This is a genomic window from Psychromonas ossibalaenae ATCC BAA-1528, assembly GCF_000381745.1.
In the GTDB taxonomy this organism is placed as follows: Bacteria; Pseudomonadota; Gammaproteobacteria; order Enterobacterales; family Psychromonadaceae; genus Psychromonas; species Psychromonas ossibalaenae.
Window position 1 is genome coordinate 1 of record NZ_KB906996.1, and the last position, 57,671, is coordinate 57,671.

Sequence of the window (57,671 nt, forward strand, 5' to 3'; positions counted from 1 at the left end):
GCTTAGTTTTACCTAAACGGTTTTTATATAAAACACTCAATTCATTATTTGATAACGTCTAATAAACCAACTGAATTAGCAAATACGAACAGAATACCCAGCGGTGCTACCCAGCGCAGCAGCACCATTACCGTTGTAAACTGCCACTGTGCAAGGTTAAACTCTTCCTTGATCACTTCGGTTTTCATTACCCAGCCGGCAAACACTGAAATTAATAAACCACCGAGAGGCATTAATATATTAGCAGTCAGATAATCCAACATGTCAAAGATATTGCCGCCCATGAAACCAAAGTTAATTTGCGCCCACTCGGTACCGGCTAAAGAGAATACTGTCCCAAGACTACAAATCCAGATAGCAAGACCAGCAACAATTGCCGCTTTAACACGAGACATACCCTGGCGTTCTTCAAGATAAGCCGCTGTTGCTTCAAGTAAAGAGATTGCAGAAGTAAAAGCTGCAAACACAATCATGACAAAGAATAATGTTCCGACAAAATCACCCATCGGCATTGAACCAAAGGCAATAGGAAGCGACTGGAATAATAAGCCAGGGCCGGCACTCGGCTCTAAACCATGAGCAAATACAATCGGATAAATTGCTAAACCAGCAATTAAAGCAACCATAGTATCGGCAATAGCAATCATAATAGAAGTTTTTGCAATCGATACACCTTCAGGCAGGTAGGCACCATATACCATCATAATGCCAGACGCTAAACTAAGGGTGAAAAATGCATGGCCAAGTGCCACTAACATACCTTCAATAGTCAGTTTAGAAAAATCGATATCAAACATGAATGAAAAAGCGGCGGCAAAGTCACCAACAACGGCAGAGTAAAACATAATTGCTACAAGCAGTACTAATAACGCCGGCATTAAGTAAGTAACGGCTGTTTCCAAACCACTTTTTACACCTTTCGATATTACGTAGACAACAGCAAGCATAGTTAATGTTGTCCAGATCAGCAGCTGCGGAACACTGCTTACTAAGTTACCAAATAAAGTCCCGATTGCTTCTGCGTTTGTTGCAGGATCAGCAGCTGCAGCACTAAATTCACCGCTGCCGGCGAAAAATACATAAGCGGCAGCCCAGCCGGCAATAACAACATAGAAACTTAAAATTAAGAAACCAGCTAATACGCCCATTGTACCGATAATAGACCAGTGCGATGAATGTCCGGCTTCTGTTGCCACGTGCGCAACGGCATTAGCAGGTGTAGAACGGCCTCGTTTACCAATAACAACTTCGGCCATCATGACAGGAATACCAATGAATAAAACACATACTAAGTAGACAAATACAAATGCACCACCGCCGTATTCCCCCATAATATATGGAAATTTCCAGATATTACCTAACCCTACCGCAGCCCCCGTTGCTGCTAAAATATACGCGTATCGACTCGACCATCGGTTGGAAACATGTGTATCAGTACTCATTTAGAACCTTTAATTTTTTGGAAAGATGGCTCTTTATAGTCACTTTAAGAAATGAATTCAATAGTCAGTAAATATTAAAGACACCAAGAATTCACGAATTTAAAATCAAAGCTTGCGTAAAACAACCAAAAACCAGAATAAAAAATCAATATAGGCGGTTTTTGTGGAATATTTATTCATGTTAAATTTAAGTAAAAATTAACAAAATGAGGAGGTAAAGTGGGATCAGGCTAACATCAAAATAAAAATGTTAAAAAATCTGGTAGGAATTCCAGCTGTTTTCAGCTTCGACTTCAGGTACAGATATTTTATCCCGCGTTACTTTGACAATCTGAAACTGCTTTAAGGATTTGCTCGCGGTCAGGGCATGAGAATTACCCACTAACATACATAAAACAAAATCATCACTATTTTCTAAGACTAAATAATCACCAGTCTGAGCGGCTCCAGAGGAAGTTAAAGTTACCCGGTCACCTTTATTAACTTCCGGACTGCTGCTGTTGACCGATTTAAATAACCAGCTTTTGGGCATAAGCGGTTTATGGAACAATCCCACCGCTAATATATGAACAATAATAGTGCACGATACTTCCGGCGGGAAGTCACTTAATGAGATGCTGTCAAAAAGTTCAATATAATTGGCAACATCTTCAATGGTAAAAAAAACAGGATCAGATGAGTGAAAAGCCAGCATATTTGCTTTATAGACGATATCGATATAATAATCGCCCATGTTCAGCATCAATGTTGCTCTTTCGGTATCGAACTGCCACTGCCAGTTCGCTTTAGGGCTAAAGTCCGTCATCAAACCGGAACTGCTCATATTAAATCCCGCTCCGTTAAATCAAATATTATTCACGATCTGCTTAACTAACTGCGGACCATTGTAAATAAACCCAGAATAAATCTGAACCAGGCTTGCACCGGCATCGATTTTTTCTTTAGCCGCTATCACTCCGTCAATACCGCCGACACCAATAATTGGAATCTCACCCTGTAGATGAGATGCAAATTTAGCAATAACCACTGTACTTTTACTCTGCAGAGGACGACCGCTTAAGCCGCCTGCCTCTCCGGCATGCGACATACCTTTGATCATTTCACGATCCAGTGTGGTATTGGTTGCAATCAAACCGTCAATTTTATATTTAAGCAGTGATTTTGCGATAGACTCAATTTCATCATCGCTTAAATCTGGAGCGACTTTTAACGCCAGCGGCACATACTTGCCGTGTTTTTCGTGCAGTTCTTTCTGACGTGTTTTTAATGCATCTAATAATTCATCCAGCGCTTCTCCGTACTGTAATGAACGCAGTCCGGGAGTATTTGGTGAAGAGATATTTACCGCTATATAACCGGCGTGCAGATAAACTTTATCCATACAAAGCAGGTAGTCATTTTTACCTTCTTCAACGGGTGTCGAGAAGTTTTTACCTATATTAATACCAATAACACCTTTGAAGTTACTGTCTTTAACATTAGCGATTAAGTTATCAACACCGTGGTTATTAAAGCCCATACGGTTGATAATGCCTTCTGATTCTAAGACACGAAATATACGCGGAGATTCATTACCCGGCTGAGCAACCGGCGTCACTGTACCGATTTCAATATGTCCGAATCCCATCGCACCAAAAGCATCGATACATTCGCCGTTTTTATCAAGACCGGCGGCTAAACCGACTGAATTTGGAAAAGTCAGCCCCATTACATTAACCGGCCGCTGCTGCACTTTCTGACGGTAAAAGAGATCCAGGATAGTACCATGGGTTAATTTAAGTTGTTTTATAGAAAGATCATGTGCTTTTTCAGGATTTAGCATGAATAAAAAGCGGCGCATAATTTGATAAAGCATAACAGAGACCTTTTAAGTAAAGTAAACAATTAATTTGCCGTATTGTACCGTTTATCTGTTAAACGTGAACTATAAATAGCTAAATAAATTAATTAATCCTTATTACAAATAATGTCTTAGCCGTTACTCAGCTACTGCACAACAATTTTCTGATAACTATGAACGCGAGCCCGCCAGCCTTTTAACCAGCGGAACTCTTTTTTCGGTGCATTTTTTACCCGCCTTGTTAATACCTCATCGGCTGACAAACCAAATGCATATAAAACATTATCATATTCAACGGGCATGTTAAGCAGTACTTGTTTTAGCCCCCACCCCTGCCCTTGATAACGCTCTTTTTTAGATAAACCTTCGCCTTTAAAATTAACGTAATCAAGCAGAGAAAAAACACCTTCCGGTGTGGCTGTCATGCGTTTGATATGTTTATTAACAATTTTTTTCTGAGCTTTTGTGCTGCTGTCGATGATATGAGGAATAGCAGCTTCCAGACGTAAAATAATAAATTTAACCTGTAGTTCAATATGTTGACTTAAAAAAGTTCTTAACCCGCTCAGCTGCTCCTGATCAAATTCCTGATAAAATTGTTCACGGCTTTTCCAGGGAGCAAGTTTAGTTTCAGCCAGCCACTGCGGCAGGGTTACGCCGTTCTTTTCAAAGTAGGCTAATAATTCTGGAAACTGTTCTTTGAACGGTCCTTTCTGTTCAGTGGGATACCAGATAAAATGCCCCAACCCAAGAGAGGGGAAATCTTCATCACGGTTCCAGGAAGTAAGGTGCTGCAGTTTCTGCTGCCCTTCATTTTTCCAGATTAACTGACCTAATGCATCAGCCTGCTTTTCTGTCAAAGCAATTGAATAAGAATGACTAGCAGCCGTTAAGCTGAATAATAATAAACCAATAAAAGAAATAATACGAAACATGCACTAAGCCTATAGAATAAACAATAAAGGAAATAATTAAACGGAAAGATTAAACAACGAAATGAAAACTCATACTGCTCATTATCGCTTCACGCTGTTCTTGCACTGCAACCTGCTGGTAGGCATCTACAGCACCTCTCTGCTTAAAACCAGGCTGGTCGTATCCAAGTGTTTTATGAAGAGAGTCCTGCTGTTTTTCAGAAAGTATCATCGAAAATTCAGCAGATTTGGCTTTTTTAGTGACAGGCGCAAGCTCGCTGACACCGGCCTGCGGCGAACTTTTGACAGTCGGCGCCTTACCCGTATTAACCGGTCTTGTTACAAAAGATGTATTATTTTGTATTGCCATTAATAATCCAGCCACTAAATAAAAAGAAAATAGTTAACTACTCTCTTCCTGGTAATTTTTTCCAGGTTACTTTATCACGTAAATAAACCGGCGCGGCTAATTCAGGTAAAACAGCCAGTGATTTTTCTACGCAACTCACAACTTCATCGAGCATATATTTTGCGCTAGGAAATTCAATATCCAGTTTTAACGCATTTTTAAAATATTCCGCTAATTCAGGATAAGCCCCCCAGCCGGAGCCGACCAGAACCGAATCAGCGGCAACATCTAATTCAAGCGCCAATAAATCGACAGGTTTAACCACAACCTCTTCGTTTACCAGTACCATCAATTCATCTTTAAGCTGGTAATGTGCAAAATAAACCTCACCCATTCGTGCATCAATTGCAGCATATACATCCGCAGCCTGCTGTGTTTTAAAGGCCTGCTGCGCCATTGCCTGTAATGTTGATACACCAACCATCTTTTTTTCTATACCGAATGCTAAACCCTGTGCAATACTGATGCCAATTCTTACGCCGGTAAAACTACCCGGGCCGCGACCGTAAGCCAGAATATCAATTTCAGGCAGTGTTAACCCCGCCTGCTGCAGTACCTGCTCAACCGTTGGTAATATTTTTTTAGTATGCTCGCGAGGCGCCAGCATAAAATGGTCACTAATTACCTGTTGTTTTTCTTCACTTTGACAAAGCACTGCCACTGAACACGCTTCAGTTGAGGTATCAACACATAAAACATTTAACTTATTAGACATATTTGGCCTGTATATTTTTTTAATTAATTCTGTCGGTTTTCAAAAATCTTTTCTTTATTAGCATGCATGACACAACAATGATTACGGGTAAACTAATCGATATTTGTCAAAAACTCTATCGCATTATCTAGAGTTCGAGTACATAGCTTTTACATAAACCATGCAAGTGTAACTAATCGATATTTTCCAAAAATTCTATAGCGTTATCCAGTGATCTTGTGCATGACTTTTAAATAAATCATGCAAGACAAACTAATCGATATTTTCCAAAAATTCTATAGCGTTATCTAATGATCTTGTCCGCGGCATGCAAGGTAAACTATTCAGGAATAAATTACCATATTTACGCGTCACCAGTCGTGTATCACAGACTATCAAGACTCCTTTATCCTGCTCTGCCCGGATCAGTCGTCCGACACCTTGTTTAAACGTGATCACCGCCTGCGGTAACTGTACTTCAGCAAAAGGATCTTTTCCCTTAAGCTGTGCATCTTCCATGCGCGCTTTTAATAAAGGCTCTTCGGGTGAGCTGAATGGGATTTTATCGATAATAACACAGGATAAAACCTGCCCGCGCACATCTACTCCTTCCCAGAAACTGCCCGTTGCCACCAGCAGTGCATTACCATGACTGACAAATTCATCGAGTAAAGCCTGTTTACTTTTTTCCCCCTGCAGTAACACCGGAAAGGTTAATACCTGCCTAAAGCCGGCTGCCAGTTGATTCATCATGGCATGACTGGTACATAAGAAGAAACAACGCCCTTTACCAGCGCGGATAACCGGTGCAAGTTCCTCTATCAATTTATCAGCAAGCCCGGGCGTGCCCGGCTCAGGTATTAAGCGAGGCACAACAAACAAAGTCTGCTTAGCATAATCAAAGGGACTGCTCAGCTGCAGACAGCGGCTGCTTTGTAAACCTAACAATTGTGTAAAATGGTCAAACTGCCCTTTTACCGATAAAGTTGCTGAAGTAAAAATCCAGCTTGCTTCCTTTTTCTGACACTCTACCTGAAAACGGTCAGCGACGCTGAGCGGCGTGATATTTAGTGAAAAGTGCTGTTTAGTACAGTCAAACCAGTAACTGAATCCGGTTTCATTAACACTGTTCAATTTTTTAAATAATAAAGTAAACTGCGTTAATCGTTCAAAGCAGTGATCTAATACTTCACTTTTACCCAGACGGTCAGTAATCACTTCCGTTAAAAAGGACATAACCTGCTCCAGGCGCTGTACATGCAGCTGCATCACCCGCTCACGAGATTTATCCCGCCAGCTGCCGGTGCCTTTATCCATAGCAAAAGCCAGGCGAAAATCCAAAACCGTTAAACGCAGCTGCTCAGCCGCTTTAGCCATCTGTTTCGCCTCACGAAGTTCTGTGCGGTAAACAAAATCAATTTCTTTAGCAAGCTCAGTAAACTGACGGCTAGAAAGCGACTCACCAAAATAAACGCTGGCAATATCAGGCAGCTGATGGGCCTCATCAAAAATATATACCCCTGCTTCCGGCATCAATTCGCCGAACCCGGTTTCTTTTACCGCTAAATCAGCAAAAAACAGATGATGGTTAATCACCACCAGATCCGCTTCCATCGCTTTCTTGCGGGCTTTAACAATAAAACAATCATCGAAGCTCGGACACTCGCGTCCCAAACAGTTGTCATTACTGCTGGTAATAGCCGGGATGATAAATGCGTCTTCTGCAAGATCATCTATCTCGGCGATATCGCCTGTTTTAGTTGATAAAGACCAGTTTTTAACTTTCACCAGCTCAATCTGCTGCGCTTTGTCCTTATGTTTACTTTCCAACATAAAACGATTCAAACGCTCATTACAGAGGTAGTTACTGCGGCCTTTCAGCAGAGTTACAGAGCCGCTGAAGTCTGTTGCTTCCACCAGCAGCGGTAAATCTTTGGCAAACAACTGCTCCTGCAGTGCTTTACTACCCGTGGAGATAATAATTTTAGGGGAGACCGCTTTATCGAAGGATAATAATGCCGGCGCTAAATAAGCAAAGGTTTTACCCGTACCGGTTTCTGCTTCAACCACTAGCGGCTGTTTATTTTTAATCGTGTCAGCGACTGCCTCGGCCATTTCAACCTGAGCATCACGTGCAATAAAATGAGGCAGTCTTTTACTTAACGCACCAGAAGATGAAAAAAAAGATGATATCAAAGCGGTAAACTCTTTGGGTATAATAGTAATTATCTATATTCTACGTGAATTATTAAATAGATCACAACTCCATAGGCATTCAACTCGGCTATATCAATAAGACATTAACAAATATGAATAAACAGCATTTTCTGCCGGCCAGATTAGGTATCGAATTCAAAACCATCAAAGCGATGGTTAATATCTACTGCCGGGCTCACCATAACAGTTCAAATGAATCAGCTCCCTGCGCTGAATGCCTGGAGTTTATCGACTATGCCAATGAAAAATTAGACCGCTGCCCCTATGGACAAAACAAACCAACCTGTAATAAATGTCCTATTCACTGTTATAAAAAACAGCAGCGTGAACAGGCAAGAAAGATTATGCGCTACGCAGGACCACGTATGTTATTAAGGCATCCTGTTTTGGCCGTAAAACATTTGTTAGCAGAAAAAGTCCCCGTCCCGGAAAATTACACGAGTAAGTCTTCCAACCGCCATGTGCGAAAATCACAGAGTAAAGAGAAACCAGAAGGGATTAAACGGTAACATCAATATGTGACTCAACTTCATCCTTTTCATTGTTAGTCTGCTTCGCCCGGACTTTAATTTTCTGCAGAATATGGGTACTTTCTTCAATATCCTCCGGGGATACATTATTTTTCCGGTTCGAGGCCTGATACTTTTTAAGTTTATGATTAGCTATTTTAGCGTCATTCAAGGGCTTAAACGTATAAGTACGATTGATAAACTGCGTAATCAGGTGCTGGCTCATTTATCCTCCGGAACTCTATCGAGTGTTAATAATTAAAATGTCTTCTAATTAACTTATCGGCACCTTGTACAATTTCTTAATAAATCATTTTGACTTTAATTTCATCTCATGACGAATAAACTGATATTCAGGCGCTAATATTTTATCCTCCATAGTAAGTATATACCCTGAACAAGCGGCCGGAAACAACTCCTAGACTAATCGTCAACGAGTGAAATTTCCTGCTTTAACTGCGTTAGAAAATCCTGCATAAACAATGTTCTTTTACGAGCTTCAACTTTTGCCGATTCGGTATTAACGGTATCGGCAATCAACAGAAGCTTTTTATAAAAATGATCAATCGTATATTGTGCATCATCGGGTTCACGTAAGCGGCAAAAGGGATCATCAGCCTGGTAGAGCGGCCTGTGCAGAGCAGTACTAACCTGAATACAGCGGCTTATACCAACAGCGCCTAATGCATCAAGACGGTCTGCATCCTGGACTATCTGTGCCTCTATCGTTAAGGGGGTAATATCAGCACTGAAACTATGCGCAGCGACGGCGTGGTGAACGCCTTCAAAATACTGTTCGGGATAACTAATACTGCGCAAAAACTCAACGGCTTTATCGGCCGCATATTTTGAACCGTTACGGCGGTCCGGGTGATCTTTAGCAAATGAGAAACAGTCATGCAGCCAGGCTGCAGGAATAACAATTTCACTAACTGCATTTTCATGCAGACATAATCCCTTCGCCGTTTTTACTACTCTTAATACATGCTCAAAATCATGCGCTAAATCCGTTTTCATTTCCCCCCGGATAAAAGCCGCCAGCTGCTGTTCTAGTTTGTTCAAAAAACGTTCCTTTTCAAGTAAGTACATAAACACTGATCATGCGGTTAAAGGCAACAATATCAAACTCTCCTTTTATCTCAAAAGTAACTTTACCGACTGCGCTGATATAGATTTGTATTTCACAATCTAAATCTAAAGAGCCCGATGTTTCGATAGAAAAAGCCTGAATTTTACTGAAAGGGATAGAGGTATAATCGACTTTAGAGCCGGTAATTCCCTGCACATTAGCGGCAATAATGCGCTTATTGGTAAAAACTACCTGGTCGCGAATTGTTTTAAATACGGCAAAAATATCTTCACCATCGATTAGAAACCTACTGAAGTCCTCTCTTGCTTTACTGTTATCTATCGGCTTTAACTTAAATATTGCGGAGTTATCGAAATCTATCATCATTAATTCCTTAAATTACAAATACCTAAATAAAATAGCTTGCGCAGACAGCTTATGCTCAATAATAAAAACAAGCAAAATGAAAATATAAAAATACAAAGAAAAACAGCGGGGATAAAAAAGGCCGGTAGTTTACCGGCCTGATAAAGGTAATATTAAGCTGCTTGAGATTTATCCCCATGTTACCTCAAGATGCTTTGTCAGGCGTTAGCTCGGATACCAGAGCAAGGCGCAATATGAGGTAATTGTTATTCACTTTTCGATTGTTGCAACGCAGGGCTGGTTTTCGAGCTAACGCCCTGTAGGGCAAGGCAACATACACCAATCTGCGTTGTTATAAAATCTCTATGGAGAATAACTATAAAAGAATTAAAGTGTTTATTTTAATTCTACCGAAAAGAATTAACGCAGTTAATTGCTCGAAAGGTTCAATTTTATGCCTAACATCTCGGCGTAATTTACCTTGCTGACTTTGCATCTTGAAGTATCATGGGTATATTAAGCCCCGGTGCTACTAGATGACGCCAGGTCATAATAATCACCACCAGGCCGGAACCGCTGAACAGCGATAAGCCCATCGCACCGGATTGCGGGTAGCCCTCAAGAAATGAAGACCAGCACCAGGCAACACCGACTAATATATCCACCACCCCGCCGAAAAGCAGCGGTAATGTATACCATTTAAGATCAATAACACGATGGACATAAACCATCACGTTAATTGCTAACATACTGATAATTCCCAGTGAGAACCATTGTAGTGCTTCCATTGCCTTTCTCCTCAGTTATCCGGCTGTGCCGATATTATTTTTCATAGAAGTATTAGTACGCATATCTTCACCGGATACCCAGAATTTCTCGACCTTAGCAGGAATAGGATCCCGGCTTTGACCGCCGTAACCGAATGCCGGATGCCCTTCCGCCATCAGACTGTGAACAAATTTAGGCATATACGGATTGACGGCCATAATCATCCAGTGATGCCAGAAATCCGGCTCATTAAAGGTACAGCTGGCAACACAGTTCAGGCAGGAGGTATCATTGTCCATCCAGAAGTTGAAACATTTTTTAGCATCGGAGTAAAACTTCTTAATGCCGATATGGTTGTTCCAGGTGTAATCGGGCTCATCGCTGAACTCATAGGTCGGTGCGAAACTAGTATCATCATCCTGGCTGATTGCGCCGGAAGGACAGGCATCGGCACATTTCTTACAGCTTTTACAAAATTCAGTGATCCCCCAGGTACGCGGCTGATCGTAAGCATCTTCGAAGTCGATATTAGTAAACACCTTACAAAGACGAACACGCGGTCCCATACCCGGTACGATAACTGAGCCGTTGCGTCCGCCTTCACCAAGACCAGCCTGAATTGCATATGCCACGGAACTCGCCAGATCGTTGCCGGCGCCCACAGCGTTGTAACCGCAGCCGCGGATAAACTTAGCTATTTGACAGGCAATCTTACTCATATCACTGTAACCGTTACCGGTAGCTCCCTCAGCAGTCCAGGACGGCGCAGTAGCGACATTGTCGTAGTCCATCGGTGTGGCAATAACGATCACTGATTTCGGCTTAAACGGAAAGTCTTTCTCCCAGGACAGAGTACGCTCTTCGACTAAATCGTAGAGCGGATCATAAACAAAACGTTTATCAAACTTCGCGATCCCAACACGTACGGCGCCAAACAGACGCCCTGTCGAGCGGATCATATCTGCGGCACGTTTACCGCTTCCCCAGTCAAACTGTTCTTCATGTATATCAGCCTGACTCCAGCTGTGCATCGGCGTATTCGGCTGGGTAAAAGCTGCAGCACGGGATTTAGCTACAACCAGAGGATACCAGGCGGCATGGCCTATTGCGCGGTCCGCCTGACCGTAACCAGGCTTGTTATTATCAAAGTGATCGCGGTTTTCAAATGTCTGCAGCGCCCGGTTAAAGTTAAAGTCCTTTTTCTGCAGACGCGCATATTGTGCACCGCGCTCAGGGTTTCTAACCTGTGACAGGTGATAACTGGTTGCATGACATAACATCACATCACGCTGATCTTTCGGTTTAAAATTTTCATCAACAACGATCCCCGGGGTATTCAGTGAGCCCTGCAGTGAGGTTTTAGAAGCGCCTAATACAGCTCCTCCGCCTAAAATCGCAGCGCCGCCGGCCGCCGCTGTTCTCTTAAAAAAGCTCCGACGCGACATATTCGGCAGTTCATCTTCTGCTTCGAGTTCTTTGTGATTTTCAACTTGATTTGTCATAATTTTTAATTCCCTTCATCTAACAATTTGCGGCCAAAATCACACGACTTCGATTAATTCGAGGTCAAAGATCAAGGCTGCATTTCCTGGAATTTGCGGTTGTTTACCCACTTCGCCGTAAGCCAGTTCGGCAGGTACATATACCCGCCATTTAGAGCCCTGAGGCATCAGCTGTAATACTTCGGTCCACCCGGGGATCACTCCCTGAATTGGAAATTCAGCTGCTTCACCACGTTCAATAGAGCTGTCGAAAACATCGCCGCTGATCAGCATGCCGTGATAATGAACGATTACGTTATCTACCACACCGGCCCGGCGCCCTTCCCCCATTTCAATCACCTTGTACTGCAGACCGCTGTCAGTCATGATAATCCCGGGTTTCAGGGCATTTTCTGACATAAAGGCCTGGCTGCGTCCCGCTTGTCTGCCGGCTTCTTTTTGGCGCAGCGCTTCTACACGGCCGACGATAGTTTTAAATGCACTTTCGACCTGCTGGTCGGTAATCGGTGCATTTTTTGCGTTGAAACAGTCCAGCATACCGGCAATGGCAACATCAGTATCCAGACCGTCAAAGTTATGGCTCAGAAGATGGTGACCGAACTGCCAGCCCATGCCGTAACTAACTTTGTGTTCATCTGATTCAAGTGCGGGGGTAATTTCTCTCATAATATTTAACCTCGTATTACAAATTAGTTATAAAGCAATGATTCTTAGTGTCCGGCCGGCGTCGGCGGCAAAGGTAAAATAACTTCTGTACCGGGTTTCATAAAACTGCGGTGGCAGGCATTACAGGCTTGAACGGTTGTGCCGAACGCCTGCATCGCAACATCAGATTCATGATTACGGGCGGCCATGCGCAGGCTGAAGGCCGCCAGTTTCAGATCTGCTGAAAGCTCCTGAAATTCTGTTTTTCGCTGCAGCAGATCATCGCGCGTATTACTGTCTGCAAATGAGCCGGGCACAAAGAAGAAATCGTTATACATCTGCGAGATCTGCTCTAGTGCATCGACTCTATTGAGCAGAGTAAATCCGTTCCATTTTTTCTGTCCCGAGGCGATAGCCCCTGCGTCCATCAGGGTCGCTCCCATCAGGCGATGAACTCCCTGACGGGCCATAACTGCAGGTTTAGCCTGTGAATACGGATCCGGCATTTTATCTGCTCCAGCAGCGCTGCATAAAGCACTGCTGAGCAGCGCAAAAGTAATTACTGTCTTTTTCATTGTAAAAATTCCCTGACTACATACTTCAAGAGGCAAGACGCTTAGCACCATATAACTACTTAGAATGCGACTGATAACTTAAAGGGTTAACAAGCGGCTGCTAATTAGAGATAATAGATTTATTCGCTTACCAGACGAACTAAGTACCAACTGGTACATACACTGCAATCATACTAAACCTCATGTACGCCTTAGTACATAAGGTGACTGAAAAAATATGAAATTTGCTTGCATTTCAAACAACCTCTTGACTTAGATCAAGAATAACCTTGGTGATATTAGGATCAGCATGACCAATAAAATTAAACGGCAGCGTTTTTCAAAAAATGAATGGCTTGAAGCAGGATTGACAATGCTGGCTACTCAAGGAGTGGACAAGCTCACAATCGGCAGCTTGTCGCGTACAGTTGGTGTCGCTAAGACCAGTTTTTACTGGCACTTTAAAGACAGACAGGATCTGCTCGATCATATGCTCGAATATTGGATCTCCGAGTTCAACACGGTACTGACGGACAACCCGGAACTGCTCCCGCTTCCTGCCGAACAGCGCCTGCAGGCGATAGCAGATACGGTTACCGGACAGGAACTGGCAAAGTATGAGTTAGCCATCCGCGCATGGGCAAGTCATGATCAGTCAGCCCAGACCGTATTCGACAGCATGCATTACCGACGAATGGCTGTTATTAAACAGTCTTTTGCCGATGCCGGCTTCGATCCGCTCGAGCAGGAAACCCGAGCCCAGGTTTTCAACTGCTATCTCAACTGGGGCAATGTAATGCACAGTGATACTGCTGCATATACAAAAGTTGTTAAGGATTTGATCCCGCTATTGCTGAAACCTTAGCACCGGCTCTTTTATCATTGGCACGGCTGCGCTCTCGGCACTGTTCTCTAACGCCTGCTGCTGCTGGTAAAAACTAACAGCAGCATCCAGCGGATGTTTAGCGGCAATCAGCAACGCAGACTGAGCAAAATATATCAGTAACATCATTAAGGTGATGGCGGCTATTATAGTGCTGAAACTGTGCTGACTGCGGCTTGCCTGCCTACTGGTTTGTTGAACTTTAGCCATGCTTCCTCCTGATATTATGCTGATATTGTTCTGCGGACTGAACCTCGATTGCCTGGGATTTACTCAACTTAACTGTGCTCAGTTTATTAAGCGCCTGACGCCGCGAACGTACTAAAGTATTGAGGCTGAAACCAACCGGGCAGAAAAGACGGCACCAGAAATCAGGTATAAACAATGCACCAAATAAAGAGAGCGGCAGTAGATACCACTGCACCCCCGTTCCCTGTAGAGAAAACATCATAGAGAAAGGTTCGTATGAACCCATTGCCGGATGGTGCGACAGAAAAATCAGCATCATAGAAAACCAGATTAATGTCATAATCAGACCGCGCGAATGTTTAGCCCAGGTCTTGTTAACGGGCAGTTTCATACCGGTTATTTTATGCAGTAACATCTGTACCGCCGAGAAGGGACATAACTTTCCACAATAAATATTTTTACCGAGCAGAAAAACAGCGCCAAGAACGGAGCTCATCATAATCCACCAAATCGGAGACTGTTTCGGATCTGGAATGTAACCCATTAGCAAACCGCCCAGAGAGCCGATACTTAACGAAGCATTAATATAAAAGCCGATAAAACCCAGGCTCACCAAGGGAATAAGCAGCTTCAGTTTAGTGTTAAAAGCATTTTTGGCATAACAGCTGTATATCACCACTAGAATAAGCAGCAGCAGCAGTCCGTCATTAAGCTCAAAGTGCCACTGCTCTGCCTGCCAGCCGGGATCCAGATCTAAACGCTGAACAGCGCTCAAATGCATCGCATTCTGTACAGCCTTGGCAATACCCCGCGACGAAACAGTCGCACCAGTAACCCCGTCGATATCATCGCCGATAATAAAGTCTGCAGTAACTTCCTTCCCGTTAAATTCCCGATAGAAATTCTGTTTAGCCAGACGGGCAATAAAAGGCGGCGACTCACGATCGGAAAGCAGAGTCACCTTATTGATATAACCCTGCTTTTCCGTTTCACTTACAGCCACCGCTAAAATCAGCGGCCCGCCGAAGCCCTGACCTTCGGCGATCAAAATCAGATCTGCTTCAGGCAGATCTTTATGATGACGCAGAAACGCTAACGGTCCATTGCCTTTAGCCGGTGCAGAGGTAAATGTAGAATTGGGGAAATGCTGCGACAGCAGCTGCACATAGTTAGTTTTGGCCGCCAGGTGACCAATAGCAAATGCACATAATAAACTTAACCAGGCTAATACCGTTATTAATTTAGATATTCCAGACTTGGAGCGACTCATACTCAATTTCCTCAGAGAGCCCGTACTCGAAAGCTGAACAGAACAACGCAAACAAAGTACTAAGCGGTACATATAATACACAGAGTAACTCACATGTACCCCGAGGTACATATTGATTACTCCATTAATCTGCTCTCTAAGCAAAATTCATCTGCTTGTTTGATCCAAATCAACAGAGCCGTCAGCCTCCTAATATCCGCCCGACGCGGACACAGAAGAAAAAACGGTCATTTTAAGAAGCTTGTTATTCAACTGCCTGAACCGCTAGCCCCCCCCAGTGCCCAGCAGCTGCCGATGGAGTTTTAATCAATAGTAACAATACGTTACAGGCAAGATCTGTTAAAAACTGATTAACGATAATGTTGTAATAAGCACTTTCAGAGTTGGATTTATACTCATGCCGGTATTACAAGATCACTAAAATCAGCAATCATAATCAAGTCGCTTAACTGATGAACCCGGGCGGCATCATTCTGCAGCTGCCGCCATTTTTGATAATTTGCAGGTGAATTTTCCGCAGAGTATTGGTAGTCTTGTTCGCCGACAGCACTGCCACCTGTAACAGCCACAGGCTGTAATAAAATAAGCAGTCACCTGAACTGACAATAAAAATACATATTTTTTGTCTCCTGATAAATATACAGGCAAGCATACACAACAACAGGTTAAGGAAGAGTTAAGACAAGCAGCACGCTCAGGACAGCGGTGCTTTCAGCACGAATAGCGAGGCTGAACTATCTTTAAGTAAGTAAATAATGCAAAGGATTTTGTGTGTTAAAAATTTTTTATCTGGTGCTTTCTTTTTTTATTTCATCCGCATGTTTCGCACAAACAATAGAGCTGGTGACTCTGCAGTACCCCCCCTACGAATATCAAGGTGAGTCAGAGGGGGAGGTTAAAGGTATTGTTGTTGATATCATTGAAGAAGTATTTGAACGCTTAGATGTACCGATTAATATCAAGATATTACCCTGGGCAAGAGCCATCAGGTATATTGAAGAAGGCCAGGCTGATGCCATTTTTACTGCCTTTAAAAACCCGGCTCGAGAACAGTTTGCCGATTTCTCCCGCGAAATACTGATGCCTCAGACAATATCTTTGTTTGTCAGGGCCGATTCTAAAATAAAATATGACGGTAACCTGGCAAGTCTTTCCAACTACACCATCGGCGGTGTCAACAGTGTCAGTTACGGCACAACCTGGGATCAGGCAGTTAAAGACGGGGTAATAACCAAACTGCAGTTAAGCAACAGCGGTGAGCAGAATATGAAAAAACTGCTGGCGGAACGCCTGCCGATAATTGTCAGCAATAAATACGGCGCCTATGATATTGCCGGAAAAATGAATCAGCTTGTTGATATTCGTGAATTGAAACCCGCACTGCAGAGTGTGCCCAGTTATATTGCTTTTTCTAAAAAACGTAATTTAAGCCGGCTGCGCGACAAATTTGATACAGTCCTAAGAGAGATGAAGCTTGACGGCAGCTATGAGCATATTATTAATGCTTATCTAGAACAGTCAGTCGAATTATATCCGCATCATGCACAAATATCCGAATCAGCCAGCCGCTGAAAAATTAACTATGCGGTGTAAATTCTGCACTTAGCAGCCGCCGCTTTGACTTGTGTTTGCGGTGCAGTTCTTTACAATGCTCTTATTATATTCAGCTAGGAAAAGATCCATGAACAGAAAGAAAAAAATTAACAGCATTCTAAAAAAACGTGTTAAACAGATGAATGCCAAAAAAAATCCTAGTCAGAAAGACAAGTATATTTCTAAAGCAGAACGTGCCAGATTAGAAGCCTTAGAAACGGCTCCAGAACAGCAGAATGAAAGTCTGACGAGTGAATAATCAGTATTTGTGCATAAATATTCCATCATTTACTCAAATTTTGTGCAAATAACAGTTCACTTTTAAGAACAACATTGATAGTCTACAAACACTTAAATTTATAGAGAATTAGCAAACCATGAAAAAAGTTATCCTGAAAGCACTACATCACCATCATCATATCACCTAATCTTTCAGGATTTTATTCTTGGGAGATGTTTCATATTCTTCCAGTGGTTTGCACAAAATTTAACCCCCGGAAGGCTCACCTCCCGGGGGTTTTTTAGTTTTTAAGACAAGGAAAATACAATGCCAGAACAACGTTTAAGAATCGCAATACAAAAGAAAGGCCGTTTAAGTGACGACACGGTTAAATTATTAAAAGCCTGCGGCATTAAAGTAAATTTAAACACTCAGCGCTTAATTGCCCACAGTGAAAATATGCCTATCGATATTCTGCGTGTACGCGATGATGATATCCCGGGCTTAGTAATGGACGGTGTGGTTGACCTTGGTTTTATCGGTCAGAACGTACTTGAAGAAGAGAGCATGATGCGTGCGGCAGCCGGTGAGCCGACTGCCCATAAAGTGGTTAAAGATCTTGCTTTCGGCGGCTGTCGCTTCTCAATTGCAGTAGATAATGATTTTGATTATCAAGGGGTTGAGTCTCTTTCCAACCTGCGTATTGCAACAACTTACATTCATATTCTGAAACGTTTCATGGAAGAAGCCAAGGTTCCTTACACTTCTTGTATGCTTACCGGCTCAGTAGAAGTTGCACCGCGTGCAGGTCTTGCAGATGCAATTTGTGACCTTGTTTCAACGGGCGCGACACTTGAAGCAAATGGTCTTAAAGAAGTAGAGGTTATCTACCGCTCTACTGCTGTATTAATGCAGCGTGATCAAGCTTTATCTGGTGACAAACAAGATTTAGTGAACCGACTTTTAACACGTATTGACGGCGTACAGACAGCTAAAGAATCTAAATACATCATGCTTAACGCACCAAAAGAAAACCTTGACGCGATTACCGACTTACTACCGGGTTCTGACCGTCCAACCGTCATGGCATTAGCCGGCAGCACAGATCATGTTGCCCTGCATGTAGTCAGCAAAGAAAACCTTTTCTGGGAAACAATGGAACAGCTGAAAGACCTGGGTGCAAACTCTATTTTAGTTTTACCAATTGAAAAAATGATGGAGTAATTATGCAGTCAGGAATGCAGACGGTTAACTGGTCAGGCTTATCAAACGAGCAGCAGGTTTCATTACTTTCCCGACCTGCTATGGCAGATTCTTCAGCGCTGAGTAATACAGTCGCTGAAATCATATCCGCCATCCGCAGTGACGGTGATAAGGCCCTGCTTGATTACACTAAACGTTTTGATAAGTTAGAAGGTGAAACTTTCACCATTACTGAACAGGATATTAAGCAGGCGGAAACGCGCTTAGGTGATGAAATCAAAACCGCTATCACAACCGCTTATAACCAGGTGGTTAAGTTTCATACAGCGCAGGTTCAGGACATTATCACAGTTGAAACCATGCCCGGCGTTGTTTGTGAAATGCATACTCAAGCGATTGAGTCTGTCGGTCTGTATATTCCAGGCGGCAGTGCGCCGCTTCCTTCAACGGTTATTATGACCGGCGCACCGGCGCAGATTGCCGGCTGTGAGCGCATCGTTTTATGTTCACCGCCGCCGCTTGCCGATGAAATTTTATTTGCAGCCTCACTATGCGGCGTAAATGAAATTTACACAGTAGGAGGCGCACAAGCCGTTGCAGCACTGGCTTACGGTACAGAAACCATCGGCGCAGTTGATAAAATATTCGGCCCGGGCAACTCCTTTGTAACCGAAGCGAAACGTCAGGTTAGTAATGATTTTGCCGGTGCAGCCATTGATATGCCGGCTGGTCCGTCAGAAGTATTAGTGATTGCCGATCAAGATGCAGATCCGGCATTTATTGCTGCTGACCTTTTATCACAGGCTGAACACGGTCATGATTCGCAGTCAATTTTAGTCACACCGAGTCAGCAGGTTGCCGAGCAGACTGCTGTTGAAATCAGTAAGCAGCTGGCTGTGTTAGAACGCCGTGAAATTGCTGAAAAAGCACTGGCACACAGCGTAAGCATTGTTTGTGAAGATATTACTCAGGCAGTGGAGATTTCCAACCGCTACGCACCTGAACATCTTATTGTGCAGACTAACGCGCCGCGCGCCCTGCAGCCGTTACTTAAGAATGCCGGCTCAATCTTCTTAGGTGCCTGGACGCCGGAATCTGTCGGTGATTACGCCAGCGGTACAAACCATGTATTACCGACTTACGGTTATACACGTACCTATTCAAGCTTAGGTTTAGCAGACTTTAGCAAGCGTTACACAGTACAGGAACTAAGTGCTGACGGACTGCGTAATTTGGCGCCGACAGTAACCTGTCTTGCAGACGCCGAAGGCTTAACTGCACATAAACGAGCGGTCACTATCCGTATGGATAAATTGAATAAGTAGATTATTAACGGGGCTAAAATCTGCGCCCCGCATTCAAGCTAGGGAAATAGAAAGACATGAGTGACATCAAACACCTCGCCCGAGAAACGGTGCAAGCATTAACCCCTTATCTTTCTGCTCGTCGTATCGGCGGAACGGGTGAAGTCTGGTTAAATGCCAACGAATCCCCAGACTGTAATGAGTACCAGCTCGACTCAAGTAACCTCAACCGTTATCCGGAGTTCCAGCCTCCGGCATTAATCAATGCTTACGCACAATATGCCGGCCTGGACAACAGCCAGGTACTGACTACACGCGGCGCTGATGAAAGCATTGAAATTCTTATCCGCACTTTTTGTGAACCGGGTACAGACAGCATCTTAATCTGCCCGCCGACTTACGGTATGTATGCAATCAGTGCAGAAACCTGCGGCGTGGAAATTGAAGAAGCTGCACTGGACAGTAACTTTAATGTTGATTATCAGGCGGTCAGCAGAGCGGTAAACAGAGAAGGCGGCAGAGTTAAAATTGTTTTCTTATGCGCGCCTAACAACCCCACCGGTAATATGCTCGATAAACAAAAGTTAGTTGAGCTGTTAGAGGCGACTAAAGGTAAAGCACTCATTGTTGCCGACGAAGCTTATATTGAATTCTGCCCGGAGCTCACTCAGGCCGATTTAATTGCCCTGCATGAAAATCTAGTTATCACCCGAACCTTATCCAAAGCTTTTGCTTTGGCGTCAATCCGCTGCGGTTTTACCCTGGCGCAGGCAAGCGTGATTGAAATGCTGTCAAAAGTGATTGCACCGTATCCAGTACCGGATCCTATTGCGCAGATCGCAACACAGGCTTTATCAGCAGAAGGTTTAAAAATCATGCGCGAGCGTGTGACAATATTAAATAACAACCGCGCACTGCTTAAAGAGCAGATGCAGCAGCTGCCCTGCGTAAAAGAGGTATTTCCGGCAACCGGTAATTATCTGCTGGTACGCTTTGAAGATTCGGCAAAAGTCTTTCAGGCCTTTGCTGAAGACGGCATTATTATGCGCGACTTTGCAAATAAACCTCGTTTAGAAAACTGTATTCGTATCACCATCGGCTCAAAAGCTGAAATGGAATCAACTTTAACCACTTTAAATTCGCTGTAGGGAACAAATAATGAGTAAACAAAAATTTCTATTCATCGACCGTGACGGAACGTTAATTGATGAGCCGATCAGTGATAAGCAGGTAGATAGTTTAGAGAAACTAAAGTTTGAAGCAGATGTTATTCCCAGCTTATTAACACTTCAGGATGCCGGATATATTCTGGTTATCGTATCTAATCAGGATGGTTTAGGCACAGACAGCTACCCGCAGTCAGACTTCGATATTCCACAGAATAAAATGATGGAAATCTTTGCCTCACAGGGCGTAAAATTTGAAGCTACTCTGCTTTGCCCGCATTTCCCGGAAGATAACTGCAGCTGCCGTAAGCCGCATTTAGGCATGGTCAGCGAGTACCTGAAATCTGGACGCATCGACTTTGCAGAGTCTTATGTGATCGGCGACCGTCATACCGATATCGGTCTTGCAGACAATATGGGCATCAGCGGTATTCTATATAACAAAGAAACACTGGGCTGGAAGCAGATTGTTAAGCAGCTGACCACTAAAGGACGCATTGCCTCAGTTACCCGTACCACTAAAGAAACCGACATAAATGTATTTGTTGATTTAGATACAACGGGCGAAAACAGCATCGATACCGGCATGGGTTTCTTTGATCACATGTTAGATCAGATTGCCACGCACGGCGGTTTCCAGATGAATGTTGCTGTTAAAGGCGATCTGCATATTGACGATCACCACAGCGTTGAAGATACCGCTCTGGCACTTGGCGAAGCATTAAACAAAGCACTTGGTGACAAACGCGGCATCGGCCGCTTCGGTTTTGTTCTGCCGATGGACGAAACTAAAGCCAGCTGTACACTGGATCTGTCCGGCCGTCCGTACCTTAAATTTAAAGCGGACTTCCCGCGTGAATTAGTGGGAACTATGTCAACGGAAATGGTTGAGCATTTCTTCTACTCGCTTGCACAGTCAATGGGGGCAACACTGCACCTGGAAGTTGAAAACGGTAATGCGCACCATATGGTTGAAGGCTTATTTAAAACATTCGGCCGTACGCTGCGTCAAAGTATTCAAATTGTCGGTACCGACTTACCTTCGAGTAAAGGTGTTTTATGATAGTAATTATTGATACCGGCTGCGCTAATTTATCATCGGTCAAATTTGCCATTGAACGTTTAGGTTATAACGTCACCGTCAGTAAAGATCCTGTTGTACTGCAGCAGGCGGATAAACTGTTTTTACCCGGTGTCGGCACCGCTAAAGAAGCGATGGCAAACTTAATAGAGCGTGATTTAGTTCAGCAGATTAAAAACCTCACTCAGCCGGTTTTAGGCATCTGTTTAGGTATGCAGATGTTAGCGCAGGCTTCTGAAGAAGGTTTTGGTGAGCATCCTCTTATCGAAACCTTAGGTATTGTTGAAGGTAATATCGAGAAGATGGAGGTAGCACCGCTGCGTTCTCCGCACATGGGCTGGAACCAGGTGACTCCTAAGCTGGATGATCCTCTGTTCAAAGATATCCCGGCGGGCAGTTACTTCTATTTTGTACACAGCTATGCGCTGCCGGTAAATGACAATACCATTGCTAGTTGTGATTACGGCAGCCCGTTTACCGCGGCTGTTAACAAAGACAATTTTTACGGGGTGCAGTTCCACCCTGAACGTTCCGGTAAAGCCGGTGCGCAGCTGATTAAAAACTTTCTGGAGCTTTAATATGATTATCCCAGCATTAGATCTTATCGACGGTAAAGTCGTTCGTTTATACCAGGGCGATTACGCACAAAAAACCGTTTACAGTGATGATCCGCAAAGCCAGTTTACTATCTACAACCAGCATGGTGCAGACTGGCTGCACCTGGTTGATTTAGACGGCGCAAAAGATGTAACCAAACGTCAGTTAGATGTGATTGCCGGCCTGATAAGTAATACTCCGGCTAAAATCCAGATCGGCGGCGGCGTACGTACTGAACAGGACGTTAAAGACTTATTAGATGCCGGCGCGCAGCGTGTAGTTATCGGCTCAACAGCGGTAAAAGAACCAGCAATGGTTGCACGCTGGATGGAAAAATACGGCGCTGAGCATATCGTATTAGCCCTTGATATTAATATTGATACAGACGGTAATAAGATTGTTGCAGTATCCGGCTGGCAGGAAGCAAGCGGCCAGACCATTGAATCACTGCTGGAAATCTATTTAGCAGTCGGCCTTAAACATGTACTTTGTACAGATATTTCCAAAGACGGCACCTTAACAGGCTCTAACGTGGATCTTTATAAAGAGATGGCGGCAGCTTACCCGCAGGTTGCCTGGCAGGCATCGGGTGGTATTGGATCACTCGATGATATTGCAGCTGTTGCCCGCTCAGGCGCATCCGGCATGATCGTCGGTCGTGCCCTGCTGGAAGGTAAGTTTAATGTGAAGGAGGCGATCCAATGCTGGCAAAACGCATAATAGCTTGTCTGGAGATGAAAAATAGTCAGTCTGCTATGGAATACGTCAATAACGTTAAGGGGAATACTCCATGCTAGCAAAACGCATAATTCCCTGTCTGGATGTAAAGGACGGGGACGCGCAAAGAGTTGCCTTTTACGAATACCAAACCATGGAGTTAACCACATGCTAGCAAAAAGAATCATTCCTTGCTTGGATGTCAAAGACGGTCAAGTAGTAAAGGGTGTACAATTTCGTAACCATGAAATCGTCGGTGATATTGTCCCCCTGGCTAAACGCTACGCTTCCGAGGGCGCAGACGAGCTGGTTTTTTACGATATCACCGCAAGCTCTGATGACCGGGTGGTAGATAAAAGCTGGGTAAGCCGCGTTGCAGAAGTGATTGATATTCCGTTCTGTGTTGCCGGCGGCATTAAAACTGAAGAAGACGCGCGCCGTATTTTAGAATTCGGCGCCGATAAAGTATCAATCAACAGCCCGGCGCTTGCAGATCCGAGTCTCATTAACCGGCTTAGTGAAAAATTCGGCGTGCAGTGTATTGTTATCGGTATCGACTCTTACTTTGATGAACAGACGGGCCAGCACCAGGTAAAACAGTTTACCGGCTGCGAAGATGCAACACGCACCACTAACTGGAACACCTTTGACTGGATCAAAGAGGTACAGTCACGCGGTGCTGGTGAAATCGTACTAAATGTAATGAATCAGGACGGTGTCCGCTGCGGTTACGATATCGAACAGTTAAGTCAGGCGCGTGCCGTTTGTAATGTGCCTTTGATCGCCTCCGGCGGCGCGGGTGAGATGGAGCATTTTGCTGATGTATTTAATACAGCAGATGTAGACGGTGCATTAGCCGCCAGCGTATTCCACAAACAGATAATTAATATTGGCGAGCTCAAAGCTTACCTTAAAACACAACAGGTAGAGATTAGATTATGAGTCAGACACTAATGAATGAAGAGCAGCTTAACAGCTTAGACTGGGCAAAAGTCGATAACCTGATGCCGGTTGTTGTGCAGAATCGCACCTCAGGTAAAGTGTTAATGCTTGGATATGTAAATCAGGAGTCACTGGCGGCCACACTTGAGTCCGGTAAAATGACTTTTTTCAGCCGTACTAAACAGCGTTTATGGTGTAAAGGTGAAGAGTCGGGTAATTTTTTAAACGTACTAGAAATCAGTACCGACTGCGATAACGATACGCTGCTGGCAATTGTTGAGCCTGTTGGTCCAACTTGCCACCTAGGCACTGAAAGCTGCTTTAAAGGTGAACTGCAGCCGGCATTAACTTTTATTGCTGACCTTGAACAGGTAATTGCAAGCCGTAAAGGTGCAGATCCAGAAAGCAGCTACACAGCAAGCTTATACGCTCGCGGCACTAAACGCATCTCGCAAAAAGTGGGTGAAGAAGGCGTTGAAGTAGCACTGGCGGCTATGGCTAAAGATATGGATGAGCTGACCTGCGAAAGTGCTGACTTGTTATATCACCTGACCGTATTACTACAGAATGAAGGTCTTCAGCTGTCAGATATCGCAGCTAAACTGCAGGAACGTCATAGTAAATAAACGAAGGTTTATTTACCAGACAGAAAAAAGGTGAGCATTTAGCTCACCTTTTTTATTTTCATTAAGAGCGGCTTTTAGCCGGCTTTCTTCGTGTATTACGACGGTTTGATGATTTAGCATTTTTAGGGGCATGACCAGCATCAGAAGCCGGCACTTCTAATTTAGGCTGAAAACCTTCAATCTCTTTGCGGGTAATAAACTCACCCAGACGCTTTTCAATAGCACAAAGGTTTCTAAAGTCATCTCGAGAAACAAAGGAAATCGCTTCACCAACAGCTCCTGCACGGCCGGTACGGCCGATTCGATGAACATAATCATCGGCTTCATCGGGCAGATCGTAGTTAACCACACGGGTAAGGGAGTCAATATCAATACCACGGGCGGCAATACCCGTCGCTACCATAAACTTAAGCTCGCCTGCTTTAAAATCTTCTAACAACTGCGCACGTACCGCCTGACTTCTGCCGCTGTGAATGGCTTCCGCTTTAATACCGCGTTTTTCCAACTGGCTAACCAGCTTAGCGGCACCACGTTTCGTTTCAATAAAAATAAGTGCCTGATCCCATTTATTTTCTGTGATTAAAAAGCTCAGCAATGCAGATTTAGTATCTTTATCCACCGTGATTAACCATTGCTCAATCTTCGGGGTTGCAGTACTGTCCGGCCTAATCGCAATTTCAACGGCGTTTTCAATCGCCGTTCTTGCTAAAAAACGTACCTGCTGAGAAAGCGTGGCAGAAAACAGCAGGTTCTGTCTTTTCTCCGGCAGGCGCTCCACAATTTTATTAATGTCTGCAATAAAGCCCATATCCAGCATTCGATCGGCTTCATCCAGCACCAGGACTTCCAGCTCATCAAAATGTATCGCTCTACGAGTATACATATCCAGTAGTCTGCCCGGGGTCGCAACCAGAATATCAACACCTTCTATCAGGCGCTCTTTCTGCGGCTCTGCATCAACACCGCCGTACATCGCCATTGAAGTAAGGTGTAGATGCTTACCGTACAATGCAATATTAGCCTCAACCTGTATTGCCAGCTCGCGAGTCGGGGTTAGAATAAGTGCACGAATACGCTTGGCACGTACAGCAGGCGCATCCATAAGATTTTGTAATATAGGCAGTACAAAACTCGCCGTTTTGCCGGTACCGGTCTGCGCGGCCGCAATAAGGTCTTTACCCGCTAGGATAACTGGAATAGCCTTGTGTTGAATAGGCGTAGGGGTCTCATAGCCTTGTTCGGCTACAGCTTTTGCAATCGGATCGCTTAATCCAAGCTTGGAAAATGGCATTTGCTGTCTCAGGTATATAATAAATAAACAAACTGTTAGGGCTTGAAAGCTGTAACAGAAAAATATGGGCGACTATTCTAACACGAAGGAGCTGTGGAGGCAGAATTAATAAGGCAAGATATTTGCGTCTTTAAAAAATGCAGATAATAAAAAATCCGCCAATTTACAAGGCGGATTTTTATTAACAACAAGTTTATACCCGTTATCATTCAAGATGCAAAAATCAGCAAGTCGTGAGGTGGACATATTCTAGGCGTGAAGGTGAAGATCTAACGGGTTAAATCGAGACTTCACAACAACGAAGATGTTTGCCTCACGGCTTGCCCCGTGGGTCGCCAGCTCGAAACCAATACTGTGTTGCAACATTCGATAAGGACTAGCCATTATCATCATGTTTCGCCTTATCTTGGTGTCCGAGCTGGCGACTGATAAATGCATTTTGATTGGTAACGGGTATATGCATTACAGCATTATCTGCAGTGTTCCCCCGTACTGCAGATAATGACTGTTAAACGGTTATGAACATGAAATCTCATCCCAGAACCAGTTAGAAGTGGTTGGTGATTCCCAGATGCCCGGGCTGTTTTTAGCAATAAAACACTTGCCGTTATGTGTTACTTTATCGCCGTCAGCAGCTATGGTTTCCCCTGCCTGCCACTGGATAAAATCTGATAACACTGGAGCAGGTTCAGGTGTTGGTTCCGGCGCAGGCTCAGGAGTCGGATCTGGTGTTGGCTCCGGCGCAGGTTCAGGAGTCGGGTCTGGTGTTCCTTCAAGCAGCTTCCATGGACCGCCTAAATCCGGCTGATTCCCCTGATTCCACCATTGAGCTTGGTAAGTCGCACCTTTATAAGAAGCCTGGTCTCCGGCTAGATAAACTTTACCTGCATCCCATCCGCCCGTTCCGTTATCAGGATCATCCGGATCAGGTATCACCAGATCATCGACCACACGTACCTCCGGCCAGTTGGCATGCGAGCCGTAAAAATTAGTGACACATTTCTCATAATCCCCCGGGACCAGCGCAGAATAAGCCGTTTGAAAGCCAACCAGCTCACACTCAAATGACTGGCCTTCCGGGCGGTCTGCGTAATATTTCCAGTTACCGTCCCAGTTGGTGTACAGCACATCCGTAGCACCATTGAGATTTATGCTTCCATAAGGCGTCTGCTGCCAGCAGGTATTTTTCTCATCGGACTTATTAGGGATCTGGTAATGTTCAGATAAACCTTCCCAGTAACGGATACGATTAACCGGCTGGCCTTTGCTTTTATTCTGTTCACCACATTCGATTCCGCCGTTAATCACATTGATTGTTGTACCAAAACCGTAACCGATACCGGCATCGATTTCACGCTGTGAAGGTGTCCAGGTACGGTCAATAACATGCAGCATTGCAGGTTTAGGCGCCTGAGGTGTCAGGAAGAACCACACAGCAGAAGCCAGATTCAGCCAGGAGTCTGCAACCAGCCCGGGATTATCCAGCAGTACTGTGGCATCGCCGTCAAACATCACTTCAGAGAAAGCGCCGTAGTTAAAATGGTAAGACAGCTGCTTAGCACCACGACCGAAATAGCCCTGTCCGGCAGCGCACGGCCAGCGGGCATTCTGCCAGTCATCTTGGCCGCAGCCTGTTGTGTAACCGGCCTGCCCTTCAGACCACCCCATCTCACGGACATGCACTAAAGCCTGCTGCCATTCTTCAAGGGCCTGCGGATTATCAGAAGTATTATCTTTAGCAATGTGACCGCCAGTCTCTTGCGAGAAATGCGCAAATGCAGTTACAATTGACTGCTTACAAATCGCATCTGAGTCGCGACCGTCGCTATACTCACCACAAAATGCCGGGAACTTACCGATGGCACGTAAAAAACGTGTGTAGGTATATTCCGGCGCAGCCATTTGCGTCAAGAAATCCCACTCACTCTGCGGAAATACCCGTTCAACACGTTTAACGTTTTCAGGATTAGCGGCAGCATCAGGTTCAATAGCTTCAACAATATTATTAGTGCGTGTCTGCAGCGCTTTGGCCCAGACATCGTACATCGGGTTAGGCGTTTTGCTGTCTTCTGCCGCTTTTATTTCAACACTCGAAACAATATAACCCGCCGGATTGTCCGGATCAGGCTGCGGGCTCATAGCAAAGCTGCTGGATGCAATGCTGCAGCCTATTAATGTCGACAGAAGGGTTCGTTTAAACATCAAAGTATTTCCTTATTTTGTATGCCGAAGGCGGCATGTTCCATCATTTCCGGCAGGCTCATACCAGCCGGAGCTTTTACATTCAGCAGTTTTATTTGTTGTATAAGACATTTGTATCGCCTTATAAAACAGCAGAATAAAACCATCAGGTCAATATTTAAGCACTTGCGGATTTAATTTATAGCATCATAAGAATATTTAGCTCAGCTTTATTTGCGGCGCGCATTATTACTTGTGATCCTGGTCATGAATATTTGACTTTTAGAAAACATGAGTGCCTGCTAACTGATTCTTTAGTCGGAAATACTGAACCATTGAAAAAAAAAGCATGAGCATCGTAGGAAAACAACCGTTACACCGCGCCGCAAACAAACATCTGAACGCTTAGATAATTGCGTTTTAAACTCAACAGTCCCATAATTTTCTAAACAGGAAGAGTCCATTACAACTGTATGTTTATTTCTATGCTGAATATATAACGGGTAACAAAATGGCGGCACTGAAAAGTATATTATTAATTTTATTGATTGGATTATCAGCAGACCCAGGAAAAGCACAGCAGGTAAAAGCCGTCACAACTAATTTCCCCCCTTTTCAGATGCTTATTAACGGCCGGATTGTTGGAATGTCTACAGAAATAGTCCGAGAGATGGCTGAAACGGCAGGTATCAGCATAGAAATTTTCATGTACCCATGGGCCAGAGCTTATCAGAGCGCATTAAGAGAGGATAATGTGCTCATCTATAACCTGTTAAGAACACCTGAACGAGAAAAACAATTTAAATGGATAGGTAAAATAGTGCCCAATGACGTAAATTTCTGGAAATTAAAGTCTCGAAAAGACATTGTTATCCAGAGCCTTGATGATGCAAAAAAATATAGAATAGGTGTCACTAATATGGACATGAAACACCATTACCTTGTTGCTCAAGGATTTAAAAATATTCAAGTCGTTCCCAAAGATATTCAAAACCTCCGCAAACTCCTTGCCGGCAGGATTGATCTGCTGCCTTTTTCTAATGAAATTGTTTTAGTCTATCTGGCAAATATAGGCGAACTTGATATATCTAACCTTGAAAAAGCCTATTTTCTAGATGAAATATCTTCTGATTTATACGTGGCTTTTAGTTCAGCAACATCAGATACGTTAGTAGAAAAATTTACAGCATCCCTGATCAAAATGAAAAAAAACGGCAGGTACGAGAAGATAAAGCAAAAATATCTACAGTGAGAGAAACGGCGCACATCTGTTCGCTGACCAGTTCAGAAAAATAACAAACCGGCCAGCGGCACACTAAAACAAATTAGATACAGCCGGGCTTTTATGCATGCGATGACGTTTGTTACAAGTAAATTTCTCGTACCGCATCCAACAGTGCGTAATGTAAGAAACTATCTTTAATGCGGGTGGCCGGATGTAAATAAGAAACGATAAACTTACCGGAACTATATTCCAGATATTGAACTCCCCTGCTGGTTACCTGCCACGGCGTATTTTCAAGGCCAAGCGCCCACTTCAACTGTCCGCCGGTACCGCAGCAGACTGTAATGTCTGCAGAATACAATTCGAACTGCTTCTTAATAAGCAGCCTGCTCTGCTCAAGCATATCATTTGAGTTGTGTGCAGGGGTTGTACCAGAGGATTTCTTTAGGTTAAATGCGGCAATATAATTTAATTCTTTAATGCGGAACTCTTTGTTTATCGACTGGTATTCTGACCATTCAATATCATCCTGAAGATGACGGATGCCGTGCGTCCATCTGGAAATATTATCCCAGAGCGGTTCTTTAGCACCTTCTTTGAGAAAACTTCGTAAATCCCGGCAGTCGTCTTTCTTGCCGTTTACATCTTTTAGGACAAAACATATGGAGGGGGTTAATTGTGCAAATTTATCTTCATCTACCACACCATCTAAAACAAACTTTTTTCGGTCAAATGACCAGGCTTCAAACAGCTTTTTTTCTTTCTGAGAAATATTCATAATTTACTTATAACAGATAATCAGACTTCTTCGCATTTAAGCGTTTAACTTATAGTTAAGGACTTAAATGATTTTAGAAGTAAATAATACCAACCATACAACGGTATGTACTTATTTTTCAAAGAATATCTGCAAAGTTTGTGTTTTTTGTCAATAAACAGTCATCTGGTCATTGTTTTATTGCTCTAAAAACGCAATTATTTTATCGGCGTTTTTAGCTTTCAGAGTATAAATTAATACTCGACCAGATAAGTTAACTGCTCAAAAGTCAAAAATGGGCAAGCAGACATTCACAGTATTAAGGAAAAATTTTGCTCCCCAGTCATTATATAAGGAGGGCACAGCAGCCCCTTATCTACTTTATAAAGACCACTCTCCTCTGCCGAAACGATAAATAAGTGAAGTACTTATCTGGCTTTCTCTGGTATTAGTGCTGGTACTGTAATAATTAGACCAGCCAGCTTCAAGCGCCCAGTTATTATCTAATTTATAGTGTAAACCTAAGCCCGCATTGATTTGGAAAGTTTTATCATCTCGATCTTCATCAAACATGATTTCCCCAATACCCGCAGTAAGAAAAGGCCTCAAGTCTGATTCAGCATACAGATAATACAGCATGTCTAAACCATAGTTTTCATACTTAACAGTTTGATCGCTTTGTTTACCTTTTAAATCTGCAGTGCTGTAGTTTAAACGTGTAGAAAAACGTCGAGTGAAATATAAACCCAGTGACCACTGGTAACCATAATCATCCGTTAATCCCCAGCTGTTATCGGGGTTCACATAAACACCACCAACACTAAAACCGATAATACCGGTATCAACGGGATCAACTGGACTGTTTGTATACGAAGATCTTTCTCTGCTTTTACCACTTATACCAGGTAATGCTTTGCTGTCTCCTGAGCCGTACATATAACGGACTGTAAAACCCACCTGATTATCGACAGTTTCATCGTAAGGTGATTTCACCTGCTGATAAGTAAAATATCCCGTACCTGCTTTAATAATATCCTGACCAACCAGGTAATTGAAATTGCGCCCAAGAGAGTCCACCGGATCAAGTAAAAACAACGATGTATTGCCTAATGCTTCCGAGCCTAACACTGTGCCGCCGTTAGCCCAGATTTCTTTTTCTGTATTAAAAGCCCATTCCCCGTATGCCCAGCCAAGAACTGGGGTAACGACTAAATCTTGAATGGATGGAACTTCGGCAAATGCTTCAATACCGTATTCCCAATAAAATGTAGACATCATAAATGAATATAAAAATGCATCCCATTGACGATATCCTGATTTACGTGCTGCCTGGTAATATACCCCGCCAAAATATCCGTGACCGACAACATTAATATACCAGTCATCACGATCCCAGACAGGACCTGCTTTAACATTCTCAAGCCATTTTGCACCTAAGTTATTGTCACGACTAGAATCATCCCAGTTTGTCACCGATTCCGGCATTAATGCTAAAGCACCGATCACCGCAAAGCCATAACCAAATATCGAGTAAGTCTGCGAAAGTAAACGATCTGAATCTTCTCCATTCTCGGCATTAAACAATGACACCCGATAGGGGCTGTCATAAAAGCTCGGAGTTATCTGTTTTTCTTCCCATGCAGAGTTAGTTGGCTTGACTTGATAAGGCCCCTCCTCACCATTATTTTCCTGTGCATAAAGACAGCTTGATGCATAAAACAGACAAAAACAGACTGTATTTTTGAGTAACCTATTAGCATTGTTTCTATTTTGAATCAGCACGACAAATAATCCTTTAATTGTTGCTGTTAGTATCTGCCATAAAAAACTATCAATTTACACCAAAACCAAATCCGTATAAAAAGTATATTATACCAATCGGATTAAGTATGTGATCTACTTTTTGCGTAGGAAAAACTGCTTAGTTCAAGGCGTAAATTGATGTAAATGGTTGTTCCCTTTACGAAATTTACAACGAAGAAATAAGCTGTTTTAACCAGTAAAACTGATCAGCTATTTATTCCGATTGGTATTAGAACACAATCAGATAAAGCTAGCTGGCAGATATAGATAAACAGCGACAGCTGAGCATGCAAAAATCATAGAGGCAGAACGCAGATAACGTTCCACATCTGTTTTGCTTCTTTATTCCTGCTTTATAGCATCTGCGGCCCTGGCCGCACAGGTAACGGCGGACGACCTGCTTTTTTAGGAACTGCAGGCATTTTCAGACCCACGCCCAGCGCACGAGGATCTATATTTCGATCGAGACGGCCTTTGTGCTGAACACCGACAAAAAAAGCACCGAGCAGCCCCCAGAGCCCTTGTTTCTCCATAAACTCTTTCCACATCTGAGCCGGCCCGATTTTGAATATTTTGTCATGGGCATGCATCGTTGCCGCTGCCAGAGTTCCTTCCTGCTTGACGGAAGCGTACAGAACGGCATTCACGAAATGGGAGCAGACTACCCGCTGCTGCAGAACATTGCTCTGCCCCTTCTTCTGATGGCGACGGTCATCTGACTGCAGATCAAACTGGGTCTTGGTCTGGACCTGGGGCTGCCCCGAGGCCGAGACAGGGCCCAGTAACACGGATCCTGCATGCGGAATAATCGCTACTGTGGCTAAATCCCATACGGGATATTTAACGAGGAAATCAATTTTATGATCCCGCAGCCCAAAACGGGCTGATTTTGCTTTTTCTGCAGTTTCAGCAATACGCGGACCATAGTGCCTGCTGCGTAGAACCAGATCATAATGCTCCCTTTTATGTACAGGGGTTTTCACCAAGCCCATAGAACCAATTTCAATGACAGACCCATTGCTATAAATACCTACATGCTGCAGGACCATGGTGGAACATCCTATATTAATTTCTTGGTTGGGGAGCTGACGGTGCCTGAAATCCTGTAAGTCCTGGGCTGCGGAAATAGTAGTTTGAAGAGCTCCCCGCTGATCGATACCACGAGGAACCCAGCGAAAAAGGATATCCCCGTCCCGCAGCTGGAGGTGCTCCGCACTGCTCAAAGTTAGCTCGGCCATCACTTCATGCGCAAGTTCCGGCCCGTGGCGAGAAGCAAACTCTTTAGGGTGCTTTATTGACCAGTTGATTACTGAATCGCGTAAATCAATTAACAGGTGATTACTCAATGCAGAGCATACAGCTGACCTGCTGTGGTGCAGCTGCAGCTTCTTGAAAACATCCTTTAGTTCTTTGCTCTTAACGTGCCCGGTGCCACGATAAGCATCTTTTTTAAACTGCTCAGTGCTGCGGATCATATTAGTACCTCTAATATACGTTGATCTCGTGAGAACATCTGCGAATAACGGCTTATTAGTCATCCGATTATATGTATTAACCATCTAAGGTTCATAATAGACTAAAAATTAAATCAACTAATGAGTTGTATAAATTTATACAAAAATAATAAGTCGATGAATGTACTTAAGAAAACAGGTGCAGTGATATAAAAATAAAAGTAAGAGGGCCGGGTTATTAAAGGAAACCTTGAGAAGAATAATTCTATACATTGTCAATCTATTAACACTACCGGCTACTTACCTATAGATATAATACGAGCATAAATCGATAAAGCAGCTTACCCTGTACACCTAAAGTGCACGCATAAGCTGCTCTTTTAATAAACAGCGTTTAAAGCATGAAGAACATCAGAACAACTAATGCTAAACCGCCTAAAACGAACACAGGATAGGCTTTATCACTCAGATCCGCAGCTTGAACCTCCTCATTGGGTGCAGCTGGATCCGCTTCGTTACTGTCGCTTTCAACACTGCCACAGCTCTCTTCACTGTCCTGGCCGCCGGAAAACAGATCCATTACCTGCTGTGCATTTTTACTTTCTAAAAGGCGCTCTCGAAAGTCATCATCCACTAATGACGAGGTCAATGTTGTTAATAATGCCATATGCGTTGAACCGGCTTGTGCGGGCGGTATCGCTAACAGAAAAATCATATTAACGGGTTCATCACCGTCTAATCCCTGCCACGGCAGCTCACTTTTCAACAGTGCACAGGCAAAAACCGGCGCTCTTACCGCTTCAGATTTACCATGAGGCACAGCAAGATATTCCCCAAGAGCCGTCGGACCTTCTTCTTCACGCTTCATAACAGCATCAAGAAACTGCTGCCTGTCGCTTAATTTACCTGACTCTGTCAGTTTATCGGTCAAAGCTTCAATTGCTTCAATGCGGCTGCTGAACTCAACATCAAGCATGATCAGATCAGGTGTAGTTAATTCAGATAATTTCATTTTATGCCCTTCTTAATGATGTTTTAACCAGACAAACTGGTAGGCGGCGAGTGTAAATTCAGATTTAAGTTTTCTACGGCTGACCAGATCATAACCACTATACGGCAGACTGACCTGCTGATCCTGCTCCGTCAGGTTCATCACATAAGTGACCGCCTGTTCTCCCTCTCCGCGAATAAGTGCAAACAGCCCGGAAGAAAGATTCAATATCTGCTGCTTGGATTGTGGAGAAAACGCAGTTTCTAAGCTTCTCAACTGCAACAAACGAGTCAGTTCAGTACAGATAATATTGCGTAAACTGCCTTCTTCCATCAGTTCACTTTCAAGTACTGATAAATCAAGTTTTTCCCTGTTGATACGTCGATTTATTCCAGACTCCAGCATGCCCTGAATATCATTCTCACTGCCTAACAGGCTATGGTAATAAACAGCCGGGACACCGATAAACGACAGCAGCAGTGACTGAGCGGCTAAAAATTTAGCGGCTTTTTCCTGTCTGCTGTCAGCGGGCTCTGTAAGTGCGCTTAAATAGTTAATATTTAACTCGTAGGGTGACTGTGAACCGTCGCTGTTATTTTTATAATTTACCCGCCCTCCTTTTCGCTCTACTTCCCGGCACATCATCTGTCGATCAGTGTCCTTCAGAATGCCCTCTGTCGGACGCACTCCGATGCCGTCGTGGCTTGCTAAAAAATTAAAATATGTGGTTTTTGAAGCGGCTTGTAAATTGGCATTCGCCTCAAAGGTTAACCCTTCAGCCCATTTAGTTAACACGCGGCTGTCCTGGCTTAAAAAAGCATGCAGGGTTAACGGCGGCAGCGGAAACTGATAAACCATATGGGCCTCATCAGCTTCACCAAAGTAAGAAATATTTTCCGGATGCGGTACATTTGTTTCCGTGATCAGCAGGCAGCCTTTTGCCGTATGATCTAAAATAAGACGCCATAACTTAATGATTTCATGCGCCTGCGGCAGATGAATACAGCTGCTGCCCAGTACTTTCCAGATAAAACCTATCGCATCAAGACGAATCGAGCGGCCGCCGTTGGCTGCATACATAAGCAGAATATCGATACTTTCCAGCAGCACTTTCGGACTGCTGAAGTTAATATCAATCTGATCTTCTGAAAAGGTCGTCCAGATATGCACCGTTTCACCATCTGCTTTGGTAAAAGGCGTTAACAGCGGAAAAGCACGCGGCCGCGTGACACTGGAATGATCGACAGCCGGATCGCTGCTGATAAAATAATCCTGATAAGACTCTTCCCCCGCTAAATAACCCTGAAACCAGTCACTGCTTTTTGATATATGGTTAATCACACAGTCGTACATCAGATCAAAGTTTGCAGCAAGCGCATTCAGATCACTCCAGTCCCCCAGAGCACTGTCTACTGCGCGGTAATCCACTACGCTGAAACCGTCATCTGAAGTATATGGAAACATCGGCAGAATATGAATATTGCTAAGCACGCCTTTGAGATGTTTATCAGCAAAGGTTTTCAGCGTCGCTAACGGAGCTTTTCCCTGCTGTGAAATACTATCGCCATAGGTGATCAGGTAACTGCTTGTCTGATCCACCCAGTTCTGATAAACAGGTGTTTTGCCCTGCCATTTTTCGATTAAGATCAAGATAGATTCACAAATCGAATCAGCCTGTTCCTGACCATAAAGGAGTGTTACTTTCTCTCTGATTTGATTTTTAAACATGACACTGCCCTTTAATCAGTAAACGCAGATCAACAGTGTTATTCGGTGTTACCTGCGCATCGGCATTTTCAATAGTCTGCTCACGATAATTAACAATACTGACCTCTGCAAAGTGGTTAAACTGGTTCAGATCCAGCTGTATCGCTTTGTTAGTCGGATTGTATAAACGTAATAACAACACATCTTTATGATAAAAAGAGTGTGAAATACTCGATAACTGTAAAGCCTGCGACAGTGAAAATAAGCTGAAAGATTTCGCCATTGTCTTTTTATCAAATGATACCTGAAAACGCTCTAAGCGGTTTTCAAAACTATTAAGGCTCTGTTTCTGATAACAAAACGGCTGGTTCAGATACTCAGTTTCTATCTCTCGAATAACCTGATGAGAGGCTTGTGTCGTTAACGCCAGCGAAAAGCTGAAATTCATGCTCTGCTGCAGCTGCGCATCGGGCGTATGCACCACAGTATTATTAATACCTGAAGCACGCCCAGGACGCCATAACAGATCATCTTTACCCAGCACACCCGTTGATTTAAACAGCGTAAAAGCGATCTGATCGGTATCTGCACTTTTCAAAATCTGGAACTCTTTTAACCCCCGTCCGTTAAGGATAAGAGCACGCCCAGATTGAGCAAGTGCAACGATACCTTCGGTTGTTTCTATATCGATCGGACATTCGCGATAATCTGTCTGCCAGCCTTCAATATTCGGCGCAACAGCATGCTCCATTAAAGCAAACGGCTGGGTGCTGATGGATTTATCGGTACAGATGTCTGAGTTGATCACAACACGCACACGATGATCTTTAACCTGATTACAGGTACTGATATCAACCAGAAGGTTCTGCTGTTCTACTGTTAATGTCAAAGTAACAATAAAGGAAAGACAGCGGCTGCTCTGGCCTAAACGACGCTCCTCTAAATCAGCCGGCACAGACATAGTGCAGCGCAGTTTCATCTGCTGGCAAAGCTCACCTTTCTGAGTTTCCAATAACTCAAAGGCATCAGAGTAAAGCGCGGCGTCCCCGGCTAAGGGGGAAAAGTCATAGGAATCACCGTCATCCGCCTGGTTTTCAAAATGAATTAATTTATCAATCACCCGACCGGTACACTTTTCAGTTACTGCTAAACAGCCGTTTTCTAAACGTAAAGAGAGAAAGTCATTATCAATCACAGCACTGATGCTTTTCGGCTGCTCCTGCTTTGTATCTGCTTTTATTACCTGATAAGTACAGTAACCCACTGCTGGTAATTCAGTTACACGGACTTTTAAGGTAAAACGGTAATAGGCAGGCACATCAACCTCTTTCTCACCATCTTTAGTACTTTCTATGACCTTACCACCATCAAGTTTTTCACGTTTAACAAGCTCTGACGGTAAAACAGTTCCTTGATGAAGAATTTCAACCGCTTCATGTTGACTAAAAACAACAGCATCAACAATGCCGTTAAAAGGAGTTAAGCGGTTATTAAAAATCATCAGTTCATCTTCATCACATACCTGCGCGGCAATATTTTTGATGATCAGGTTATATAACCCATGGCAGATCTGTTCAGCCTGTTTTAAACGATGCACAATGTCTGCATTGGTAGCATCACTGTTGCAGCCGCCGATACTGTCATGTGCATGACATTCAATAATTTTCTTCCATGCAATATCTAAAAGTTCGGTATGTACTTCGATATCATGAGCTTTAGCTATAGCACTAAGCAGTTCGAGTTTTTTCAGTAAAAACTGTTCTATTTCAAAGTTGAGTTTTTTAATATCGTAACGAACAGATCCGATAGTTTTATGAATGCGTGTATAACGCGGCGTTTTAAACTCGCCCTGATAGGTTTCAAAACCATCGCTGCTGCGATGCAGATAATCAACATAATTTTCCATTGAAGAGATGCAGTACAAATCCTCCTGCGGACTGCGCTGCGTGGCTTTTCGCAGGGTTTCCGGCAGTTCAGGATCAATATTTACCTGATCGCCGCCGCTGGGAATTAACACTTCATCTAGACCGGACAGGGCTTTTATTTTTTCTACCATTGGAAAAATCTTATTATCCAGGTGGCTCGGCGAAGCCGTAATATTTTTTGCCGCACCGTAACCGTAAACCAGGTTATAAGCGGTAATTCGGTCTCCGCCAGGTGACTGCCAGAAGAAATTAGATCGCTCAACCTGAGAGTCATAATCAATGCCGCGCCAGAAAACGATATTATCGATACCAAAACCTTGGAACAAAGTCGGCATTTGTGCATTATGACCAAAGGTATCCGGCAGATAACCCACCATCATGCAGTGTCCCATCTCTTCAGCAATATGCATTCCGTATTTAAGATTACGAATAATTGACTCACCGGCAACATTAAATGTATCTGTCTGCGTATACCAGGGGCCGATGAACAGGCGTTTATCACGAACAAGTTTTGCCATACGCTCACGCATATGCGGCAGTATTTTCAGATAATCTTCAACGATTGCAGACTGACCGTCTAAATGATAACAGCTGTAGTCAGCCTGCTTTTCCAGTGTTTCAATCACTTTGGTAAAGTTATAAGCAGCTAACACATCACTGTCCTGCTGGGTAAAATACCACTCCCGATCCCAGTGTGTATGCGGGATAACATGAATTTTTGTCATATTGATTTCTCTTTGATTACTGATAAGTCATCTGGACTGTATTAACAGCAGTCCAGACGCTATTGCGAATATTAGGCTTGAGATGAAGCCGGTTTAGTACAGTAAAGAAGTGCAACTGCAACAAAACTGGAGCCGATAATAACGGACAGGGTATAATTGACAGGATCTGAGGACAGGAACCAGCCCCACACAGCAGGTAACGGTAAGCTCTGCATAACGCCCATCAGAACGGCCGCCTGCGTACCAAGAACCGCACCGAGGATCATTATCGGGATCATCTTAGGGTTTTTAAGAATAAACGGAATCGCACCTTCAGAAATACCGATTAAACCAAGCAGTAATGATGTTTTACCCACTGTCTGCTCTTCACTGCTGAAAACACGAGGACGAAAACGTCCGTCAAGCATGGCGGCTAAACCAACACCTATCGGTGGAATAACAATGCCTAATTCACGGGCTATCAGGTCAAAAGAGTCACTCATACCATTAAGACCGAGCGCTACTGAGCCGGCTGCTTTATTAACCGGCCCGCCCAGATCAAACGCAGTACCTGCAGCAATCACCATAGAGTACACGCCTCGTCCGGCATTACCCGCTTCAGTGAATAAAGTGATCATGCTTTGGTTAAGCGCGCCGAAGAACGGATTAATTGCATATTCCATGGTCAATACCATCACTACGCCGCTGACCAGCGGTACCAGGAGCATTGTTTTTAAAGTGGTTAATTCCGTTTTTACTTTAATAGTATCATTGAGATAACGCACTAAATAACCGACTAGAAAACCAATCGCAATCGCACCGAAGAAACCGGAGGGTGCCCAGGTTTCAATACCAAAAAAGCGTTTATATACTTCATCGGACATTACTCCGCCGATAAAGGCCGGTATCAGTGCAGGTTTCCCAGCTATCGAATAAGCAAGGTACCCGGCAAATATCGGATACATAAACTTCATGGTCATAAAGCCTAAACGATCCAGTGTTTCAAAAGGTGTGCCGCTGATATCGATAAACTCGCCGGTTATCTTAGCGACAGCCATCAGCAGTCCACCCAGCACAACAACCGGCAGCATGTAACTGATACCTGTCATTATGTGTCCGATAAACACTTGATATGCCGAACGCTCTTCTTCATAGACAGCGGCAGCTTCGGATTTATCTTTACCCTGCTTCATAGCGGCCGGCAGCAGTTCTTCGGCACGTTTTATCAGTTCTTGGGTACGTACCTTCAGCGGCTTGCTGTTATCAAAACGTTCCATTTCCATAATAGGCACATCAATTGCCAGCACCACAGCATCTGCTGTTGCAATATCATTTGCCGTCAGTCTGTTTTTAACGCCGTCACTGCCCTGCGTTTCAACTTTTACTTCAAAGCCGTGCTTTTCCGCCCAGCTTTTTATTTTTTTGGCAGCCATAAACGTATGTGCAATACCCGTCGGGCAGGCTGTTACAGCCACCAGTTTTTTCTTGGTCATATTCAGATCCTCTGCTTTGAGTGCGCCCAGTATAAAATGAAATATAACGATGGGAATCGTTTCCTCATACATTAAGTGTATGGTGATACGCAGCGCATTCTGCCGGCGCTGACGTTTTAAATCTTTCTTTTAATGATCTTGATCGTAGCATTGCAGTAATAAATACCGCTTAATATTCATCTCTTAATCAGGATAGAAAACGCTAAATGAATACCTTTAAAGGCACTGAACGTCATATATATGAGTTTATTATCAGCCATGCATCAGTCTTAACTGATATTTCAGCCAAGCAGGTGGCGGCTAAAGCGCTCACAACAACAACATCGGTTAACCGTGTCTGTAAGAAAATGGGCTACAGCAGCTACACAGAGCTTCGTTATAAACTAGCGGGAGATTTAATTAATGAAACACACCGGCAGACTGAGCCGCAGACAGATCAGGAAGAAAGTGAAGATAAAATAGCTAAAACTGCACAGGCACTGAAATCGGCACAGGTTGTTTATTTATACTCCCGCGGTGCTTCGCTGGTCAGCGTAAATTACTTATCACGTTTTCTTTCTCTGGCTAATATTCCGCATCTAGTGATCACGGATATTCATCAGCTCAGCAGTGCCAACAAAGGAACGCTTCTGGTGATCAGCAAATCAGGGGAAACCGATGCCGTTATTGATATGACTCACAATGCCAAACGCAAAGAAATGACTGTAATTTCTGTTTCTCATCAAAGCTCGACACTCAGTAAAATCAGCCGTCTAAATATTGATTTAACCCGGCAGATAGACGGTACTTCGGTGTACGGACGGGAAAGCCAGATCGATATTCTGGAAATCGTCGATAAAATTGGCGAACATATATTAAGACGATAGTATAGAGCTTATGCATACGCCGTTGTTGTCAGCACAGAGAAAACGCGGCGGCAAGTTTTTTAACTGTATTCATTGAGACAGTGCACACTAGTACCACCATACAGCGAATGTTCTACGATACCTTTTAATAAATATTCTGCCTTTCCTATAATCCTCGCGACACATAAAACGGTTCACTTGAACTGACTAAGATGATTATTTACAAGGGTAGAATAATGAAACTAAAAACAGCTGGATGCGCAGCTCTGAGTGCTCTCCTAAGCCTGCCGGCCGCCGCAGGTCAAACCAATCTTGATGTACGTTTTGGTTACAACACCACTTCCGAAAATAAAGACAGCCGCGTGAAATTCATGCACACTTTTGACAATGGATTCTATTTCAGTGCAGAAGCAGCTCAAAATCATGGTGACAGCTATTTTGGCGGTAATGATGCTGCTGATGATGAAAAAAACGGCCTGATCGGCAGCGCACAGGAGTTTGAAGGCAGGTATCAGTTTAATGTAACTGAAGACTGGTATATAGCACCAGCATTAGTTGTGGTAACCACAAAAGACCGCACAGATTACCGTCCTTATGTAAAAACAGGTACAACCTTTGCTAACGGTATTGATTTCAGCGCCCGCTACCGTTTTAACTATTCAAATGATGCTAACGGCAAAACATTCCTGGACGGCTCCGGTACAACACGCGATTCATCCCATCAGTTTGATATCTGGGTGGCAAAAAGCATTGCCGACTGGGGACTTATGTATAACCCGCGTTATCGTTTTCAAGACGGCGTAGATCAGGGGACCGGTGGTGATGATTACTGGGAGCACACCATTGTGATTAGTAAAAACATGGATGATTCCTGGACGCCTTATCTGGAACTAGTTTCCGTTGATCAAACCTATGTAAATGACAGCGGCGAGCATAAAAATGATTATGCAGTCCGTCTGGGTATCAATATTGCGTTATAAACAGCAGGCATAACCGCCTATATTCTAAGTGGTTATGCCTTTCTACTGCTGATAGCTTACCAGCAATCCGCGCTGTTTTTCAGCACGGATTATCTATATCCACAGACAGCGCCCCTTTTACTGCGCACCTTCCCTGCAGTAAATGCAGCATCGGTCGCTAATTTGTCACAGCAATGAAGCTAAAGTCGATGATTTATCATGGAAACATGCTTTAATGTAAGCATAGTATACAGCCTCTAGAATCAATATGGCTGGCATTACATTCTCAATAACTGGAGAGCCCCATGAACAATTTTACCTTTTATAACAATACCCGTATTCATTTTGGTGAAGGTCAGATCAGCGCAATTGCTTCAGAAATTCCACAAAATAAAAAAGTATTAGTACTTTACGGCGGCGGATCCATCAAAAATAATGGTGTTTATGAACAGGTCCAAACTGCATTAACAGATCATGACTGGGATGAGTTTTCCGGCATTGAACCAAATCCGCAATACGATACATTAATGAAAGCCGTTGAAAAAATTAACAATGAAGGTTTTGATTATCTGCTTGCAGTCGGCGGCGGTTCGGTTATTGACGGTACAAAATTTATCGCGGCGGCAGCCTGCTTCAAAGGTAACGATCCCTGGGATATCGTTTCTAAATACGCGCCGGTGGATACGGCACTGCCCCTTGGCTCTGTTTTAACACTGCCGGCAACCGGCTCAGAAAGTAACGGCGGCGCAGTGATCACCCGAGGTCAGGATAAACTCGGATTCGGCTCTCCGTTAGTACGTCCCGCTTTTGCCGTTTTAGACCCGACAACCACCCTGAGTTTATCGGCCCGTCAAAGCGCAAATGGTGTTGTGGATGCCTTTGTACATGTCATGGAGCAGTACCTAACTTATCCGGTTAATGCGAAAGTTCAGGACCGCTTTGCCGAAGCATTATTACTCAACCTGATCGAAGAAGGACCAAAGGTGCTTAGAACACCTGACGATTTAGAAGTACGCGCCAATATAATGTGGAGTGCAACGCAGGCCTTAAATGGTTTAATCGGCGCAGGTGTTCCTAACGACTGGACATCTCATATGATAGGTCATGAGCTTACCGGTAATTTCGGCATCGACCATGCACGCAGCCTGAGCATTGTATTACCTGCTGTAATGGACGTCTGCCGCGTTGAAAAAGAAGCTAAATTATTACAATATGCACAACGCATTTTCGGTATTAATGAAGGCTCAACTGAGGAGCGTATTGAGCAGGCTATCGGCAGTACAATCGCATTTTTCAAATCGATGGGGGTTCCGACAACACTGAGCGAAGTTGATCTGGATATCAGTTCAATTGAAGTGCTGCTCAACAGCCTGGAAGCACATGGCATGACAGCATTAGGTGAGCATGGCAAAAATGATCTGATCAAAGCACGTGCTATTTTAGAAACGGCACTGTAATACCAATTCGCCAAACTAATTGGTCTGTTTTTTTATTTGGAAGTGTGGCTTTAACCGCGCAATACAAGAGGCGAGGCTAAAGCCTCACTTCCTAAAACAGATCAGAATATTAAGCAGATTAGTATAATAACTGAAAAGCCTGCTTTGACAGTAGATCAAAGCAGGCTTTTTATTTAAACAGCTAAAGTCGCAGAATTATCGACGCTGTAATGTATTCTGATCAGTATGATCAAACACTCGACCGTAAATATCCAGCACCATTGTCTGTCTATAAGACAAGCTGTTTTTTTCTAAGATAACCTGCTGAACATACTGCTGCAGTTTCGCTTTTTCGCGCATAAACGGTGACTGAATCAGCTGCCAGTCCTTTGAATCGATACTGGCCTGCACATCAAAAGTAATATTTTCTTGTTCTTTGAAGCTGCCGCCGGCCAGTACAGCCATACCGCGCGGGATAGTTAATGAATGCATAACCCGGTTGCTGTCCTGCTCCCACATCCAGTAACCTGTTTCCTGGTGAATAACTTTATCGTTACTGATACGCTGCACCTTCTGCATATAATGAACAGCACTGATCACCTGCTCTTCAGCATTAGAAACATCTCCAGCCTCAGTAAAAGTAATCGTTTCATAATATTCATTGGTCTCGGTGCCGTCCGGCTCAGGCGCCAAATCTGTTCCTTTATTACCTGACCAGACTCCAATTAAACCAGCTAAAGGGCCGTAATTAATTTCAGTATTATCGCTCATCAAATCACCTTTAAGAAAATATAAACAAAATAGATGGATAAATTATACCAAAGGAATTAGTGAAGTGATCAGGTATTAGCAAGGAAAAGAGTGGATAAATAATATGTCGACTGACTGTATTAAGAACAGAGCAGCACCCGCTGGAAATAACAGTAAAAACGATGCACAAAGCTTAAACTAAACATTTCTGCATCGATTTTTATGATTAATCAATTCTTCTAATAACTTCGCAGCACTAAAGTGTAATCACTTACTTTCGTGAAACACGTTGAATATCAACAGGTGGTGCGATATAACCCTGGTAACCGTCTGTTCTAAGCGGTTTCACCGCAGCCAGATGCTCTTGATCTTCGATACCGGTAATAATCACTTGAATTTCCAAGCCGCGTGCAATATTAACCAGTGCACGACAAAGTTCCAGATTCTGCTGATTTTCCTCATGCTCTTCATGATCATAAGCAGACAATGAAAGGTCCAGCTTAATATAATGTGGTTTTAGTACCTGCAGATAATTTAATGAGCCCATCTGTCTGCCGCAGTTATCCACACCAAATTTAGCACCGCCCTGTTTTATAATTTCACAAAGATCAATACTCGCCTGCAGATTGCCGGTGATACCTGACTCCGGAATTTCAAAATGGACTAACTCTGGAGAAGTAAGCTGCTGCAGATATGAAGCCAGCCAGGTATGGAACTCAGGATCAGTTAAACTTTCACGAGCCAGGTTAACCGCAACAGGTTCGCTGTGAAGGTTAAGAATATTCTGCGCAACTATCGACTCCAGCAGGCAGCAGTCAAGCTGTTTACCTAACGATAAACGTTCGATATAAGGCATAAACTCGCCGGCTTTGACAATTTCATTCTCAATCTGCAGACGACAGTAAATTTCACGCTGCATAACTTTATCTGTTTCAGTGAGCTGAATCGGCTGCCACTGGAGCAGGAACTGGTTATTGCTGATAGCATTGGTCAGACGAGTGCGCCACTCTTCGCGGCTGAACTCCTGCTGTTCATTAACATGGAACCAGCTGCTGACTTTATTCTGTGATATTGCGTTCTGAAGCGCATTGTCTGCCTGTGATAATAGCTCGGCACGGGTAACTTTTACAGTTCGTTCAGTAACACCGATTGCAAAATCCCGGTTCGGTTCGCAGCCCGCTTTTAACATTTCCTGGTTGATCAGGCGGATCAATGACTGCAGATATTCAGTAATCTGCTCGTGCTCACCTTTAGTCACCAGAAAAACAAATTCGGTATTAGAAATACGCGCAATAATGCATTCTTCGTGCTGAGGCAGCGTCTCCTGCATCTGTTTTGCCAGTACCCGGATGGTCTCATCACGCACCTGAAAACCATACTTGCTGTGAATATCTTCCAGCCAGTCAAGCTTAGCTAATAAAAGCCCACCGAACCCAGGCCCCGCCAGCCAGCTGTTTAGCTGTCCAACCAGGTATTGGCGGTTTGGAAGCTGTGAAACAGCATCAAAGAATTTATCGTGTTTTAAAGTGCTAACTTCATTATCCAGTGCACCAAAAACCTGCTTCAGCTGGCGCGACATAGAATTAATTGCCCCGACAACATCGCTTAACTCAGTGGTTTTAGGCAGCGGCATATCCGGATTAAATTTACGCTCGGCAATCTCGCGAGCATGAACCGCCACTTCGTGTAAAGGTTTTAGAATTGCTTTTAAACGAACGTGCAGTAATAAAATTGAGATAAGGAAAAGAGCCGAAAGAATCATCGCGGTATCATTCATTATCCGCCACAATTCACGGTAGCCAATTGCCGGATTTGATTCAATTTTTAGTGTTGCTAACTGCAGCCATCCGGAAGTGATCACAGTCTCTTTTGACTGCACATCAAAAAGATCTAAATCAGTAAACCATTGCGGTACATCCGAAATAACAATTGGATTTTCCCAGACCTGCTCCTGTTGATCAGCCAGCCAGGTAAGACTTACTTTACGGTAAAAACCGCCTTCAAAGATGACGTTAACTAAAGTTTCAGCTGTCGCCATATCACCCGTTTCTAAATGCGGTTTAAGCATTAAACTTAAGGATGTACTGGCATTATTCAGATCTGACTCCATCTGATTAACCATAAAGTCTTTGGTTTCAGTAAACTGAAAATAAAGCAGACTGGACATTACCAGTAAAAACAGTCCGAACAATAATGAGTTTATCTGATTAAACAAGGTCATAAATATGTTACTCCATTCTCAACTTTGGCTGCTTCATATTTGAGGCCCCCATTCGTTGATTCAAATTAGTCCAGCGCTCCAGACGCTCTGATTTACCTGCAACAACCCCCTGGCCTTTTTCTTTATTTAGCCAGAGTTGTTTACCGTTAAAGCTGTATATAGGGATAAGATCTTTACGCTGTGTTGCAGGTTTAATAATGCCGTCGATATTATCTAAAATGATAGGAATAGAACCAGGCGTCTTATAATAAGCTAAAACCATATGGTATTGATTAAGCGTCACCGCCTTTACCATAGTAATGCGCATTTTTTCATCCGGCACTCCCAGTTCAAGCAGGGTGAAATATTTAGCGATAGCAAAGTCTTCACAGTCTCCGCCGTTAACACCGATAAACTCAACCGGCGTTGCCCAGTAATTTTTTTCACCCCAAAGTTTAATATCATCAATAAAAAACAGCATATTAAAAAAATTATTTACTTTAAATAATCTCTCTGCTTCACTGACTTCCTGATACTGCGCCATGATATTTAACCAGGCCTGACCTCTTTTTCCTGCCCGTTCACCATAATTTCTGACCAGGGCATTGATTATCTTCTGATTATTCATTTTTGACTGGGCATGCACATAAAGCAGAGAACCACCTAAAAATAGTATTAAGGTGGTTAACAAAGTTAAAATAACTTTTCTGCTTTTATAGTTCATAAAGCGCAGGATCACTCAGCCAGCTGGTCAACACTATAAATTGTCCATTTCATATCTTTCATCGACTTTTCACTGCTGATTTCAGCAACAATTCGGCGGTTACGCGCATGTATGTAGTCGTCATCACCTTCTAATAATAAGCGGTCAAATCCATAACCTACTGCCTCCACCCTATCTTCCTCAATAGCAAATTGAGTGACTAGTATGTCTTTAATCGCCTGGGCACGGTTTTGTGACAATTTTTTATTAAGCTGACGGCTGCCTCGAATACTTGTATGACCTTCAATGATCACATTAGTTGATGGATAGGCTTTCATGAAATCAGCCAGCGCTTCAACTTCAGGTAAAAACTCGGGAGCAACAACATAGGAGTTATTTGCAAAATTAACGAGTAATTTACGACGTACTTTTTCAACTAATTCTGCACCACATCCAGAGTTATTAACCTGTGCTCCGCTAAATGTATCTGGACATTCATCTCTTGCATTAATAACACCGTCACTTTCAACATCATTTAAATCAAATACCTGTGTTGTCGGCTCCGGCGACATTTCAACAACCTGCACAGAGCAGGCGGAAACAAACAGGGCGACAAAAACACTCATTAAAACTCTCATTGCGAAACTCCTCCTTCAAACTGCTCTTCTCCATGCCACGCCTCTGGCCGGGTAACTCTTAGGGCTGTAAGCAGCAGTCCCATAGAATGCATAATACGGTATTGCGCTGTAATTTCTGTAAATTCAGCATCTAAAAAATCTCTTCTCGCCTGGAACAGTTCATTTTCAGTATCTAACAGATCTAATAAACTACGCTGGCCGATCTGAAACTGCTGCTGATAATCAGACTGGGTATCTTTTGATGCAATCACGTGCATTTTGATATATTTCTTCTGCAGGTTCAGCTGTTCATAAGCATCCCAGGAAAGAATAAAACCTTCTTTCACCTGACGGTGAACACCACGGTTAAGCTCTTTTGCTTCACTCATCTTATAAGCCGTTTCTTTGGCGTAGGCCTCGTCTTTACCACCAGAAAAAATATTATAAGAAAAACGCACCATAGCAACAACATCATTATTTTCACCGCCTACATCCGGTGTACCGCTGCCGTCTTCTCCGTCAAGGTTATCGTTAAAGTTAGCATTAAGCTCCAGCGACACCTTTGGATAATAATTTGATTTAGCAGAATCGTACTGCGCAATCGATGACTGAATATCATTACCTGCTGATTTGATAACCGGATGATTAGCCAGCGCAGTTTCCAGCCCAACTTCTTTACTTTCCGGCAGGAACGTTGAATCAGGGTATGGAATAACTAAATTATCCGGGCTCTGATCAACTACACGGTAAAACTTAGTTTTACTGTCCAGATAGTTATTTTTTGCAGCAATTAAATTTGACTGGGCTTTTGCAAGACGGCCGTTGATTTGTGATAAATCAGCTCGACTTCCAATTCCAGAATCTGTGCGTTCTTTAATCTGCTGGTAAATCTCCTCATGCGAAGCCAGGTTTTTTTCAGAAAGAGCCACTAGCTTTTCAGCTTTGATCAGATCTACATAAACTTTACTGATTTCTAACGCTAAATCTTCTGCAAGCGCATGTAAGCGCCACTGCTCAGCACTTGTTGCATAACTAGTGCGTTTAACTTCACTGCTGGTATGAAAACCGCTGAAAAGACTCTGATTAAGGCTGACACCCAGCTCACGGCGCATCATGCTTTCAGTATTGTCATTATCACCACCATCTCGACGCGTACCAGGGCTATCTGTGTATTCATAACCATAACCCCCGGTCAGATCAACCGAAGGTAGATAACCGGCTTCAGCCTGCTCAACCTGTTTTTCTTTCACTTTAAAACGTGTATAAGCAGCCCGTAGTTCCGGGTGAGTGTCCAATGAAAAAGCAACTGCCTGCTCCAGAGACTGACTGTTAACGACGGCAGGCCACATTACTGCGGAACACAATATTCCAACTGCACATTTTTGAGCCGTTTTAAAATTTAAGGGCTTCATTTTCACTCCATTTCTTTGTTAAATAATTCAATTTTAATGTTCTCTGAGCGCCATCTCTTTTGCTCTTAAAATCGGATTCAAAATATATTCAAGCACAGTTCTTTTGCTGATCATCACATCAACAGATGTCATCATTCCGGGAATGATCGGCATATCTTCCTTATCTTTACTGTGCATGCTTGATTCGTTGGTTCTTACTCTAATAATATAAAAACTGTTGCCTTCTTCATCCTGTGTTGTATCTGCGCTGATATGCTCAACAACACCTTCAAGACCGCCGTAACGGGTAAAATCATATGCGGTAATTTTTACCATTGCCGGTAACCCGAGATGAATAAAAGCGATATCTTTAGGGATAATTTTAGCTTCAATTAATAATTTGTCATCGGTTGGCACAATTTCCAGCAGCACCTGCCCCGGCTGTACAACACCGCCTAAGGTGGTTATATGCACGGTTTTAATCGTGCCGACCACAGGTGAAGTAATTAATGCTTTGGTTACTTTATCCTTAACACCAACTTGTGCTTCGGTAATCCGAGAAAATTTCGACTGCAGTTCATTCAACTGCGCACGCGCATCGGTGCGGTAATTAAGTACCGCTTCACGACGCTTTAAAACAGCTTCATCAAAAGCAGAGCGAAGTTTAGGTTTTAATAAACGCAGCCCGGTTAATTCGCCTTTGATATCATTGACTGAGCGCTCTAACTTAAGCAATTCAACTTCTGGAACAATATTTTTCACCGCTAAAGGACGGGTTAACTTTAATTCCCTGTTTGCGAGTTTCAAGCTTGTCTGCAGGGTGATTATTTTAGAATCTAACTCTTTTACCTCCTGCTGACGCTGCTTAATCTGCTGTGCCTGTATAGCAACCTGATTCTCCAGATTATTAAGGCGGCCATTATATTCATCTTGCTGGCGTAATACTAATTTTTGCGCCGTTTCTTTTAAATCAGCAGGGAAATTCAATGACTCTTTTTTTATTTTTATCTGTAACTGCCAGTTAGGTACGTCAGCAACTAAAATACTGCTTAATTCTGTACGTAAACGTATGATATCTGAACGTAATGCATCAACCTCTTTATTCTGCTGCGCCATGTCAGAGCGGAAACGCGTATCATCAATACGTGCTAATGACTGCCCTTTTTTTACCTGCATGCCTTCTTTAACATAAAGCTCTTGTAAAATACCACCGTCGAGGCTTTGAATAACCTGAATCTGTGTAGAGGGAATGACCTTTCCTTCACCTCGAGTCACCCGATCCAGCTCCGCATAATATGCCCAGACAATAAAACAGGTAACTAAAGCGGCTAATGACCAGATAGTTAAACGATGTATGCTGGGTGTCTGAGTTAAAATGGCGCCGTACACATCATCGGCCATCTCCAGATCTTCTTTAGTTATTTTCATGCTTTAGCTCCAGAGGCTAATAAACCCTTTTTAAGTTTGTCGAGAATAATATCCTTGGGTCCATCTGCAACTAAATGTCCTTTATCAAGCACTATGATTCGATCCACGAGCTGTAGAAGATGCATTTTATGAGTGATTAAAAACATCGTTCTATTGTGCACCGTTTGTGACATGGAATTAATAAACAATTTTTCGGCACGTGCATCTAAACTGGCCGTCGGCTCATCCAGTAATAGAACCTGCGGATCGTTTAAAATGGCACGGGCTAATGCAACAGCCTGGCGCTGCCCGCGAGATAAGGATTTACCGCCTTCACCAACCTGCAGATCTAACCCTTCAGATTCAAGATCGGTAAACATGCTGACACCTGAAAGCTGTACGGCACGAATTAACTGATATTCTGTTACCTGCCTGGTACCGAATAAAATATTGTCTTTAATCGAACCGTGAAAAAGTACGATATCCTGAGGCAGGTAACCAAAGTTACGGCGTAAATCACTGGGATGTATCTGCCCCTGATGAAGTCCGTCATAGCGAATACTACCGAGCGAAGGTTGAAACAGCCCGAGCATCACTTTCGCCAGAGTACTTTTACCTGAACCGTTGCGGCCGATAATGGCGATTTTTTCCCCGGGTTTAACTTTTAACGAAAGCGGGTACAATGCAGGCTTTTCAATATCCGGATAATTAAAACTGACGTGCTCGACTACGATATTACCTTCTAGTTTCAAACGACTGGCTAAATGACCTTTATTTTCAAACTCGCCTTCCTGCTCCATAATACCATCAAGCTGCCTTAGTGAACTTACCGTCTGGTTATAACGGGTCATTAAAGCGGCCACTTTAGCCATCGGACCGATTGCACGACTGGATAACATAACCGCTGCAATAATACCGCCCATGGATATCAAGCCCTCTGATACACGGTAGACACCTAAAACAATCACCGCAACAACTGAAAACTGCACAATAAAGCTGGATACATTTGATACAGAGTTAGTGATCATTTTAGTTTTTAACTGCCAGTTTGAAGTATGACCTAACATCTGCTGCCAGGAATTCTGAATAACCCCTTCCGCGCCGTTAGCTTTAATCGATTCAAGAGCCGATAAACTTTCAATCAGATGACCGTGGCGTAAGCCTGAAAATTTATTACTCTCTTCAATCGCAATGCGTAATTTAGGCTGCATAATCAGGGTGTAACCAAGAATCAGCAAAGTTGCAGCCACAGAAAACACCGCTAGATCACCGGCAACCAGATAAATAATAAACATAAACAGAAGTGAAAAAGGTAAATCAACCAGCGCAGTGATCGTTGCTGACGATAAAAAATCACGAATACTGTCAAATTCGCCTAACTGTCGTGCCATGCCGCCGACGCTTGCTCCGCGCTTTTCTAAAGGGACACCGACAACCTTAGCAAACAGTTTTGAAGAGACTTGAATATCAACTTTTTTACCCGCGACATCAATAAGATAACTTCGAAGCTGCTTCAAAATCAGATCAAAGATATAAGCAACCGAACCGCCTATTGCTAACACCCATAATGTTTCAAATGCCAGATTAGGCACCACCTTATCGTAAATATTCATGACAAACAGAGGTGAAACAAGTGCAAATATATTCACTAGTATCGAAGCAATAATTACATCACGATAAATAGGCGCAGATTCGCGGATAGTATCCCATAACCAGTGCTTTTGAGTATCTGCGATATGTACATCAAAATCCCGGTCACCATGATATTTCTGTTTAATTAAAAACAGGTAGCCCACATAAACGGATTCTAACTCTTCAATACTAAGTGATTCTTCTCCGCCGGTTTCAGGTAAAGAAATAATTGCTTTATTCGCTTTAATATCAAGTTCCTGCAGTATGCAGGCTTTTTGATCTTTAAGCATCAAGATACAGGGCAGGAGCATAGCCGGGATATTATTAAGACTTTTACGGCTTAGTTTTGCGCTTAATCCGGCTCGGGCGGCCGCCTGCGGCAGCAGTTCAGGAGAAAGGCAGCTGCCTGACAGCGGCAGACCCGCTGCTAACGCCTCAGCCGAACAAGGATTCCCGAAGTGCTCACTAAGCAGAACGAGAGAATCAAGAAGCGGGTCTTCACTGACTCGCTGTGAAGCATTGATTGTCCACTGTTTTTCTTGCGTTGAAGATGAAGACTGCATTTAAAAAATACTCTCAGAAAAATTTCGAAATAAATGAATATGTTATGAAGACGTTATAAGTGTATAACCTCACAGCAATTATGGGGGATACAAGCTTAAGAAATAACAAAAAGTGTTAATTAACCGCCATATAACAAAAAGAGCAGCCGTTAGGCTGCTCTTTTTTAAGGTTAAAATTTAGACGTTAAGTATGATCATCGGGAATTTCAATCACCACGCCTTGATCATCGATAGCGGTAATATCACTAATGATTAACGCACCGCTGTTATTTTCCTTAAATAGGTCGTTAATTACCGTAACATCATCACTGCCTAAATCAACACCATCAAGTACAATTGTTTGAGAAACTTGTGCAGCAGTTTTACCGGCATCACCGTCTACGAAAACATCAATGATAGTTTTACCATCATCAGAACTGAAATTAAGGTAATCATCAAGGGTATCACCCAGTTTGACATGCAGCAGATCGCTGAGATCAAGTTTATCACCTTCCGCGATATTGAAGTCTTGGATATGATCAGTTCCTCCATCCGCGTCACCAGCTAACCAAACGAAAGTATCAGCCCCTTGACCACCAATAAGCTGATCATCACCTTTACCGCCAATAAGCAGATCGTCACCGCTACCGCCTTCAAGCCAGTCATTTCCGTCTCCCGCAACGAGAACGTCATCACCGGCTAGGCCTTCAAGATGTAACACATTATCGATAGGATCTGTTGTTTCACCATTATTGTCGATATATCCAGTTGCTCCACCATTACCATCAGATACGTAGGTACCCGCAAGCACAGTGCCGTCACTCAAGGTCACCGTAAACTCGGCACCAACTAGGTTAGCACCAAGGTTATTACCTAGATTATCTGTGTCAAAAGCGAACTCAAATTTATCACCATCTGTAAAATCACCAGCAACGAAATTAGCAACAAGCAGGCTACTGTTGGCTGTCATACTGTCAAAAATATTGTTTTGTTGATCAATACCTACAGAATTATTGCTTCTAAACTGCAGCTCTTCTCTTTCGTCCCAAACCGCATTACTGTCTATTTTGATTTTGATAGAACTTACCGATAATCCCGAGGCTGCACTGGCAAACGCAAACCCGAATTGATTTGGTGTTGAGAAGGTATTTCCAGCAAGAACCGTTGCACTTATGCTGGTTGCGGCGACTGAGCTGGCAGCCGATTCACCTAGCATGATGTCATTTTCATGAGTACCAATGAGGTGTGCTGTATTTTGGTAATCCAAACGCACTGTGGCACTATCAGACGCGTTATTCCCTTCAATAGTGTAGTTGAAACTATCACCTTCGTTTCCGCTACTGATGGTAACAGCACCATTATTTAAGGCCACACCATTACCGGTAACGCTAGTAATTTGGCTGTTTTCTGGTGCTGCATCACCATGGGTAAGGTAGGACGTATCAATGACAACCGCTGAGCCCTCATCCGCATTGGTAATAACATTGTTTACATTAGCATCGAGCCCTGCGTAGTAGTCAATATGCAATTCTAACACTAAGGTGTCGTTATCGCCGTCACCATCCACTACTACTACGTCGATCGTTTCTGTTTCGTTAATAACATTCTTGTCTACATCAATATTGTAGCTGTATGTACCCGTTTCAAAGTTAAGGGTGAACTGACCACCAAGTTCAGTACTTACCGAAACTTCAGCAGTGCTGCCGTCATATAAATAGCTAATGCCACCAATACTAAATTCTTGGATATTACCGCCGTCGGCGCCTATGTTAATGCCGCCGTCAGCAGTAAGAATATTGAGTTCACCACCGATATTATTGTTGTCAAAATATGCAATGACGGTAGCGGTCAGATCGGACGCGTCGTCAACAACCACTGCGTAATCACTGTTGTCATCACTCAGATCTTTGGAATGTGCAATGGGCTGTAATTTGTCGAGCGGTGCGTTACCAATACCGATCGCAAAGGAAATATCATAAAAACTATCTTGGTTTAAATAAGTTTCCCATGCAGTCTGTTGAGCTGCCCCAACTTCATAGCCACTATTAGGCTGACCATCAGAGATAAAATAAACAAAGCTTTGATCTGCCGTTGGCAAATCGCCGCTGCTCATCACCGTATTTAGGGCAGTGCTGTACTGTGTTCCACCGCCAGCAGACAGGCCATTCAAGTAGTTAATGGCACCATCTATATCATCTACCAGCCAGGTTGAATTCGCCATAGTAGAACCGGCAAAAGTTACGATTTGGATATTAACATTACCAGTATCATCAACCTCATTAATCAGCGCGGTAAGCGATTCAACAGCAGTCTCAAGGTAGGTTTTTCCATTACCCGCTGAGTTGCCCATACTGCCGGATAGATCTAGTACAAAGGTTAAGTTACTGGTAACCGGATCTGCATTAGCCGACAAGTTTTGACTGATGTCTTTTACCACTGGCACATCGTCGATGATGTCGACAATCAGGCTAGCATCCGATGATAAACCGAGCCCGTTTTCAACGGTATAGCTGATTGTTTCAGAAATATTTTCACCTAACGAATTAGAAGTTAACTGATATTCATAATAACCCGCACGTTGACCATTACTGTCATCCACATGAACCGTCAGCACACCATAATTGGTTAAAACTGAAATGATGCCGTTGACAGGCGCGCCTCCTTCAACCGCTATGATTTCAGTCGAGCTGCTGATACCGGAATCGTTGTCCAGCAGGTTACCGACTATAACATTACTGCCGCTGCCGGCATCACTACCGTTAATAAGGCCGGATTCCGAAGCAGTACCGGCATCATCTGCCGCAGTTGGACTTGAGTCCTGTTGAACGATTAGCGTGGCAGAGTCGGTATCACCATCTGCATCAATAAGGGTGTATTCAAATTCATCACTAGTCGGGACACCAGCTGTCGAGTGTACGTTCAGCTCTTTCAACATAAAGTTGTCTCGTACACCAGCGGAATCGGGGTAAAGAACAATGGTATGAAGTTCAGAATTAGATGTGATAGTAAAATCATTGCTGTGGGCTTCGCCTGATACTAGCAAGTTGCCATTGACATCATAGGCTTTCCAAAACACCGTTTCGCCGCCATTAGCATTCATTCCATCAAGTTCAATATCGACACTGTCGGCAGTTTGATCAAGCTGAATAACTAAGGCCTCTGTATCTCGTACTTGGTTACCGTTCTTAGGAGAATTAACACCAATAGATCCGTTATTATAAGATATTGACGCATCAGTGTTAGCAAGAGCTGTTATAACGATATTTGCGCTGTTTGCATAGGCAAATAGCGTAGCCCCATTTCCATTGTATAGGTTATCGGTTGTTAATACGCTATTGGAAGATTCGACTTGGGTTGATTCGTAGCTATAACTGCCATCTTGATTAATGACTAATATACCGCCATCAGTGCTAATGGAGATGTTACCTTGTTCATCCCAATTAGAGTACTCTACCTTATTAAAGGTAACGCTTTGCACCTCAGTTGCGTCAGCACCAATATCATCAATGCCGCTGCCATCCGTTCCGGCGCCGGAAATTACGTTACCGTATGCGGTACCGCCAAAGCCAATGCTATCAATATCATTATTGGCAGTTGGTGCTGTGTCGGTTAATGCAACTTCAACCTTGGTCCATACTGTTGCACCATTGCCGTCAGTCGCCTGGTAATAGAAGCTGTCAGTAACGGCACCGCCACTATGATCAACGCTTGCTGGAGCCGTATACTCATAAGAACCATCCGCGTTAATAGTGATGGTGCCACCAAGCTCGGTAGTAACAGATGCACCTGCCGTGGCAGTGGATATTTCACCGTTACCATTGCTGTCACTAGCTAAAGCCTGAACAGACAAGTCATCACTTTCAACGTCGATATCGTTACTGGTTAGCTCAGCCCCGGTTAACGAGAGACTTCCACCCTCGACCACCATGAATTGGTCAAAATGACCTTCTGGTGCGTCGTTTTCACCAATAATATTGATGGTTACCATTGCGGTATCGGTTGCACCGTTGGCATCGGTAATGGTGTAGCTGAAGGTATCCTGCTCCACTTGCCCTGCAGTAAGCTGTTCAAACTGGCCATTAGGATTATAACTGTAGGTACCATTTGGATAAGTAGTTAACAGTGCACCACTGGCTAACGTCACAGTGGTTCCATCTGTAGCAATGTCGCTGCCATTAACGGCACTCACCCAGAAGTTATGACCTTGCGGATCTGTATCATTAGCGATAAGCCCTTTGTTTACGTCAGTAACGGTAAGTGAATCATCTTCACTGGTGATAATGGCACCATCCCCCAAATTCGCACCAGTGGCTTGAATCGAAGATAAAACGTAGTCAGAAGAGTCTCCACTATTGACTGGAGTGCCGTAGTTGATTGCTTCAAATACCAAGGTGTCAAAAACCACATCCCCAGTATTGATGCTGAATGAACCACTTGCTCCGGAGTCATTAACGAAGATTTGGCTATCGACTAAAACACCATTGTAATAGGCCTTCCAGACACCTTGTTCACTGCCGCTTTCGCTGGCGTATAGTCTCGCCACGTCGAAATCAACTTGGTTCACTAGTTCATTGAAGTTGAAAACTATCGCTTCAGACTGCTCGTTAACTGCATCGTACTCAATCTGATCAGGAACAGCCCCCGTATCGCGAATACTACCTTCAACACCAATACCGTTGTTGTTAATTGTTGAAATCTGACCATCTACTAATTCACCTGCATCATTAAAGGTGCGCGCAGTAACGGTAAACAGTGGATTTCCGTCACCGTCAGTTGGAATATTGAGGCCATTAGTGAAGTCTGCAATCACGGTGTAATTACCAATAGTGCCTCCGTCGTCAACTGCATCGACAGAGTTAATAGCAATCGAAACCTGGGCCGTATCCTGTACTGAACCATCTGAAATGATGTAGTCAAATATAGCAAGAGAATCTGCGT

50 protein-coding genes and 1 other annotated feature (1 of these 51 running past the window's edge) are annotated in these 57,671 nt (G+C 43.5%); of the genes, 16 read left to right on the forward strand and 34 right to left on the reverse strand.

Annotated features, from left to right (window positions below; all coding sequences use genetic code 11):
• Positions 1 to 44: 44 nt before the first annotated feature.
• The 7 genes from G327_RS0114490 to yoaA all read right to left on the reverse strand — a co-directional run bounded on the left by G327_RS0114490 (position 45) and on the right by yoaA (position 7,495).
• Positions 45 to 1,442 carry a sodium-dependent transporter gene (locus G327_RS0114490; protein ID WP_019615514.1) on the reverse strand — a complete coding sequence of 466 codons (1,398 nt, stop codon included), beginning with the start codon at positions 1,440 to 1,442 and terminating at the stop codon, positions 45 to 47.
• A gap of 250 nt (positions 1,443 to 1,692) precedes the next feature.
• Positions 1,693 to 2,265 (reverse strand): cell division protein ZapC domain-containing protein, encoded by a 573-nt coding sequence (locus G327_RS0114495; RefSeq protein ID WP_019615515.1) that lies wholly within the window; start codon positions 2,263 to 2,265, stop codon positions 1,693 to 1,695.
• 21 nt (positions 2,266 to 2,286) lie between these two features.
• On the reverse strand, positions 2,287 to 3,297 hold the full coding sequence (gene pyrD, locus G327_RS0114500; RefSeq protein WP_019615516.1) for a quinone-dependent dihydroorotate dehydrogenase: 1,011 nt from the start codon (positions 3,295 to 3,297) through the stop codon (positions 2,287 to 2,289).
• 131 nt (positions 3,298 to 3,428) lie between these two features.
• Positions 3,429 to 4,217, reverse strand: coding sequence for a hypothetical protein (locus G327_RS0114505; protein WP_019615517.1), 789 nt, complete (start codon positions 4,215 to 4,217; stop codon positions 3,429 to 3,431).
• Positions 4,218 to 4,266: 49 nt separating this feature from the next.
• Positions 4,267 to 4,566, reverse strand: coding sequence for a hypothetical protein (locus tag G327_RS0114510; protein WP_019615518.1), 300 nt, complete (start codon positions 4,564 to 4,566; stop codon positions 4,267 to 4,269).
• Between the two features lie 37 nt (positions 4,567 to 4,603).
• On the reverse strand, positions 4,604 to 5,320 hold the full coding sequence (gene tsaB / locus G327_RS0114515) for a tRNA (adenosine(37)-N6)-threonylcarbamoyltransferase complex dimerization subunit type 1 TsaB (RefSeq protein ID WP_019615519.1): 717 nt from the start codon (positions 5,318 to 5,320) through the stop codon (positions 4,604 to 4,606).
• 252 nt (positions 5,321 to 5,572) lie between these two features.
• Positions 5,573 to 7,495 carry a DNA repair helicase YoaA gene (gene yoaA, locus G327_RS0114520; RefSeq protein ID WP_019615520.1) on the reverse strand — a complete coding sequence of 641 codons (1,923 nt, stop codon included), beginning with the start codon at positions 7,493 to 7,495 and terminating at the stop codon, positions 5,573 to 5,575.
• A 113-nt stretch (positions 7,496 to 7,608) separates the two neighbouring features.
• Between yoaA and G327_RS0114525 the strand changes: the two genes are divergently transcribed.
• A complete protein-coding gene (locus tag G327_RS0114525) occupies positions 7,609 to 8,025 on the forward strand; it encodes a nitrous oxide-stimulated promoter family protein (protein WP_019615521.1) in 417 nt (138 codons plus the stop codon).
• Here G327_RS0114525 and G327_RS0114530 read toward each other — a convergent pair.
• From G327_RS0114530 to G327_RS0114560, 7 genes are all read right to left on the reverse strand, one after another.
• Positions 8,015 to 8,251: a hypothetical protein gene (locus G327_RS0114530; protein ID WP_019615522.1), complete on the reverse strand. Its 237-nt coding sequence runs from the start codon at positions 8,249 to 8,251 to the stop codon at positions 8,015 to 8,017. The two genes, G327_RS0114525 and G327_RS0114530, sit on opposite strands and share 11 nt — an antisense overlap.
• Before the next feature lie 197 nt (positions 8,252 to 8,448).
• Positions 8,449 to 9,114 (reverse strand): HD domain-containing protein, encoded by a 666-nt coding sequence (locus tag G327_RS0114535; protein ID WP_033298372.1) that lies wholly within the window; start codon positions 9,112 to 9,114, stop codon positions 8,449 to 8,451.
• On the reverse strand, positions 9,101 to 9,478 hold the full coding sequence (locus tag G327_RS0114540) for a PH domain-containing protein (protein ID WP_019615524.1): 378 nt from the start codon (positions 9,476 to 9,478) through the stop codon (positions 9,101 to 9,103). The genes G327_RS0114535 and G327_RS0114540 overlap by 14 nt, the downstream gene beginning before the upstream one ends.
• A 458-nt stretch (positions 9,479 to 9,936) precedes the next feature.
• Positions 9,937 to 10,248 carry a hypothetical protein gene (locus G327_RS26135; protein WP_019615525.1) on the reverse strand — a complete coding sequence of 104 codons (312 nt, stop codon included), beginning with the start codon at positions 10,246 to 10,248 and terminating at the stop codon, positions 9,937 to 9,939.
• Between the two features lie 15 nt (positions 10,249 to 10,263).
• The gene (locus G327_RS0114550; RefSeq protein WP_019615526.1) at positions 10,264 to 11,730 is read right to left on the reverse strand and encodes a reductive dehalogenase; all 1,467 of its coding nucleotides are present in this window, start codon (positions 11,728 to 11,730) and stop codon (positions 10,264 to 10,266) included.
• Positions 11,731 to 11,769: 39 nt separating this feature from the next.
• Complete coding sequence (gene bamJ, locus G327_RS0114555) at positions 11,770 to 12,396, reverse strand: BamJ family beta-barrel-assembly machinery protein (protein ID WP_019615527.1); 627 nt, start codon at positions 12,394 to 12,396, stop codon at positions 11,770 to 11,772.
• 44 nt (positions 12,397 to 12,440) lie between these two features.
• Complete coding sequence (locus tag G327_RS0114560) at positions 12,441 to 12,950, reverse strand: cytochrome c (protein ID WP_019615528.1); 510 nt, start codon at positions 12,948 to 12,950, stop codon at positions 12,441 to 12,443.
• A gap of 289 nt (positions 12,951 to 13,239) precedes the next feature.
• Between G327_RS0114560 and G327_RS0114565 the strand changes: the two genes are divergently transcribed.
• Entirely contained in the window at positions 13,240 to 13,794 is a 555-nt protein-coding gene (locus tag G327_RS0114565) for a TetR/AcrR family transcriptional regulator (RefSeq protein WP_019615529.1), read from the forward strand.
• On the opposite strand, the gene G327_RS0114570 is transcribed toward G327_RS0114565, so the two are convergent.
• The 3 genes from G327_RS0114570 to G327_RS26880 form a co-directional block, all read right to left on the reverse strand.
• Entirely contained in the window at positions 13,777 to 14,022 is a 246-nt protein-coding gene (locus G327_RS0114570) for a hypothetical protein (protein ID WP_019615530.1), read from the reverse strand. The genes G327_RS0114565 and G327_RS0114570 overlap by 18 nt on opposite strands.
• A complete protein-coding gene (locus G327_RS24810) occupies positions 14,015 to 15,271 on the reverse strand; it encodes an FMN-binding protein (RefSeq protein WP_019615531.1) in 1,257 nt (418 codons plus the stop codon). The genes G327_RS0114570 and G327_RS24810 overlap by 8 nt, the downstream gene beginning before the upstream one ends.
• 395 nt (positions 15,272 to 15,666) lie before the next feature.
• Entirely contained in the window at positions 15,667 to 15,840 is a 174-nt protein-coding gene (locus G327_RS26880) for a hypothetical protein (RefSeq protein ID WP_019615532.1), read from the reverse strand.
• Positions 15,841 to 16,042: 202 nt separating this feature from the next.
• On the opposite strand from G327_RS26880, the gene G327_RS0114585 reads away from it, so the two are divergent.
• From G327_RS0114585 to hisIE, 10 genes are all read left to right on the forward strand, one after another.
• Positions 16,043 to 16,843 carry a substrate-binding periplasmic protein gene (locus tag G327_RS0114585; protein WP_019615533.1) on the forward strand — a complete coding sequence of 267 codons (801 nt, stop codon included), beginning with the start codon at positions 16,043 to 16,045 and terminating at the stop codon, positions 16,841 to 16,843.
• Positions 16,844 to 16,952: 109 nt separating this feature from the next.
• The gene (locus G327_RS26575; RefSeq protein ID WP_019615534.1) at positions 16,953 to 17,123 is read left to right on the forward strand and encodes a DUF2986 domain-containing protein; all 171 of its coding nucleotides are present in this window, start codon (positions 16,953 to 16,955) and stop codon (positions 17,121 to 17,123) included.
• Positions 17,124 to 17,267: 144 nt separating this feature from the next.
• Positions 17,268 to 17,390, forward strand: a sequence feature (His leader region).
• 21 nt (positions 17,391 to 17,411) lie between these two features.
• The gene (gene hisG / locus G327_RS0114595) at positions 17,412 to 18,308 is read left to right on the forward strand and encodes an ATP phosphoribosyltransferase (protein ID WP_019615535.1); all 897 of its coding nucleotides are present in this window, start codon (positions 17,412 to 17,414) and stop codon (positions 18,306 to 18,308) included.
• A 2-nt stretch (positions 18,309 to 18,310) separates the two neighbouring features.
• Positions 18,311 to 19,612 (forward strand): histidinol dehydrogenase, encoded by a 1,302-nt coding sequence (gene hisD, locus G327_RS0114600; protein WP_019615536.1) that lies wholly within the window; start codon positions 18,311 to 18,313, stop codon positions 19,610 to 19,612.
• 56 nt (positions 19,613 to 19,668) lie between these two features.
• Entirely contained in the window at positions 19,669 to 20,739 is a 1,071-nt protein-coding gene (hisC, locus tag G327_RS0114605; RefSeq protein WP_019615537.1) for a histidinol-phosphate transaminase, read from the forward strand.
• Positions 20,740 to 20,749: 10 nt separating this feature from the next.
• Positions 20,750 to 21,820, forward strand: a complete 1,071-nt coding sequence (gene hisB, locus G327_RS0114610; RefSeq protein ID WP_019615538.1) for a bifunctional histidinol-phosphatase/imidazoleglycerol-phosphate dehydratase HisB — start codon at positions 20,750 to 20,752, stop codon at positions 21,818 to 21,820.
• A complete protein-coding gene (hisH, locus tag G327_RS0114615) occupies positions 21,817 to 22,416 on the forward strand; it encodes an imidazole glycerol phosphate synthase subunit HisH (protein ID WP_019615539.1) in 600 nt (199 codons plus the stop codon). The genes hisB and hisH overlap by 4 nt, the downstream gene beginning before the upstream one ends.
• Position 22,417: 1 nt before the next feature.
• Positions 22,418 to 23,155: a 1-(5-phosphoribosyl)-5-[(5-phosphoribosylamino)methylideneamino]imidazole-4-carboxamide isomerase gene (gene hisA / locus G327_RS0114620; RefSeq protein ID WP_019615540.1), complete on the forward strand. Its 738-nt coding sequence runs from the start codon at positions 22,418 to 22,420 to the stop codon at positions 23,153 to 23,155.
• Positions 23,156 to 23,320: 165 nt separating this feature from the next.
• Entirely contained in the window at positions 23,321 to 24,094 is a 774-nt protein-coding gene (hisF, locus tag G327_RS0114630) for an imidazole glycerol phosphate synthase subunit HisF (RefSeq protein ID WP_019615542.1), read from the forward strand.
• On the forward strand, positions 24,091 to 24,720 hold the full coding sequence (hisIE, locus tag G327_RS0114635) for a bifunctional phosphoribosyl-AMP cyclohydrolase/phosphoribosyl-ATP diphosphatase HisIE (RefSeq protein WP_019615543.1): 630 nt from the start codon (positions 24,091 to 24,093) through the stop codon (positions 24,718 to 24,720). The genes hisF and hisIE overlap by 4 nt, the downstream gene beginning before the upstream one ends.
• A 61-nt stretch (positions 24,721 to 24,781) precedes the next feature.
• Here hisIE and G327_RS0114640 read toward each other — a convergent pair whose 3' ends face one another.
• Positions 24,782 to 26,011 (reverse strand): DEAD/DEAH box helicase, encoded by a 1,230-nt coding sequence (locus G327_RS0114640; RefSeq protein WP_019615544.1) that lies wholly within the window; start codon positions 26,009 to 26,011, stop codon positions 24,782 to 24,784.
• A 516-nt stretch (positions 26,012 to 26,527) separates the two neighbouring features.
• Positions 26,528 to 28,213, reverse strand: coding sequence for a glycoside hydrolase family 19 protein (locus G327_RS27550; RefSeq protein WP_019615546.1), 1,686 nt, complete (start codon positions 28,211 to 28,213; stop codon positions 26,528 to 26,530).
• A gap of 490 nt (positions 28,214 to 28,703) precedes the next feature.
• On the opposite strand from G327_RS27550, the gene G327_RS0114655 reads away from it, so the two are divergent.
• The gene (locus G327_RS0114655; protein WP_019615548.1) at positions 28,704 to 29,444 is read left to right on the forward strand and encodes a substrate-binding periplasmic protein; all 741 of its coding nucleotides are present in this window, start codon (positions 28,704 to 28,706) and stop codon (positions 29,442 to 29,444) included.
• 112 nt (positions 29,445 to 29,556) lie between these two features.
• Here the strand turns inward: G327_RS0114655 and G327_RS0114660 are convergent, their stop codons facing one another.
• The 7 genes from G327_RS0114660 to G327_RS0114690 all read right to left on the reverse strand — a co-directional run bounded on the left by G327_RS0114660 (position 29,557) and on the right by G327_RS0114690 (position 40,251).
• On the reverse strand, positions 29,557 to 30,195 hold the full coding sequence (locus tag G327_RS0114660; protein WP_019615549.1) for a hypothetical protein: 639 nt from the start codon (positions 30,193 to 30,195) through the stop codon (positions 29,557 to 29,559).
• A 360-nt stretch (positions 30,196 to 30,555) separates the two neighbouring features.
• Positions 30,556 to 31,956 carry a DUF3943 domain-containing protein gene (locus tag G327_RS0114665; RefSeq protein ID WP_019615550.1) on the reverse strand — a complete coding sequence of 467 codons (1,401 nt, stop codon included), beginning with the start codon at positions 31,954 to 31,956 and terminating at the stop codon, positions 30,556 to 30,558.
• A gap of 374 nt (positions 31,957 to 32,330) precedes the next feature.
• Positions 32,331 to 33,452 (reverse strand): hypothetical protein, encoded by a 1,122-nt coding sequence (locus tag G327_RS0114670; RefSeq protein WP_019615551.1) that lies wholly within the window; start codon positions 33,450 to 33,452, stop codon positions 32,331 to 32,333.
• Positions 33,453 to 33,825: 373 nt separating this feature from the next.
• On the reverse strand, positions 33,826 to 34,443 hold the full coding sequence (locus tag G327_RS0114675; RefSeq protein WP_019615552.1) for a fructose PTS transporter subunit IIA: 618 nt from the start codon (positions 34,441 to 34,443) through the stop codon (positions 33,826 to 33,828).
• A 12-nt stretch (positions 34,444 to 34,455) separates the two neighbouring features.
• The gene (locus tag G327_RS0114680) at positions 34,456 to 36,150 is read right to left on the reverse strand and encodes a sugar phosphorylase (protein ID WP_019615553.1); all 1,695 of its coding nucleotides are present in this window, start codon (positions 36,148 to 36,150) and stop codon (positions 34,456 to 34,458) included.
• Positions 36,143 to 38,779 (reverse strand): glycoside hydrolase family 38 N-terminal domain-containing protein, encoded by a 2,637-nt coding sequence (locus tag G327_RS0114685; protein ID WP_019615554.1) that lies wholly within the window; start codon positions 38,777 to 38,779, stop codon positions 36,143 to 36,145. The genes G327_RS0114680 and G327_RS0114685 overlap by 8 nt, the downstream gene beginning before the upstream one ends.
• A gap of 71 nt (positions 38,780 to 38,850) precedes the next feature.
• Positions 38,851 to 40,251: a PTS fructose transporter subunit IIC gene (locus tag G327_RS0114690; protein WP_019615555.1), complete on the reverse strand. Its 1,401-nt coding sequence runs from the start codon at positions 40,249 to 40,251 to the stop codon at positions 38,851 to 38,853.
• Between the two features lie 206 nt (positions 40,252 to 40,457).
• Here G327_RS0114690 and G327_RS0114695 point away from each other — a divergent pair, with 206 nt between their 5' ends.
• From G327_RS0114695 to G327_RS0114705, 3 genes are all read left to right on the forward strand, one after another.
• Positions 40,458 to 41,117, forward strand: coding sequence for a MurR/RpiR family transcriptional regulator (locus G327_RS0114695; protein WP_019615556.1), 660 nt, complete (start codon positions 40,458 to 40,460; stop codon positions 41,115 to 41,117).
• 215 nt (positions 41,118 to 41,332) lie between these two features.
• A complete protein-coding gene (locus tag G327_RS0114700; protein WP_019615557.1) occupies positions 41,333 to 42,076 on the forward strand; it encodes an oligogalacturonate-specific porin KdgM family protein in 744 nt (247 codons plus the stop codon).
• A gap of 284 nt (positions 42,077 to 42,360) precedes the next feature.
• Positions 42,361 to 43,512, forward strand: coding sequence for an iron-containing alcohol dehydrogenase (locus G327_RS0114705; protein WP_019615558.1), 1,152 nt, complete (start codon positions 42,361 to 42,363; stop codon positions 43,510 to 43,512).
• Positions 43,513 to 43,707: 195 nt separating this feature from the next.
• On the opposite strand, the gene G327_RS0114710 is transcribed toward G327_RS0114705, so the two are convergent.
• The 8 genes from G327_RS0114710 to G327_RS27555 all read right to left on the reverse strand — a co-directional run.
• Entirely contained in the window at positions 43,708 to 44,262 is a 555-nt protein-coding gene (locus tag G327_RS0114710; protein WP_019615559.1) for a heme-binding beta-barrel domain-containing protein, read from the reverse strand.
• 250 nt (positions 44,263 to 44,512) lie between these two features.
• A complete protein-coding gene (locus G327_RS0114715) occupies positions 44,513 to 46,462 on the reverse strand; it encodes a bifunctional diguanylate cyclase/phosphodiesterase (protein ID WP_019615560.1) in 1,950 nt (649 codons plus the stop codon).
• 7 nt (positions 46,463 to 46,469) lie between these two features.
• Complete coding sequence (locus G327_RS0114720) at positions 46,470 to 47,165, reverse strand: transglutaminase-like cysteine peptidase (protein WP_026339373.1); 696 nt, start codon at positions 47,163 to 47,165, stop codon at positions 46,470 to 46,472.
• 11 nt (positions 47,166 to 47,176) lie between these two features.
• A complete protein-coding gene (locus tag G327_RS0114725; RefSeq protein ID WP_019615562.1) occupies positions 47,177 to 47,782 on the reverse strand; it encodes an OmpA family protein in 606 nt (201 codons plus the stop codon).
• Positions 47,779 to 49,173, reverse strand: coding sequence for a TolC family outer membrane protein (locus G327_RS0114730; protein WP_019615563.1), 1,395 nt, complete (start codon positions 49,171 to 49,173; stop codon positions 47,779 to 47,781). The genes G327_RS0114725 and G327_RS0114730 overlap by 4 nt, the downstream gene beginning before the upstream one ends.
• A gap of 33 nt (positions 49,174 to 49,206) precedes the next feature.
• Positions 49,207 to 50,580, reverse strand: a complete 1,374-nt coding sequence (locus G327_RS0114735; protein WP_019615564.1) for an HlyD family type I secretion periplasmic adaptor subunit — start codon at positions 50,578 to 50,580, stop codon at positions 49,207 to 49,209.
• Complete coding sequence (locus G327_RS0114740; RefSeq protein ID WP_019615565.1) at positions 50,577 to 52,754, reverse strand: type I secretion system permease/ATPase; 2,178 nt, start codon at positions 52,752 to 52,754, stop codon at positions 50,577 to 50,579. The genes G327_RS0114735 and G327_RS0114740 overlap by 4 nt, the downstream gene beginning before the upstream one ends.
• Positions 52,755 to 52,938: 184 nt before the next feature.
• On the reverse strand, positions 52,939 to 57,671 hold the 3' portion of the coding sequence (locus G327_RS27555; RefSeq protein WP_211217237.1) for an Ig-like domain-containing protein. Its footprint extends 352 nt past the window's final position; only the last 4,733 of its 5,085 coding nucleotides appear in the window; its start codon lies off the right edge, out of view; the stop codon is at positions 52,939 to 52,941.

Excerpts from the sequence above, each read along its gene's own strand:
- G327_RS0114490 (WP_019615514.1), bottom strand. The coding sequence starts at position 1,442 with ATGAGTACTGATACACATGTTTCCAACCGATGGTCGAGTCGATACGCG.
- G327_RS0114495 (WP_019615515.1), bottom strand. The coding sequence starts at position 2,265 with ATGAGCAGTTCCGGTTTGATGACGGACTTTAGCCCTAAAGCGAACTGG.
- pyrD (WP_019615516.1), bottom strand. The coding sequence starts at position 3,297 with ATGCTTTATCAAATTATGCGCCGCTTTTTATTCATGCTAAATCCTGAA.
- G327_RS0114505 (WP_019615517.1), bottom strand. The coding sequence starts at position 4,217 with ATGTTTCGTATTATTTCTTTTATTGGTTTATTATTATTCAGCTTAACG.
- G327_RS0114510 (WP_019615518.1), bottom strand. The coding sequence starts at position 4,566 with ATGGCAATACAAAATAATACATCTTTTGTAACAAGACCGGTTAATACG.
- tsaB (WP_019615519.1), bottom strand. The coding sequence starts at position 5,320 with ATGTCTAATAAGTTAAATGTTTTATGTGTTGATACCTCAACTGAAGCG.
- G327_RS0114525 (WP_019615521.1), top strand. The coding sequence starts at position 7,609 with ATGAATAAACAGCATTTTCTGCCGGCCAGATTAGGTATCGAATTCAAA.
- G327_RS0114530 (WP_019615522.1), bottom strand. The coding sequence starts at position 8,251 with ATGAGCCAGCACCTGATTACGCAGTTTATCAATCGTACTTATACGTTT.
- G327_RS0114535 (WP_033298372.1), bottom strand. The coding sequence starts at position 9,114 with ATGTACTTACTTGAAAAGGAACGTTTTTTGAACAAACTAGAACAGCAG.
- G327_RS0114540 (WP_019615524.1), bottom strand. The coding sequence starts at position 9,478 with ATGATAGATTTCGATAACTCCGCAATATTTAAGTTAAAGCCGATAGAT.
- G327_RS26135 (WP_019615525.1), bottom strand. The coding sequence starts at position 10,248 with ATGGAAGCACTACAATGGTTCTCACTGGGAATTATCAGTATGTTAGCA.
- G327_RS0114550 (WP_019615526.1), bottom strand. The coding sequence starts at position 11,730 with ATGACAAATCAAGTTGAAAATCACAAAGAACTCGAAGCAGAAGATGAA.
- bamJ (WP_019615527.1), bottom strand. The coding sequence starts at position 12,396 with ATGAGAGAAATTACCCCCGCACTTGAATCAGATGAACACAAAGTTAGT.
- G327_RS0114560 (WP_019615528.1), bottom strand. The coding sequence starts at position 12,950 with ATGAAAAAGACAGTAATTACTTTTGCGCTGCTCAGCAGTGCTTTATGC.
- G327_RS0114565 (WP_019615529.1), top strand. The coding sequence starts at position 13,240 with ATGACCAATAAAATTAAACGGCAGCGTTTTTCAAAAAATGAATGGCTT.
- G327_RS0114570 (WP_019615530.1), bottom strand. The coding sequence starts at position 14,022 with ATGGCTAAAGTTCAACAAACCAGTAGGCAGGCAAGCCGCAGTCAGCAC.
- G327_RS24810 (WP_019615531.1), bottom strand. The coding sequence starts at position 15,271 with ATGAGTCGCTCCAAGTCTGGAATATCTAAATTAATAACGGTATTAGCC.
- G327_RS26575 (WP_019615534.1), top strand. The coding sequence starts at position 16,953 with ATGAACAGAAAGAAAAAAATTAACAGCATTCTAAAAAAACGTGTTAAA.
- hisG (WP_019615535.1), top strand. The coding sequence starts at position 17,412 with ATGCCAGAACAACGTTTAAGAATCGCAATACAAAAGAAAGGCCGTTTA.
- hisD (WP_019615536.1), top strand. The coding sequence starts at position 18,311 with ATGCAGTCAGGAATGCAGACGGTTAACTGGTCAGGCTTATCAAACGAG.
- hisC (WP_019615537.1), top strand. The coding sequence starts at position 19,669 with ATGAGTGACATCAAACACCTCGCCCGAGAAACGGTGCAAGCATTAACC.
- hisB (WP_019615538.1), top strand. The coding sequence starts at position 20,750 with ATGAGTAAACAAAAATTTCTATTCATCGACCGTGACGGAACGTTAATT.
- hisH (WP_019615539.1), top strand. The coding sequence starts at position 21,817 with ATGATAGTAATTATTGATACCGGCTGCGCTAATTTATCATCGGTCAAA.
- hisA (WP_019615540.1), top strand. The coding sequence starts at position 22,418 with ATGATTATCCCAGCATTAGATCTTATCGACGGTAAAGTCGTTCGTTTA.
- hisF (WP_019615542.1), top strand. The coding sequence starts at position 23,321 with ATGCTAGCAAAAAGAATCATTCCTTGCTTGGATGTCAAAGACGGTCAA.
- hisIE (WP_019615543.1), top strand. The coding sequence starts at position 24,091 with ATGAGTCAGACACTAATGAATGAAGAGCAGCTTAACAGCTTAGACTGG.
- G327_RS0114640 (WP_019615544.1), bottom strand. The coding sequence starts at position 26,011 with ATGCCATTTTCCAAGCTTGGATTAAGCGATCCGATTGCAAAAGCTGTA.
- G327_RS27550 (WP_019615546.1), bottom strand. The coding sequence starts at position 28,213 with ATGTTTAAACGAACCCTTCTGTCGACATTAATAGGCTGCAGCATTGCA.
- G327_RS0114655 (WP_019615548.1), top strand. The coding sequence starts at position 28,704 with ATGGCGGCACTGAAAAGTATATTATTAATTTTATTGATTGGATTATCA.
- G327_RS0114660 (WP_019615549.1), bottom strand. The coding sequence starts at position 30,195 with ATGAATATTTCTCAGAAAGAAAAAAAGCTGTTTGAAGCCTGGTCATTT.
- G327_RS0114670 (WP_019615551.1), bottom strand. The coding sequence starts at position 33,452 with ATGATCCGCAGCACTGAGCAGTTTAAAAAAGATGCTTATCGTGGCACC.
- G327_RS0114675 (WP_019615552.1), bottom strand. The coding sequence starts at position 34,443 with ATGAAATTATCTGAATTAACTACACCTGATCTGATCATGCTTGATGTT.
- G327_RS0114680 (WP_019615553.1), bottom strand. The coding sequence starts at position 36,150 with ATGTTTAAAAATCAAATCAGAGAGAAAGTAACACTCCTTTATGGTCAG.
- G327_RS0114685 (WP_019615554.1), bottom strand. The coding sequence starts at position 38,779 with ATGACAAAAATTCATGTTATCCCGCATACACACTGGGATCGGGAGTGG.
- G327_RS0114690 (WP_019615555.1), bottom strand. The coding sequence starts at position 40,251 with ATGACCAAGAAAAAACTGGTGGCTGTAACAGCCTGCCCGACGGGTATT.
- G327_RS0114695 (WP_019615556.1), top strand. The coding sequence starts at position 40,458 with ATGAATACCTTTAAAGGCACTGAACGTCATATATATGAGTTTATTATC.
- G327_RS0114700 (WP_019615557.1), top strand. The coding sequence starts at position 41,333 with ATGAAACTAAAAACAGCTGGATGCGCAGCTCTGAGTGCTCTCCTAAGC.
- G327_RS0114705 (WP_019615558.1), top strand. The coding sequence starts at position 42,361 with ATGAACAATTTTACCTTTTATAACAATACCCGTATTCATTTTGGTGAA.
- G327_RS0114710 (WP_019615559.1), bottom strand. The coding sequence starts at position 44,262 with ATGAGCGATAATACTGAAATTAATTACGGCCCTTTAGCTGGTTTAATT.
- G327_RS0114715 (WP_019615560.1), bottom strand. The coding sequence starts at position 46,462 with ATGACCTTGTTTAATCAGATAAACTCATTATTGTTCGGACTGTTTTTA.
- G327_RS0114720 (WP_026339373.1), bottom strand. The coding sequence starts at position 47,165 with ATGAACTATAAAAGCAGAAAAGTTATTTTAACTTTGTTAACCACCTTA.
- G327_RS0114725 (WP_019615562.1), bottom strand. The coding sequence starts at position 47,782 with ATGAGAGTTTTAATGAGTGTTTTTGTCGCCCTGTTTGTTTCCGCCTGC.
- G327_RS0114730 (WP_019615563.1), bottom strand. The coding sequence starts at position 49,173 with ATGAAGCCCTTAAATTTTAAAACGGCTCAAAAATGTGCAGTTGGAATA.
- G327_RS0114735 (WP_019615564.1), bottom strand. The coding sequence starts at position 50,580 with ATGAAAATAACTAAAGAAGATCTGGAGATGGCCGATGATGTGTACGGC.
- G327_RS0114740 (WP_019615565.1), bottom strand. The coding sequence starts at position 52,754 with ATGCAGTCTTCATCTTCAACGCAAGAAAAACAGTGGACAATCAATGCT.